This is a genomic window from Mesorhizobium sp. M0701 (assembly GCF_040320365.1).
Taxonomy (GTDB): Bacteria; Pseudomonadota; Alphaproteobacteria; order Rhizobiales; family Rhizobiaceae; genus Mesorhizobium.
In genome coordinates, this window is sequence record NZ_JAMYPO010000004.1 from 57,310 (window position 1) to 113,220 (window position 55,911).

The 55,911-nt window shown below is 63.6% G+C and carries 55 protein-coding genes (2 of these 55 cut by a window edge); 32 read left to right on the forward strand and 23 right to left on the reverse strand.

The genetic code is table 11. From position 1 onward, the window contains the following. On the forward strand, nucleotides 1–280 hold the final stretch of the coding sequence (locus NKI24_RS05640; RefSeq protein ID WP_023676234.1) for a UdgX family uracil-DNA binding protein. The gene continues 398 nt to the left of window position 1, outside the view; 280 of the gene's 678 nt are visible here — the last part of the coding sequence; its start codon lies beyond the left edge, outside the window; the stop codon is at nucleotides 278–280. A 1-nt stretch (nucleotide 281) separates the two neighbouring features. On the opposite strand, the gene NKI24_RS05645 is transcribed toward NKI24_RS05640, so the two are convergent. The 4 genes from NKI24_RS05645 to NKI24_RS05660 all read right to left on the reverse strand — a co-directional run bounded on the left by NKI24_RS05645 (nucleotide 282) and on the right by NKI24_RS05660 (nucleotide 4,836). After that, nucleotides 282–1,547 (reverse strand): glycerate kinase type-2 family protein, encoded by a 1,266-nt coding sequence (locus NKI24_RS05645; protein ID WP_352452225.1) that lies wholly within the window; start codon nucleotides 1,545–1,547, stop codon nucleotides 282–284. Nucleotides 1,548–1,722: 175 nt separating this feature from the next. Then, nucleotides 1,723–2,229 carry a heme-degrading domain-containing protein gene (locus NKI24_RS05650; protein ID WP_352452226.1) on the reverse strand — a complete coding sequence of 169 codons (507 nt, stop codon included), beginning with the start codon at nucleotides 2,227–2,229 and terminating at the stop codon, nucleotides 1,723–1,725. Between the two features lie 74 nt (nucleotides 2,230–2,303). Beyond that, nucleotides 2,304–3,617: a guanine deaminase gene (guaD, locus tag NKI24_RS05655; RefSeq protein WP_352743842.1), complete on the reverse strand. Its 1,314-nt coding sequence runs from the start codon at nucleotides 3,615–3,617 to the stop codon at nucleotides 2,304–2,306. Nucleotide 3,618: 1 nt separating this feature from the next. Then, complete coding sequence (locus NKI24_RS05660; RefSeq protein WP_352452228.1) at nucleotides 3,619–4,836, reverse strand: urate hydroxylase PuuD; 1,218 nt, start codon at nucleotides 4,834–4,836, stop codon at nucleotides 3,619–3,621. A 140-nt stretch (nucleotides 4,837–4,976) separates the two neighbouring features. On the opposite strand from NKI24_RS05660, the gene NKI24_RS05665 reads away from it, so the two are divergent. The 4 genes from NKI24_RS05665 to dps all read left to right on the forward strand — a co-directional run bounded on the left by NKI24_RS05665 (nucleotide 4,977) and on the right by dps (nucleotide 8,870). Beyond that, entirely contained in the window at nucleotides 4,977–5,897 is a 921-nt protein-coding gene (locus tag NKI24_RS05665; protein WP_352452229.1) for a LysR family transcriptional regulator, read from the forward strand. A 74-nt stretch (nucleotides 5,898–5,971) separates the two neighbouring features. Beyond that, nucleotides 5,972–6,985 (forward strand): LLM class flavin-dependent oxidoreductase, encoded by a 1,014-nt coding sequence (locus NKI24_RS05670; RefSeq protein WP_352452230.1) that lies wholly within the window; start codon nucleotides 5,972–5,974, stop codon nucleotides 6,983–6,985. Beyond that, the gene (locus NKI24_RS05675) at nucleotides 6,982–8,235 is read left to right on the forward strand and encodes an LLM class flavin-dependent oxidoreductase (RefSeq protein WP_352452231.1); all 1,254 of its coding nucleotides are present in this window, start codon (nucleotides 6,982–6,984) and stop codon (nucleotides 8,233–8,235) included. Before NKI24_RS05670 ends, NKI24_RS05675 begins: the two co-directional genes overlap by 4 nt. Before the next feature lie 146 nt (nucleotides 8,236–8,381). Next, nucleotides 8,382–8,870: a DNA starvation/stationary phase protection protein Dps gene (gene dps, locus NKI24_RS05680; protein WP_352452232.1), complete on the forward strand. Its 489-nt coding sequence runs from the start codon at nucleotides 8,382–8,384 to the stop codon at nucleotides 8,868–8,870. 8 nt (nucleotides 8,871–8,878) lie between these two features. Here dps and xdhC read toward each other — a convergent pair whose 3' ends face one another. The 4 genes from xdhC to uraH all read right to left on the reverse strand — a co-directional run bounded on the left by xdhC (nucleotide 8,879) and on the right by uraH (nucleotide 14,139). Next, on the reverse strand, nucleotides 8,879–9,868 hold the full coding sequence (gene xdhC, locus NKI24_RS05685) for a xanthine dehydrogenase accessory protein XdhC (RefSeq protein WP_352743995.1): 990 nt from the start codon (nucleotides 9,866–9,868) through the stop codon (nucleotides 8,879–8,881). Between the two features lie 62 nt (nucleotides 9,869–9,930). Further along, the gene (xdhB, locus tag NKI24_RS05690) at nucleotides 9,931–12,282 is read right to left on the reverse strand and encodes a xanthine dehydrogenase molybdopterin binding subunit (RefSeq protein ID WP_352743997.1); all 2,352 of its coding nucleotides are present in this window, start codon (nucleotides 12,280–12,282) and stop codon (nucleotides 9,931–9,933) included. After that, nucleotides 12,282–13,763: a xanthine dehydrogenase small subunit gene (gene xdhA, locus NKI24_RS05695; protein ID WP_352452234.1), complete on the reverse strand. Its 1,482-nt coding sequence runs from the start codon at nucleotides 13,761–13,763 to the stop codon at nucleotides 12,282–12,284. The genes xdhB and xdhA overlap by 1 nt, the downstream gene beginning before the upstream one ends. A gap of 1 nt (nucleotide 13,764) precedes the next feature. Next, nucleotides 13,765–14,139, reverse strand: coding sequence for a hydroxyisourate hydrolase (gene uraH / locus NKI24_RS05700; protein WP_352452235.1), 375 nt, complete (start codon nucleotides 14,137–14,139; stop codon nucleotides 13,765–13,767). A gap of 173 nt (nucleotides 14,140–14,312) precedes the next feature. On the opposite strand from uraH, the gene puuE reads away from it, so the two are divergent. The 13 genes from puuE (at nucleotide 14,313) to NKI24_RS05765 (ending at nucleotide 28,784) form a co-directional block, all read left to right on the forward strand. Then, on the forward strand, nucleotides 14,313–15,746 hold the full coding sequence (puuE, locus tag NKI24_RS05705; protein WP_352452236.1) for an allantoinase PuuE: 1,434 nt from the start codon (nucleotides 14,313–14,315) through the stop codon (nucleotides 15,744–15,746). Between the two features lie 63 nt (nucleotides 15,747–15,809). After that, nucleotides 15,810–16,658 carry a bifunctional allantoicase/(S)-ureidoglycine aminohydrolase gene (locus NKI24_RS05710; protein WP_023676221.1) on the forward strand — a complete coding sequence of 283 codons (849 nt, stop codon included), beginning with the start codon at nucleotides 15,810–15,812 and terminating at the stop codon, nucleotides 16,656–16,658. Then, nucleotides 16,655–17,158 (forward strand): ureidoglycolate lyase, encoded by a 504-nt coding sequence (locus NKI24_RS05715; protein WP_352452237.1) that lies wholly within the window; start codon nucleotides 16,655–16,657, stop codon nucleotides 17,156–17,158. The genes NKI24_RS05710 and NKI24_RS05715 overlap by 4 nt, the downstream gene beginning before the upstream one ends. Then, nucleotides 17,158–17,751: a nucleoside deaminase gene (locus tag NKI24_RS05720; RefSeq protein WP_352743999.1), complete on the forward strand. Its 594-nt coding sequence runs from the start codon at nucleotides 17,158–17,160 to the stop codon at nucleotides 17,749–17,751. The genes NKI24_RS05715 and NKI24_RS05720 overlap by 1 nt, the downstream gene beginning before the upstream one ends. An 85-nt stretch (nucleotides 17,752–17,836) precedes the next feature. Next, nucleotides 17,837–19,819 carry a CocE/NonD family hydrolase gene (locus NKI24_RS05725; RefSeq protein ID WP_352452239.1) on the forward strand — a complete coding sequence of 661 codons (1,983 nt, stop codon included), beginning with the start codon at nucleotides 17,837–17,839 and terminating at the stop codon, nucleotides 19,817–19,819. A gap of 154 nt (nucleotides 19,820–19,973) precedes the next feature. Next, nucleotides 19,974–21,560, forward strand: a complete 1,587-nt coding sequence (locus NKI24_RS05730; RefSeq protein WP_023676219.1) for an ABC transporter substrate-binding protein — start codon at nucleotides 19,974–19,976, stop codon at nucleotides 21,558–21,560. A 16-nt stretch (nucleotides 21,561–21,576) separates the two neighbouring features. Continuing rightward, nucleotides 21,577–22,536, forward strand: coding sequence for an ABC transporter permease (locus tag NKI24_RS05735; RefSeq protein ID WP_023676218.1), 960 nt, complete (start codon nucleotides 21,577–21,579; stop codon nucleotides 22,534–22,536). Nucleotides 22,537–22,547: 11 nt separating this feature from the next. Continuing rightward, on the forward strand, nucleotides 22,548–23,375 hold the full coding sequence (locus NKI24_RS05740; RefSeq protein WP_352743848.1) for an ABC transporter permease: 828 nt from the start codon (nucleotides 22,548–22,550) through the stop codon (nucleotides 23,373–23,375). Next, nucleotides 23,375–25,060 carry an ABC transporter ATP-binding protein gene (locus NKI24_RS05745; RefSeq protein WP_352452241.1) on the forward strand — a complete coding sequence of 562 codons (1,686 nt, stop codon included), beginning with the start codon at nucleotides 23,375–23,377 and terminating at the stop codon, nucleotides 25,058–25,060. Before NKI24_RS05740 ends, NKI24_RS05745 begins: the two co-directional genes overlap by 1 nt. A 93-nt stretch (nucleotides 25,061–25,153) precedes the next feature. Beyond that, complete coding sequence (locus NKI24_RS05750) at nucleotides 25,154–25,993, forward strand: alkaline phosphatase family protein (protein ID WP_352452242.1); 840 nt, start codon at nucleotides 25,154–25,156, stop codon at nucleotides 25,991–25,993. A gap of 133 nt (nucleotides 25,994–26,126) precedes the next feature. Beyond that, complete coding sequence (locus tag NKI24_RS05755; RefSeq protein ID WP_352452243.1) at nucleotides 26,127–26,690, forward strand: sigma-70 family RNA polymerase sigma factor; 564 nt, start codon at nucleotides 26,127–26,129, stop codon at nucleotides 26,688–26,690. Further along, the gene (locus NKI24_RS05760) at nucleotides 26,687–27,355 is read left to right on the forward strand and encodes an anti-sigma factor (protein ID WP_352452244.1); all 669 of its coding nucleotides are present in this window, start codon (nucleotides 26,687–26,689) and stop codon (nucleotides 27,353–27,355) included. Before NKI24_RS05755 ends, NKI24_RS05760 begins: the two co-directional genes overlap by 4 nt. Further along, nucleotides 27,345–28,784: a S8 family serine peptidase gene (locus NKI24_RS05765; protein WP_352452245.1), complete on the forward strand. Its 1,440-nt coding sequence runs from the start codon at nucleotides 27,345–27,347 to the stop codon at nucleotides 28,782–28,784. Before NKI24_RS05760 ends, NKI24_RS05765 begins: the two co-directional genes overlap by 11 nt. A gap of 5 nt (nucleotides 28,785–28,789) precedes the next feature. Here the strand turns inward: NKI24_RS05765 and NKI24_RS05770 are convergent, their stop codons facing one another. Further along, entirely contained in the window at nucleotides 28,790–29,284 is a 495-nt protein-coding gene (locus NKI24_RS05770; protein ID WP_352452246.1) for a DUF8737 domain-containing protein, read from the reverse strand. Between the two features lie 78 nt (nucleotides 29,285–29,362). Between NKI24_RS05770 and NKI24_RS05775 the strand changes: the two genes are divergently transcribed. Next, nucleotides 29,363–30,271 carry a LysR family transcriptional regulator gene (locus tag NKI24_RS05775; protein WP_352743851.1) on the forward strand — a complete coding sequence of 303 codons (909 nt, stop codon included), beginning with the start codon at nucleotides 29,363–29,365 and terminating at the stop codon, nucleotides 30,269–30,271. A gap of 72 nt (nucleotides 30,272–30,343) precedes the next feature. On the opposite strand, the gene NKI24_RS05780 is transcribed toward NKI24_RS05775, so the two are convergent. Next, the gene (locus NKI24_RS05780; RefSeq protein WP_352452248.1) at nucleotides 30,344–31,366 is read right to left on the reverse strand and encodes a substrate-binding domain-containing protein; all 1,023 of its coding nucleotides are present in this window, start codon (nucleotides 31,364–31,366) and stop codon (nucleotides 30,344–30,346) included. A 362-nt stretch (nucleotides 31,367–31,728) separates the two neighbouring features. On the opposite strand from NKI24_RS05780, the gene NKI24_RS05785 reads away from it, so the two are divergent. The 5 genes from NKI24_RS05785 to NKI24_RS05805 all read left to right on the forward strand — a co-directional run bounded on the left by NKI24_RS05785 (nucleotide 31,729) and on the right by NKI24_RS05805 (nucleotide 38,273). Continuing rightward, complete coding sequence (locus NKI24_RS05785; RefSeq protein ID WP_352686578.1) at nucleotides 31,729–33,084, forward strand: ABC transporter substrate-binding protein; 1,356 nt, start codon at nucleotides 31,729–31,731, stop codon at nucleotides 33,082–33,084. 227 nt (nucleotides 33,085–33,311) lie between these two features. After that, complete coding sequence (locus tag NKI24_RS05790) at nucleotides 33,312–34,325, forward strand: carbohydrate ABC transporter permease (protein ID WP_023680221.1); 1,014 nt, start codon at nucleotides 33,312–33,314, stop codon at nucleotides 34,323–34,325. A gap of 1 nt (nucleotide 34,326) precedes the next feature. After that, nucleotides 34,327–35,481: a carbohydrate ABC transporter permease gene (locus NKI24_RS05795; RefSeq protein WP_352452251.1), complete on the forward strand. Its 1,155-nt coding sequence runs from the start codon at nucleotides 34,327–34,329 to the stop codon at nucleotides 35,479–35,481. A gap of 4 nt (nucleotides 35,482–35,485) precedes the next feature. Then, a complete protein-coding gene (bglA, locus tag NKI24_RS05800; protein ID WP_352743854.1) occupies nucleotides 35,486–37,150 on the forward strand; it encodes a beta-galactosidase BglA in 1,665 nt (554 codons plus the stop codon). Between the two features lie 25 nt (nucleotides 37,151–37,175). Then, entirely contained in the window at nucleotides 37,176–38,273 is a 1,098-nt protein-coding gene (locus NKI24_RS05805; RefSeq protein ID WP_352743856.1) for an ABC transporter ATP-binding protein, read from the forward strand. A gap of 219 nt (nucleotides 38,274–38,492) precedes the next feature. On the opposite strand, the gene NKI24_RS05810 is transcribed toward NKI24_RS05805, so the two are convergent. The 9 genes from NKI24_RS05810 to NKI24_RS05850 all read right to left on the reverse strand — a co-directional run bounded on the left by NKI24_RS05810 (nucleotide 38,493) and on the right by NKI24_RS05850 (nucleotide 45,873). Further along, nucleotides 38,493–38,732: a DUF680 domain-containing protein gene (locus NKI24_RS05810; protein ID WP_352451600.1), complete on the reverse strand. Its 240-nt coding sequence runs from the start codon at nucleotides 38,730–38,732 to the stop codon at nucleotides 38,493–38,495. A gap of 68 nt (nucleotides 38,733–38,800) precedes the next feature. Then, nucleotides 38,801–39,007: a DUF680 domain-containing protein gene (locus NKI24_RS05815; protein WP_352743858.1), complete on the reverse strand. Its 207-nt coding sequence runs from the start codon at nucleotides 39,005–39,007 to the stop codon at nucleotides 38,801–38,803. Nucleotides 39,008–39,077: 70 nt separating this feature from the next. After that, entirely contained in the window at nucleotides 39,078–39,281 is a 204-nt protein-coding gene (locus NKI24_RS05820) for a DUF680 domain-containing protein (protein ID WP_292664977.1), read from the reverse strand. A gap of 438 nt (nucleotides 39,282–39,719) precedes the next feature. Then, nucleotides 39,720–40,466, reverse strand: coding sequence for an FAD-binding oxidoreductase (locus NKI24_RS05825; protein ID WP_352451602.1), 747 nt, complete (start codon nucleotides 40,464–40,466; stop codon nucleotides 39,720–39,722). Next, entirely contained in the window at nucleotides 40,463–41,074 is a 612-nt protein-coding gene (locus NKI24_RS05830) for a molybdopterin-dependent oxidoreductase (protein WP_352451603.1), read from the reverse strand. The genes NKI24_RS05825 and NKI24_RS05830 overlap by 4 nt, the downstream gene beginning before the upstream one ends. 133 nt (nucleotides 41,075–41,207) lie before the next feature. Beyond that, nucleotides 41,208–42,746 carry a DegQ family serine endoprotease gene (locus NKI24_RS05835; protein ID WP_352743861.1) on the reverse strand — a complete coding sequence of 513 codons (1,539 nt, stop codon included), beginning with the start codon at nucleotides 42,744–42,746 and terminating at the stop codon, nucleotides 41,208–41,210. Nucleotides 42,747–43,103: 357 nt separating this feature from the next. After that, nucleotides 43,104–43,829, reverse strand: coding sequence for an MBL fold metallo-hydrolase (locus NKI24_RS05840; protein WP_352743863.1), 726 nt, complete (start codon nucleotides 43,827–43,829; stop codon nucleotides 43,104–43,106). A gap of 16 nt (nucleotides 43,830–43,845) precedes the next feature. Beyond that, nucleotides 43,846–45,012: a diphosphate--fructose-6-phosphate 1-phosphotransferase gene (locus NKI24_RS05845; RefSeq protein ID WP_352743866.1), complete on the reverse strand. Its 1,167-nt coding sequence runs from the start codon at nucleotides 45,010–45,012 to the stop codon at nucleotides 43,846–43,848. 96 nt (nucleotides 45,013–45,108) lie between these two features. Then, entirely contained in the window at nucleotides 45,109–45,873 is a 765-nt protein-coding gene (locus NKI24_RS05850) for a L,D-transpeptidase (protein ID WP_352743868.1), read from the reverse strand. Nucleotides 45,874–46,061: 188 nt separating this feature from the next. Here NKI24_RS05850 and NKI24_RS05855 point away from each other — a divergent pair, with 188 nt between their 5' ends. Together NKI24_RS05855 and NKI24_RS05860 are read left to right on the forward strand one after the other, a co-directional pair. Next, nucleotides 46,062–46,685, forward strand: coding sequence for a LysE family translocator (locus NKI24_RS05855; RefSeq protein WP_352743870.1), 624 nt, complete (start codon nucleotides 46,062–46,064; stop codon nucleotides 46,683–46,685). Nucleotides 46,686–46,694: 9 nt separating this feature from the next. Continuing rightward, a complete protein-coding gene (locus tag NKI24_RS05860) occupies nucleotides 46,695–48,020 on the forward strand; it encodes a tetratricopeptide repeat protein (protein ID WP_352743872.1) in 1,326 nt (441 codons plus the stop codon). An 18-nt stretch (nucleotides 48,021–48,038) separates the two neighbouring features. On the opposite strand, the gene NKI24_RS05865 is transcribed toward NKI24_RS05860, so the two are convergent. Further along, nucleotides 48,039–48,200: a hypothetical protein gene (locus tag NKI24_RS05865; protein WP_352743873.1), complete on the reverse strand. Its 162-nt coding sequence runs from the start codon at nucleotides 48,198–48,200 to the stop codon at nucleotides 48,039–48,041. A gap of 10 nt (nucleotides 48,201–48,210) precedes the next feature. Between NKI24_RS05865 and xylB the strand changes: the two genes are divergently transcribed. Next, on the forward strand, nucleotides 48,211–49,665 hold the full coding sequence (xylB, locus tag NKI24_RS05870) for a xylulokinase (protein WP_352744001.1): 1,455 nt from the start codon (nucleotides 48,211–48,213) through the stop codon (nucleotides 49,663–49,665). Nucleotides 49,666–49,703: 38 nt separating this feature from the next. Here the strand turns inward: xylB and NKI24_RS05875 are convergent, their stop codons facing one another. Continuing rightward, complete coding sequence (locus tag NKI24_RS05875; RefSeq protein WP_352743875.1) at nucleotides 49,704–50,066, reverse strand: nuclear transport factor 2 family protein; 363 nt, start codon at nucleotides 50,064–50,066, stop codon at nucleotides 49,704–49,706. A gap of 109 nt (nucleotides 50,067–50,175) precedes the next feature. On the opposite strand from NKI24_RS05875, the gene xylA reads away from it, so the two are divergent. Continuing rightward, entirely contained in the window at nucleotides 50,176–51,501 is a 1,326-nt protein-coding gene (gene xylA, locus NKI24_RS05880; protein WP_352634892.1) for a xylose isomerase, read from the forward strand. Nucleotides 51,502–51,631: 130 nt separating this feature from the next. Here the strand turns inward: xylA and NKI24_RS05885 are convergent, their stop codons facing one another. Continuing rightward, complete coding sequence (locus NKI24_RS05885; RefSeq protein ID WP_352744003.1) at nucleotides 51,632–52,264, reverse strand: TetR/AcrR family transcriptional regulator; 633 nt, start codon at nucleotides 52,262–52,264, stop codon at nucleotides 51,632–51,634. Nucleotides 52,265–52,357: 93 nt separating this feature from the next. Between NKI24_RS05885 and NKI24_RS05890 the strand changes: the two genes are divergently transcribed. After that, entirely contained in the window at nucleotides 52,358–53,014 is a 657-nt protein-coding gene (locus NKI24_RS05890; protein ID WP_352743877.1) for an O-methyltransferase, read from the forward strand. Nucleotides 53,015–53,179: 165 nt separating this feature from the next. Beyond that, the gene (locus tag NKI24_RS05895) at nucleotides 53,180–53,389 is read left to right on the forward strand and encodes a hypothetical protein (RefSeq protein WP_023680243.1); all 210 of its coding nucleotides are present in this window, start codon (nucleotides 53,180–53,182) and stop codon (nucleotides 53,387–53,389) included. An 86-nt stretch (nucleotides 53,390–53,475) separates the two neighbouring features. On the opposite strand, the gene NKI24_RS05900 is transcribed toward NKI24_RS05895, so the two are convergent. Next, a complete protein-coding gene (locus NKI24_RS05900) occupies nucleotides 53,476–54,456 on the reverse strand; it encodes a GlxA family transcriptional regulator (RefSeq protein WP_352451614.1) in 981 nt (326 codons plus the stop codon). A gap of 76 nt (nucleotides 54,457–54,532) precedes the next feature. Here NKI24_RS05900 and bcoG point away from each other — a divergent pair, with 76 nt between their 5' ends. Then, nucleotides 54,533–55,444: a 3-dehydrocarnitine:acetyl-CoA trimethylamine transferase BcoG gene (gene bcoG, locus NKI24_RS05905; RefSeq protein WP_352451615.1), complete on the forward strand. Its 912-nt coding sequence runs from the start codon at nucleotides 54,533–54,535 to the stop codon at nucleotides 55,442–55,444. Nucleotides 55,445–55,475: 31 nt separating this feature from the next. Continuing rightward, on the forward strand, nucleotides 55,476–55,911 hold the 5' portion of the coding sequence (locus NKI24_RS05910) for an HD domain-containing protein (RefSeq protein WP_352743880.1). The gene runs 194 nt beyond the window's last position; only the first 436 of its 630 coding nucleotides appear in the window; it begins with the start codon at nucleotides 55,476–55,478; the stop codon falls past the right edge of the window.

The following is a 55,911-nucleotide window of genomic DNA, read 5'->3' on the forward strand; positions in this document are numbered from 1 at the left end:
GGTGCAGGCTTGCCGCTGGTGGCTCGACAAGGAAATCGATCTGATCAAGCCCAATCTGGCGGTGGCGCTCGGCGCAACGGCGGCGCAGGCGCTGCTTGGCAAGGTGGTGCCGATCATGAAGATGCGCGGGGCCGTCGTGGAGCGCGACGATGGCTTGCGTGTCTTCGTCACCATCCACCCGTCCTTCATCCTGCGCATTCGCGAGCCGGCGGACAAGCAGGCAGAACGCGACCGGTTCCTGCAGGATATGAGAGCGGTGAAAAAGCTGATGGCCGCCTGAGCTATTTGATCAATATCGCCCGGAGATCGTTGACGTTTGTGCCGGTCGGACCGGGTACGAAAAGGTCATCTACGGCATTGAATGCCGTCCAGGCGTTGTTGCCGGCAAGCATGGCCTTGGCATCGACGCCCGCCTTATGCATCCGCGACACCGTCGAGCCGTCGGCGAAGGCGCCGGCATTGTCTTCCGAACCGTCAATGCCGTCGGTGTCGGCGGCCAGTGCGTGGACGCCCGCCATGCCGCTGACCCCAATGGCGAAGGCGAGCAGGAATTCCGAGTTGCGGCCGCCTTTGCCTTTCGCGCGCAAGGTCACGGTCGTCTCGCCGCCCGACAGGATCAGCACCGGTTTTGCGAATGGCCGGTTGCGCGTCGCCACTTCGCGCGCGATTGCAGCGTGGACGCCGCCGACCTCACGCGCCTCGCCCTCGATGGAATCGGAGAGAATGACCGCTTCGATACCTTGGTACCTGGCTTCGGCCGCAGCCGCTTCCAGCGATACGCCGGCCGAGGCGATCAGATGTACCTCGTTGCGCGAAAAACGCGGATCATCGACGCGCGGTGCATCGGCGGCCGGCGAATTGATGTGCGCCATCACTGAAGCCGGTAGTTTCATGTCATAGGCGGCGATCGACGCTAATGCATCTTCGCGGCTGCCGGAATCGGGAACGGTCGGGCCGGAAGCGACCAGCGCCGGGTTATCGCCCGGAATGTCGGAGACCACCAGCGACACCACCTTGGCTGGATAGGCAGCGGCCGCCAGCCTGCCGCCCTTGATCGTGGAAACATGTTTGCGGATGGTGTTCATCGCGGCGATCGGCACGCCGGAGGCGAGCAGCGCCTCGTTGACAGCGACCTCATCGGCCAGCGTCAGACCTTCGGCAGGTGACGGCAGCAGCGCCGAGCCGCCGCCCGAAATGAGCGCCACGACGAGGTCGTCCGCAGTCAGTCCCTGGACCTTTTCGAGCAGCCGTCGCGAGGCCTCCAGCCCCGCGGCATCCGGCACCGGATGCGCCGCCTCGATGATCTCGATGCGCCGGCAGGCCGCGCCATAGCCGTAGCGGGTGACGACCAAACCTTCGATCGGCCGGTCCCACACTTTCTCGAAAGCCGCCGCCATCTGCGCCGAGCCTTTTCCTGCACCGATGACGATCGTCCGTCCCTTCGGCCTTGCGGGCAAATGATCCTTGATCGTCCTCTGGGGATCGGCGGCGGCAACGGCGGCGTTGAAGATCGAAATGAGAAAGGACTTGGGATCGAGCGCGGTCATACTGAGCTACCACGGACGCTGTGCGAGCTTCTGCGGCGTTTGCGCTGCCCCTCACCCTTACCCTCTCCCCGTATAGAGACGGGGAGAGGGGATCGCCAGCGTTGGAGCGTTGCCCTTCTCCCCGTCACTACGCGGGGAGAAGGTGCCGGCAGGCGGATGAGGGGCAGCGCCAACGTCACGATGTTGCTTCCGGCGGCAGGACCAACTCCTGGCTATCGACGCCCAAGTAGCTACACAGCGTATGGACGACAACTCCGTGGTCCTCGCGCTCCGGTAGACCGGAAACGGCGATCACGCCGATGACGCCAGCGCCCTTGACAGTGATGGGAAAGCCGCCACCGGCCAGCACATAGTCGGCAACGTCCAGCCCCTCGCCGGGCTTGAAGCTGCGGTCGGGGCGCTGCTGCTCCAGCACAATGCGGTAGGTGCTTTTCAGGAACCGCCGCACGACGTTGATCTTGCGCCGCGCCCAGTCCGGATTGGAGGCGTTCGAGCCGGGCATTGCCGCATAGAACAGCGGCCGGTCGAAAGTTCTGATATCGACGATGATCGGCAGGTTTTCCTTGAGAGCCCGGTCGCGGATCGCCGAGCCGATCTCGAAAGCGACGGCTTCATCGAAGGCCGAAAAGACAAGCGTGGCTTCCTGTTTCTTGATCAGAGCGATGTCGTCCGCAACGGCCATGTCGTTCCCCTGTCGATCTCGCCTGTTGCTTTGGCGGATGGCTGCCGCCCGGTCAAGCCGGCCGCATACGACGGCTAAACCGCTATATCCGCCTTGGCCGCCCGGCCGGCGACATAGACCTCGCGCACGGCGCGGTCATCGCCGAGCGTCTGCAGCAGAAACAATTCCTCGGCGAGCGTGTCCGCCGTCTCCACCCGCAGCCGCATCGCCGGCGTGGCGCGGGCGTCGAGCACGATGATATCGGCGTCGCTGCCTTCCTCCAGGGTGCCGATCTTTTCCGCAAGCGACAGCGCCTCGGCATTGCCGCGGGTCAGCTGCCAGAAGGACTGGAACGGATTGAGCTTCTCGCCGTTCAGCGCGATCACCTTGTAGCCCTCGTCCATGGTGCGCAGCATCGAATAGTTGGTGCCACCGCCGACATCGGTGGCGGCGGCGATGCGAAGCGGCTTCTCGCGGCGGCTATAGCGCTGATAATCGAACAGGCCCGAGCCGAGAAACAGGTTGGAGGTCGGGCAGAACACCGCCACCGAGCCGCTATCCGAAAGCACATCCGCCTCGCGTTCCGACAGGTGGATGCAATGGCCGAACAGGCTTCTGCGCCCGAGCAGCCCATAGTGTTCGTAGATGTCGGTGTAGTCCCGCGTCTGCGGGTACAATTGCTGCGTGAAGGCGATCTCGGCGTGGTTTTCCGACAGATGCGTCTGCATGTGCAGATCAGGATATTCGCGGCAGAGCGCGCCCGCCATCTCCAATTGCTCGGGCGACGAGGTGATGGCGAAGCGCGGCGTGATGGCATAGTGCTGGCGCCCCTTGCCGTGCCACTCATCGATCAACGCCTTGCTGTCGTCATAGCCCGATTGCGGCGTGTCGAGCACGCCGTCCGGCGCGTTGCGGTCCATCATCACCTTGCCGGCGATGTTGAGCATGTTGCGGTCGTGCGACTCGGCAAAGAACGCTTCGGCAGATTCCTTGTGTACCGAGCAATAGGCCGCGACTGTCGTGGTGCCATGCCGCAATACTTCATCCAGGAACAGCCTGGCGATACGGCGGCCATGCTGGGCGTTCTGGAATTTGGTCTCTTCCGGAAAAGTGTAGGTGTTCAGCCAGTCGAGCAGCTCGGCGCCGAAGGAAGCGATGACCTGCATCTGCGGAAAATGCGCGTGCGCATCGATGAACCCGGGCAGCAGCAGATGCGGCCTGTGGTCGATTTTTTTTGTTCCCTCGCCCGCCTTTTTCTCGACCTCGGCATAGGCGCCCGCGGCAACGATCCTTCCGTCGCGCATCAGCAGGCCGCCATCTTGCTCGTAGCGCCAGGCGGAATGGTCGTCGATGGTTTCGGGCCAGCGCAAAAACGACAGCGTGCGGCCGCGCAGCAGCGTGCTGGTCATGCTATTTCCCCGCGCCTTCGAACCAGGCTACCAGCAGTGCCCGTTCCTTGTCGGTGATCTGGGTGACGTTGGCGGGCGGCATGGCGTGGCTGCGTCCGGCCTGCAGGTAGATCTCGCCGGCGTGCTCGGCGATGCCGGCATCGGTGTCGAGCATCACGCCCTTCGGTGCGTGGTAAATGCCCGCGTAGGACGGCTCCGCCGCGTGGCACATCGAACAGCGGCCAAGGACCGTATCGCGCACGGCAGGGAAATGCGCCGAGGCAACGTAGACCTGTGCCGCCGAGGACGTTTTGACCTCGCCGGTCAGCAGCTTCGGTGCCGTCGACAGCCAGATGATGACGACGAACAGGACGGCGGCCGCCAGCCAGGTCCAGGTAGGATTGCCTTTGCGCGCATGCCTGGTGTTGAAATAGTGCCGGATCAGCACGCCGATGATGAACACCAGCGAGGCGATGACCCAGTTGAACTCTGTCCCGAACGCCAGCGGATAATGGTTCGACAGCATCAGGAACAAAACCGGCAGCGTCAGGTAATTGTTGTGCAGCGAGCGCTGCTTGGCGATCTTGCCGTATTTCGGATCGGGCTTACGGCCGGCGATCAGGTCGGCGACGACGATCTTCTGGTTGGGGATGATGACCATGAAAACGTTGGCCGACATGATCGTCGCGGTAATGGCGCCGAGATGCAGGAAGGCGGCGCGGCCGGTGAACAGGTGGGTCAGTCCCCAGGCCATGAATACCAGCACCCCATACAGCACCAGCATCAGGCCGGTGTCGCTGTTGCCGAGCGGCGAACGGCACAAGAGATCGTAGACCACCCAGCCGACGCCGATCGTCGCCAGCGACAGCAAGATGCCTGTGGGCACCGACATGGCAAGGACATTCGGATCGATCAGGAACAGGTCCGCCCCGGCATAGTAGACGACGCACAGCATGGCGAAGCCCGACAGCCAGGTGGCGTAGGATTCCCACTTGAACCAGGTCAGATGCTCGGGCATCTCAGCCGGCGCCACCAGATATTTCTGCACATGGTAGAAGCCGCCGCCATGCACCTGCCATTCCTCGCCGAAGGCTCCGGCAGGCATGCCCGGACGCTGGCGCAGCCCGAGATCGAGCGCGACGAAATAAAAGGACGATCCAATCCAGGCGATACCGGTGACGACGTGCAGCCAGCGCACGGCGAAACTCAGCCAATCCCAGAATATCGCGAAATCCATCATGAAAAAATCGTCCCTGCCGATCCACTGACTTTACGGACTGGAGCGCAAACGGAAAGAGCCGAGCTGCACGATGACTTTCAAAAAAATTTGGAAAATACTAGGCTCGTTACACGCTGCCACATGAGAGCCACGAAAGACGCATGGCCTATCTCGACAACATCGCCGTTTTCGTCCGCGTCGTCGAGCTCGGGAATTTATCGGCGGCTGGGCGCGACATGCGCATTTCGCCGGCAGTCGCTTCCAATCGCATCAAGGAGCTCGAGAAGCATCTCGGTGTCAGGCTGTTCAACCGCACGACGCGGCAGTTGATGCCGACCGAGCACGGCACGGTGTTCTACTCCGGCGCCAAGCAGGTGCTGGAGGCGGTCACCGAGGCGGAAGCGGCGGTCAGCGCGTTATCCGGGCAGCCGCGCGGCACCATAAAGGTGACAGCGCCGCTCGGCCTCGGGCGGCGGCTGGTGGCATCCGGCATCCCGGATTTCCACGACAGATACCCCGATATCGAGGTGCGGCTCCGGTTATCCGACCACAATGTCGATATCATGAAGGAAGGCATCGACGTTGCGTTCCGGCTGGGCATCATCGAGGATTCCAGCCTCAGGATGCGCGGCATCATGGACTGCGAACGCGTGCTGGTAGCGGCTCCGCAATATCTGGACGTGCGCGGCGAGCCGACCGAGCCGCAGGAGTTGATCGGCAAGAAACACGATTGCCTGATGCTGCGCTATTCCGGCGCGCGCGAATATGTCTGGACGCTGCAGACGCCGAATGGGCCGCAAAAGTTCGAGGTGCACGGCCCCTACGATACCGATGATGGCGACGTGCTGACCGGCTGGGCGCTGTCCGGCCGCGGTATCATCAACAAGCCGCGCTTCGAGGTCGAGCCGTTTATCCGCGACCAGCGGCTGAAGGTGATCCTGAGCAACACGCCGCCGACGCCGGTGCAGTTCGCCGCCGTCTACCCGCACAAGAAGCTGCAGGATCCGAAGGTGCGGCTGCTGCTCGATTTCATGGCCGAGCGCTGCCAGCGGCTGATCAGGGATATTCTGGCCGGCAAATGATCGCTGGCTGGCCGGTTGCTTTCCGTCCAGCCGGCGAGATAATTCTCAAGGAATCTCGCTCAACAGGGAAAGCGATGGCCAACGGCGCCACAATGTGTCTCGCCGTTTCACTGTCTCCGGAAGCCGCTCCTTCCCATCCGCCCGACGCCGGCCCGGACTTCAGTCTGCTGACGCGGTTCGTGCAAGAAGCCGAAGCGGCCGGTCTGGATATGGTGTTGCTCGGCGATTCCGCGACGGTTGCAGGCGGGCTGAACCGGCAAATGCGCTTCGAAGCAACGACCTTGGTGGCGGCCCTGGCGACGGTGACAAGCAGGATCGGCCTCGTCGCTGCCGCGTCGACGGTCGCCCACCAGCCCTATAATCTCGCGCGCCGTTTCGCCTCGCTCGATATCATCAGCCATGGCCGCACCGGCTGGAACGCGAGCATGATGCCCGACCCGCGCGAGGCCGCCAATTTCAGCCGGCCGGAAGGGTTTTCCTGCGACGATTTCCGCCTGCGCGCCGATGAATTCATCGGCATCGTGCAAGGCTTGTGGAAAGGCTGGGACGCAGACGCGCTGCTGTTCGACAAAGTTGGCGGCCGCTTCTTCGATCCCGAGAAGATGCACCTTCTCGACCACAAGGGCGAATACTTTTCCGTGCGCGGGCCGCTCAACGTGGCGCGGTCGCCGCAGGACACGCCGGTGCTGGTCATGTCCGGCCTGTCCGAGCCCGCCATGTATATCGCCGCCCGCACCGCCGATGTCGTCCTGCTCGATGAGCCATCGATCGAGCCGGCGAAGGCTGGCGATCTGAAGCGCCGTGCGCTTGCCTTCGGGCGCAGGCCGGAGGCGCTGAAAGTGCTGATGAACGTTACCGGCAGCGCCGAAATAACCGCCGCGCCGGACCTGTTTGCGGACAGGCTCGAAGAGTGCTTTCGCTCGAAAGCCTGCGACGGCTTCAACATCGCCATGCCGTTCACATCGGCGCTCGACGATTTCGTCGGTCTCGTGCTGCCGGAGCTTCGCCGCCGCGGCCTTGTCCGGTCCGGCTACAGCGCGGCGACACTGCGCGCCCATCTCGGGCTTGCAGGGGAGGATCGGCAATGAGCGCCGGTCGAGGCCAGATGAAGCTCGGCGCCTTCCTGTGGGCGACAGGCCACCACATCGCCGCCTGGCGTCATCCGCAGGCGCATGTCACGGCCGGCATCGACATCGATCATTGCATCCAGCTGGCGCGGACGGCGGAAGCGGCAAAGTTCGACATGATCTTCTGCGAGGACGCCGCCGGCGTGCGTGAGGCCAATGTCAACATCGCCAGCCAAACGTCGCGCTCGATCGGCTTCGAGCCGATCAGCCTGCTTGCGGCGCTCGCGGTGCAGACGGAGCGCATCGGCCTCGTCTCAACGGCGTCGACGAGCTATAACGAGCCTTACGGGCTGGCGCGAACCTTCCTGTCGCTCGACCATCTGAGCGGCGGGCGTGCCGGCTGGAACCTTGTCACTTCGGCCAGCCAGATCGAGGCCGCCAATTTCGGCTCGACCGGTCTGCGCCCGCATGCCGACCGCTACGAACGGGCGCGCGAATTCGCTGCCGTGGTTGCTGGCCTTTGGCAAGGCCAGGGCGGACACGAAGGCAGAAGCTTTTCGGTGCGCGACCCGCTCGATCTGCCGCGCTCGCCACAAGGTGCACCGGTCATGGTTCAGGCGGGAGCGTCGGATGAGGGCCGCGATCTTGCCGCCCGGACCGCCGATGTGGTGTTCACTGCGGCGCAAACATTCGAGGAGGCAAAGGCCTTCTACGACGACCTCAAGGGACGGCTGGCGCCCCATGGGCGCGAGCCGGAGGACGTCAAGATCATGCCCGGCGTCGCGCCGGTCGTCGCGGCAAGCGAAGCGGAAGCCCGGGCAAAACATGATGAACTGCAGGAGCTGATACCGGACGATGTCGGTGTCGCGCTGCTTTCCAGCTATCTCAGCATATCCGATCTCGCGCGCTATCCCATCGACGGACCGCTGCCCGAGCTGCCGGCCAGCGAAGGCATGCAGAGCCGGCAGGCGCTCGTCATCGAGCAATCACGCCGCGACAAGCTGTCCATTCGCCAGCTTGCCCGTCATTTCGCCGGCGCGCGCGGCCATTGGCGCGTCGTCGGAACGCCCGCCCAGATCGCCGACGAGCTCGAGGCACGCTTCGAGGGCGGCGCCGCAGACGGTTTCAACGTCATGCCATCCTATTTTCCCGGCCAACTCGATGCCTTTGCCACACTAGTCGTCCCGGAGCTACAGCGGCGCGGGCTGTTCCGTACGGATTATGAAGGCAGCACGCTGCGCGACCATCTGGGCTTGAAAAGGCCGGCGTAAACGACGAGCGGAACGAAAGTCGGAGATCGCCGTTTTGGGATGCTGTGCCGCGCGGCGATGAGGGCGTCTGCGCGCATGTTCGATTGACCTTCCACAAACTTCGCCCTCTTCAAACCAAGCGGACGCAACCGCCACAGGAGCCGATCATGGATGCCATCGCCACCCGCAACGACCTGCAATCCAATGCCAAGAAAGAGTGTATCGATCTTCTCAATGCCCGCCTCGCCGACGCCATCGATCTGGCCTTGATCACCAAGCAGGCGCACTGGAACGTCAAGGGACCGCAATTCATCGCCATCCACGAGATGCTCGACACGTTCCGCGAGGAGCTCGACGGCCATGTCGACACCATTGCCGAGCGCGCCGTACAGCTCGGCGGGACGGCGCTCGGCACATCGCAAGAGGTGTCGAAGGCGACTATGCTCGAGGCCTATCCGACCGACATCCACAAGACCCGGGATCATCTGGCGGCGCTGATCGACCGCTATGCCGCAACCGCCAAGCGGGCACGCGCGGCGATCGAAGAGGCGGCCGGCGCGGGCGATGCCGACACCGCCGACATCTTCACCGCCTATTCACGCTCGCTCGACAAATTGCTGTGGTTCCTTGAGGCGCACACGCAGGAGAAGGAATAGCCAAAACGTCAGCCAGCCATCGCCTTGCGGTGAGGGGCTTTGGACTGAGCGGACGGTGCCGCCGCATGGCCGGCCAACGCTGTCATAATCTCGGCTACGGCGAGTGCGGCGATCACCTGCGGGCGCTTGTCTTTCACCGCATCGCCGCCGATCGGCGAGACGAGGCGGGCAAATTCCGCCTCGCTTCCGTCCGCCGACTTAAGGAACCAGTTCCGGAAGGTCGCCTTCTTGGTCCTGGAGCCGATCATGCCGACATAGGCGACATCCCGGCGTTTCAGCGCCTCGGCGACGATCAGGAAGTCCAGCGCATGGTCATGTGTAAGGACGACGAAGGCGGATCCAGCCGGGGCTTCGCGCACCATCGCCTCAGGCATCGGCGTCAGCTTGGTTTCGACCGCTTCCGGCATGCCTTTGAGCGCCTCGGCTCGCGTCTCGACAACGACGACATGCACCGGCAGCAAGGCCATCGCGGAGGCCAGCGCCTGGCCGACATGGCCGCCGCCGAGGATGTAGACATGCGGTCGCTGCGCTTCCTCGGTTTCCGCCGCCGCAACCAGCTTGGCTTCAAGCGCGGGGTCGACTAGCTGGATCAGCAGCTCGACCCTGCCGCCGCAGCACTGCCCGATGTCCGGGCCGAGCGCGATGTCGAGGGTGGCGCGGATATCCCTCCCCCTTGAGGGGAGGGTGGCGGCGAAGCCGCCGGGTGGGGTCGCCGCGGCAGTGCTCGACGCGCTGGCGGTACCTTCTGAGACGACCCCCTCTGGCCGCTCCGCGGCCATCTCCCCCTCAAGGGGGGGGAAAAGCATCTGTCGCGCTTTGTCGATCGCCATGTATTCGAGCTGGCCGCCGCCGATCGTACCGAAAGTGGCCGATCCTGAGACGAGCATGAAGGCACCCGTCTCGCGCGGCGTCGAACCTTTTGTCCGGGCCACCTCAACGAAGGCGACCCGGCCGGCGCCGGCAAGAAAGGCTTTCAGGCTCTGCACTTTCGCGTTCATCATTTGCGTTCCCTATCGGGAAATATAGAGTTTTTCGGCCTGAATTGCACGTTTTCCGGGATTCAAGTGCCGGTTTTGGCTTCCCGCTTCAGCCGTTCGATCGCCATCAGCACACGCTCCGGCGTGGCCGGCGGGTCGAGGCGCGGGCAGATCTTGTGGCTGGCAACGCTCGCAACTGCGTCCGACAGCGCATGCAGCACCGACATTGCGAGCGGAAAGGGCGGCTCGCCGACCGCCTTGGAGCGGTGCACCGTCGGCTCGCCTGCTTGCGCCCAGTCGGCCAAAGTCACATTAAAAATCTTCGGCCGGTCCGACGCGAGCGGGATCTTGTAGGTCGATGGCGCATGGGTGCGCAGCCGCCCCTTGTCGTCCCACCACAGTTCCTCCGTCGTCAGCCAGCCCATGCCCTGGATGAAGCCGCCCTCGATCTGGCCGAGGTCGATGGCGCGGTTCAGCGAGCGGCCGGTTTCGTGCAGGATGTCGGTGCGCTCGACGACATATTCGCCGGTCAGCGTATCGACCGAGACTTCCGAGCACGCGGCGCCATAGGCGAAATAGTAGAAGGGATGGCCCTCGCCCTTGTCGCGGTCCCAATGGATTTTCGGCGTCTTGTAGAAACCCGCCGCCGAAAGCTGGATGCGCGCCATATAGGCCTGCCTGACGAGATCGGCGAAGGCGATCTCCTGGTTTCCGATGCGCACGCGGTTGGGCAAGAACAGCACCTGGTCGCGCGGCACCTGGTATCTCTCGACGGCGAAATTGATCAACCGGTCCTTGATCTGGCGGGCGGCATTCTGCGCCGCCATGCCGTTGAGATCGGAGCCGGAAGACGCGGCGGTGGCCGAGGTGTTCGGCACCTTGCCGGTCGTCGTCGCGGTGATCTTGACCTGATCGAGGTCGATCTGGAACTCTTCCGCCACGACCTGCGCCACCTTGACATAGAGGCCCTGCCCCATCTCGGTGCCGCCGTGGTTCAGATGCACCGAACCGTCGGTATAGACATGCACCAGCGCGCCGGCCTGATTGTAGTGGGTGGCGGTGAACGAGATGCCGAACTTGACTGGCGTCAGCGCCAGTCCGCGCTTGATGAAGCGGCTGTTGGCATTGAAAGCATCGATGGTGCGGCGGCGCCTCGCATAGTCGGAACTCGCCTCCAGCTCGGCGACGATGCGGTGGATGATGTTGTCCTCGACCGTCTGGTGATAGGGCGTGATGTTGCGGTCGCTGGTGCCGTAGAAATTCTTCTTGCGGATTTCGAGCGGGTCCTTGCCGACGGCAAACGCGACTTCGTCGATGACGCGCTCGGCGCCGACCATGCCTTGCGGGCCGCCGAAGCCGCGAAAGGCAGTGTTCGATACCGTGTTGGTGTAGAGCGGCGCCGATTGCGCGTGCACCGCCGGCCAGAAATAGGTGTTGTCGCAATGGAACAGCGCGCGGTCAGTGACCGGGCCGGACAGGTCGGCCGAGAAGCCGCAGCGCGCCGCGAACATGAAATCTACGCCCAGAATATTGCCCTGGTCGTCGAAGCCGACCTCGTAGTCGACGAGGAAATCGTGGCGTTTGCCGGTGGCAATCATGTCGTCGTCGCGGTCGGGCCGGATTTTCACGGCCCGATGATGTTTCTTCGCGGCAATAGCCGCCAATGCCGCAAACTGATTGCCTTGCGTTTCCTTACCGCCGAAAGCGCCACCCATCCGGCGGATTTCCACCGTCACCGCATGGCTCGGAACACCGAGCGCATGGCTGACCATGTGCTGGATTTCGCTCGGGTGCTGGGTCGAGGAATAGATGGTGACGTCGTGGTCCTCGCCGGGGATGGCCAAGGCGATATGGCCTTCGAGATAGAAATGCTCCTGGCCGCCTATGCGCATTTTTCCCTTCAGCCGGCGCGGCGCCGCCTTGATCGCAGCCGCTGCATCACCGCGCTTCAGCGTCAGCGGCGGCGTGACCAGCTTATCTTTCCGGGGATCGAGCTCACCGACATCGGCGACGAACGGCAATTCCTTGTATTCGACCTTGGCCAGCGTCGTTGCACGGCGCGCCTGCTCGCGGGTTTCGGCAATGACGCAGAAGATCGGTTGGCCAAAGAATTGCACCTTGCCGTCGGCCAGCACCGGCTCGTCGTGACGGCCGGTCGGCGAAATGTCGTTCTCGCCTGGCACGTCGCTCGCCGTCAGCACGTCGATGACGCCGGGTGCGGCGCGCACCGCCGAAAGGTCCATGCTGGTGATGGTGGCATGCGTCGCCGTCGAAAGCCCAAGGCAGCCGTGCAGCGTGCCGGCCGGTTCCGGCATGTCGTCGATATAGACGGCCGTGCCACTGACATGCTTGTGCGCGGAATCATGGCGCTGGTCGGTGGCGACGCCGCCGGCGATTTTTTGCGCCTTCAGATTGGGGGTGGCGTGCTTGTTCATCATGCCGCCTCGTGCCGTGATACCTGGATCGGCGCCCGGGTGCCGGTGGTTTCGGCAAAGAAGCGCAGCAGCAGGTTGCGCGCCGCCAGCGCCCGGTATTCGGCGCTTGCCCGCATGTCGGTCAGCGGCGTGAAATCGTCGGCATACGCGGCCATCGCCGCCTCGACCGTCGCTTCCGTCCAGGGCTTGCCAAGCAATGCCTTTTCGACGCCAAAGGCTCGCTTCGGCGTTGCCGCCATGCCGCCATAGGCGATACGCACATCCGCCACCGTGCCATGCTCGGCGAGCTTCAGGAAAAACGCGCCTAGCGCTGCTGTGATGTCTTCGTCGCGGCGCTTGGAGATTTTGTAGACGGCAAATTTCGTCTCGCTGCCTGGCACCGGAACATGCACGGCCTCCACGAATTCGCCGGGCTGCCGGTCCTGCTTGCCATAGGCGATGAAAAACTCCTCGAGCGGGATCGTTCGACGCTTGTCGCCGCGGCGCAGCGTCAGGCGGGCACCGAGTGCGATCAGCGGCGGCGGCGTGTCGCCGATCGGCGAACCGTTGGCGATATTGCCGCCGATGGTGCCCATGTTGCGCACCTGATCGCCGCCGATTCGATCGAACAGCGGGCCGAGCGCCGGGATGCGTTTCGCCAGCGTCGAGAAGGCTTCGCTATAGGTGACACCGGCGCCGATCGAGACGACGCCCTTGTCCTCGGAAATCCCGCACAGACCATCGAGATTGCCGATGAAAACCGCCGGCGCAATATCGCGCATGTGCTTGGTCACCCAAAGGCCGACATCGGTCGAACCCGCGACGATAGTGGCGCCCGGCTCCTTGACCAGCACGCTGGCCAGATCGTCGGCATTGGCCGGCACGATCAGCCGCTTGTTGCCGGAGCCGATCTCAATGCGCGAACCGTCCTTCATCGCTTCGAGCTTGGTCGTGACTGCCTTGCGCTCCGCCGCCAACGGATCCTTTGTCGCCTTGCCGTAGCTGGAGATGGCACGTGCGGCGCGCATGATCGCCTCGTAGCCGGTGCAGCGGCAGAGATTGCCTTGCAGCGCCTTTTCGATGGCGGCGTCCGACGGCTCCGGCGCCCGCATCCACAGAGCATAAAGCGACATGACGAAACCCGGCGTGCAGAAGCCGCATTGCGAGCCGTGGAAATCGACCATCGCCTGCTGCACGGGATGCAGTTTTCCTGCGTCGCCGCGCAGATGCTCGACGGTCACGACATGCGTGCCGTCTAGCGAGCCAAGTAAGCGGATGCAGGCATTGACGCTTTCATAGACCAGTGTTCCACCGGAGAGCCTGCCGACCAGCACCGTGCAAGCGCCACAGTCGCCCTCGGCGCAACCTTCCTTGGTGCCGCGCAGCGAGCGGTCGAGCCGCAGCCAATCGAGCAGGGTCTGGTCGGGTGCAACCGTGCTGAGCGCGACGTCCTCGCCATTGAGGATGAAGCGGATTTCATTGCGTGTCTTGATTCCGGCCATCTCAGCTTCCCCGGTAAGTCGAATAGCCGTACGGGGACAGAAGCAGTGGCACATGATAGTGCACCGGCTCGGCCATACCGAAGCGGATCGGCACATGGTCGATGAAGGCCGGTTCCGCCAGATTTGTCCCTTGCCGGCGCAGATAATCGCCGGCCGCAAAGACCAGCTCGTATTCGCCGGTACGGAATTCCGCGCCGGCAAGCAGCGGAGCATCGCAACGGCCGTCATCATTGGTGACGACCGTTTTCAGATGCGTCCGGGCCTGACCGTCAAGATGATAGAGCTCGATCGACAGACCGGCCGCCGGTTTGCCGGCCGCAGTGTCGAGGACGTGGGTCGTCAGGCGCCCGCCTTCGGCTTTCGACGTTTCCGCCACTGGCTGCTCCATTCCCTGCACAGTCGAACACTATTCATGAATTGTGCGCCAATTAAAGGCGATGCATAAGTCCCGGTCGAGCGAAGCGTGACAAAAACACTTTCAAAAATTTCGGGGGAATGCGCAGGCACTCCTTTCGACTATCCTGATCACAATTTCCGGCAGGAGCGACAATGCGTTACGAACGAGACATGCGCGGCTACGGAGCCAATGCGCCGGATCCGAAATGGCCCGGAGGCGCCCATGTCGCGGTGCAGTTCGTCGTCAATTACGAGGAAGGCGGCGAGAACTGCGTCCTCCACGGCGACAAGGCTTCGGAAGCTTTCCTGTCTGAGATCGTCGGCGCCGCGCCCTGGCCCGGCCAGCGCCACTGGAACATGGAATCGATCTACGAATACGGCGCCCGCGCCGGCTTCTGGCGATTGCTGCGCCTGTTCAGCCAGGCACAAGTGCCGGTCACCTGTTACGGCGTCGCCACGGCCCTGGCGCGTTCGCCCGACCAGGTCGCGGCGATGCAGGAGGCCGGCTGGGAGATCGCTTCGCACGGGCTGAAATGGATCGACTACCGCGACCATCCCCCGGAAGACGAGCGCCGCGACATGGAGGCGGCGATCCGGCTGCATTATGAGGTCACAGGGGCGCGGCCGACCGGCTGGTACACCGGCCGCACCTCGATCAACACGGTGCGGCTGGCGGCGGAAGAGGGCGGCTTCGACTATGTGTCGGACACCTATGACGACGAGCTACCCTACTGGTTCGAGCATGTGGCACCGGACGGGTCGGCGAAGCCGCAGCTGGTCATCCCCTATACGCTCGACGCCAACGACATGCGCTTTGCCACGCCGCAAGGCTTCAACTCGGGCGACCAGTTCTTTGCCTATCTCAGGGATAGTTTCGATACGCTCTATGCCGAGGGCAAGGCAGGACGGCCGCGCATGATGAACATCGGCCTGCACTGCCGCCTCGTCGGCCGGCCGGGCCGGGTCGCGGCACTGAAGCGCTTCATCGACTACGTCAAATCACACGACAAGGTCTGGCTGGCACGGCGCATCGACATCGCAAAACATTGGCAGGAGACGCATCCGTTCCGGTTGCCGGCGCTGCGCCCGTCGAAAATGGAATTCGAGGCCTTCGTCCATACATTTGGCGGCGTGTTCGAGCATTCGCCGTGGATTGCCGAGCGCGCTTATGAGCTGGAGCTCGGCCCGGCGCATGACAGTGCCGGCGGCCTGCACAATGCGCTCTGCCGCGTCTTTCGCGCGGCAAGCGAGGCCGAGCGGCTTTCCGTGCTCAATGCCCACCCCGACCTTGCCGGAAAACTGGCGCAGAGCAAGCGGCTGACGGCGGAATCGTCGAGGGAACAGGCTTCGGCCGGCCTCGACGCGCTGACCGACAAGGAGCGCGAGCTGTTCGCAAAACTCAATGCCGCCTACGTCACCAGTTTCGGTTTCCCCTTCATTATTGCGGTGAAAGGCAAGACCAAGGCGGAGATCCTGGCCGAGTTCGAGGCGCGTATTGGCAACAGCCACGATGTCGAATTCGAAACCGCCTGCAGACAGGTCGAGCGCATCGCGCTGCTTCGTCTCAAGGACATGCTTCCGCAATAGGCTTTGGCTGCCGCGATAGGCCCTGGCTTCCGCAACAGGCTTGAATTTATGGATATGATGAAAATGGCCGAGCGAACCTATTATGCGCCGCAGGGCGGACATCCCGGCCAGAGCGAATTGCTGACCGGCCGCGCTGTGTTCACACAGGCCTATGCCGTCATCCCCAAGGGCGTGATGCAGGACATCGTCACCAGCGCCTTGCCGTTCTGGGATGGGACACGCGTCTGGGTGCTGTCGCGGCCGCTGTCGGGTTTTGCCGAGACGTTTTCGCAATATATCGTCGAGCTCGCGCCTGGCGGCGGCAGCGACCACCCTGAGCTTGACGCCGCCGCCGAAGGTGCGCTGTTCGTGGTCGAAGGCGAGTTAAGCGTTTCGCTTGCCGGCAAGAAACATAGCTTAAGGCCGGGCGGCTTTGCCTTCCTGCCGCCGGCGAGTGGGTGGACGGTGCACAATGAAAGCGGCGCCGCCGTCCGCTTCCACTGGATTCGCAAGACTTATGATGCAGTCGACGGCATCGAGCCGCCGCAAGCGTTCTTCGTCAACGAACAGGACATCGCGCCGACGCCGATGCCGGGTACCGAAGGCCGATGGGCAACCACGCGCTTCGTCGATCCGGCCGACATGCGCCACGACATGCATGTCACCATCGTCACGCTCGAGCCGGGCGCGGTCATTCCTTTCGCCGAGACGCATGTCATGGAGCACGGGCTCTATGTGCTGGAGGGCAAGGCGGTCTATCGTCTCAACCAGGATTGGGTCGAGGTCGAGGCTGGCGATTATATGTGGCTGCGCGCCTTCTGCCCGCAGGCTTGTTATGCCGGCGGGCCAGGCAAATTCCGCTATCTCCTCTACAAGGACGTCAACCGCCACGCCAAGCTTGGCAGCGCCGGCGTCGCGAGACCCACACCATGACCCGCATCGTCGCGCGGCCGCTGACCCGCGAGAATTTCGCCGAATTCGGCGACGTCATCGATATGGGCGGCGACAACCATTATCCGATCAATGGCGGCAAGGCCGAGCGCTACGATGACCTCGCCACCGCGGAAGCACGAGGGCCGAATGCGCGCGTGCTGATCTCGATGGTGCGTGGCACGCCCTATGAGCTGCCGTTGAAGCTGACCATGGTGGAGCGCCATCCGTTCGGCAGCCAGGCCTTCATCCCGCTGTCACCACGGCCGTTCCTGGTCGTCGTCTGCCATGATGGCGAGGAAGGACCTGGCGAGCCGCACGCCTTCATCACCGCGCCCGGGCAAGGCGTCAACTACCCGCGCAATCTGTGGCACGGCGTGCTGACGCCGATCGGCGATGTCCAGGATTTTGTGGTCGTCGACCGCGGCGGCGACGGCTCCAATCTCGAAGAGTGCCATTTCTCGCACGCCTACGAGATCGATCTTCCCGACGGGATTAGATGATGACCGACATTTCGCTGATCGATCGCCTGCTCGACGTCATCGAGCACGACATCGTGCCGAAGACCGTCGAAGGCGTTGCGGACGGCAACAAGTTGTTCGGCGCGGCCATTCTGCGCAAGGACGACCGCTCGCTGGTGCTTGCCGAAACCAACAACGAGACCGAAAACCCGCTCTGGCACGGCGAGGTGCATTGCCTGAAGCGCTTCTACGAAATGCCTAAAGCCGAACGCGTCGATACCAAGGAGGCTATCTTCCTCTCCAGCCACGAGCCCTGCTCGCTCTGCCTGTCGGCGATCACCTGGACCGGCTTCGACAATTTCTTCTATCTGTTCAGCCACGAGGACTCGCGCGACAGCTTCGACATCCCGCACGATCTGAAGATTCTGAAAGAGGTCTTCACCCTCGATCCCGGCGGCTACAATGCCGAGAATGCCTATTGGAAGAGCTTTTCGATCCGCAAATTGGTGCGCTCGCTGCCCGACCCCGAGCGCGGTCGGCTGGAAGCGCGCATCCACACAATATCAGCGCGCTATGACGAATTGTCCGCCGCCTATCAAGCAAGCAAGGCCGAAAACGACATACCGCTGAATTGACGCGGATTGACCAGCCGAATTCGTTGACTGGCCCATGACGCGCTCTCACGGGCTCCATCATCTGGCGCTCCTGGAGTTCGCCCGCATGAAAATCGTCACTGAATTCCCACGAAAGATCGTCGAATTTCCGGATATAGGGATCATCATGCCGGACGGCTGCCGGCTGTCGGCGCGGGTGTGGATGCCGGCCGATGCTGCCGACGATCCGGTGCCGGCGATCCTCGAGCACCTGCCCTACCGCAAGCGCGACGGCACGATCTATCGCGATCAGCTGACGCATCCCTATTTCGCAGGCCACGGCTACGCCTCGATCCGCGTCGACATGCGCGGCAATGGCGATTCCGAAGGGCTGATGGACGATGAATATTCCGAGCAGGAACTGCAGGACGCCTGCGACGTCATCGCCTGGGCGGCGGCGCAGCCCTGGTGCAACGGCAATGTCGGCATGATGGGCATTTCCTGGGGCGGCTTCAACTGCCTGCAGGTAGCAGCCAAGCAGCCGGCAGCGCTGAAGGCGGTCATCAGTCTCTGTTCGACGGTCGACCGCTATGCCGACGACATTCACTACAAGGGCGGCTGCCTGCTGATCGAGAATTTTGGCTGGGCCTCGACCATGCTGTCCTATTCGTCGCGGCCGCCGGATCCGTTGCTGGCCGGCGACAACAGATGGCGCGACCTGTGGCTGACCCGGCTGGAGAACCAGCCCTTTCTGGCGCCGCTATGGCTGAAACACCAGCATCGCGACGCCTATTGGAAGCGCGGCTCGATCTGTGAAGACTATTCGGCGATCCATGCCGCGGTGCTGTCGATCGGCGGCTGGCATGACGGCTATCGCAATACGATTTCCCATCTCGCCGCCAACATCCAGGCGCCGGTCAAGGGCATCGTCGGCCCGTGGATCCACAAATACCCGCATTACGCCGCGCCCGAACCGCGCATCGGCTTCCTGCAGGAGGCCTTGCGCTGGTGGGACCGCTGGCTGAAGGACATCGACACCGGCGTCGAGGCCGACCCCGCCTACCGCGCCTATGTCATGGACAGCGTGCGTCCGGCGCGCTGGCATCCCGAGCGGCCGGGCCGCTGGGTCGCTGAATCGGAATGGCCGTCACCTAACATCAAGACGCAAGAGGTTGAGCTTATCGCTGAAGGCAACCACGCTATCGTCGCTTCGCCGCAAAGCTGCGGCCTCGCCGGCGGCGAATATTTCCCCTTCACCTTCGGCCCGGAACTGCCGGGTGACCAGCGCCCCGACGATGCGCTGTCGGTGTGCTTCGACCAGCCGGTGCTGACCGAAACGGTCGACATTGTCGGTGCTCCCGAAGTTGTGGTCAGGGTCTCGTCGGACCGGCGCCAGGCGAACATCGCGGTTCGGCTGTGCGACGTCCACCCGGACGGCGCGTCGGAACTCATCTCCTACGGCGTGCTCAACCTGACGCATCGCAACTCGCACGAATTTCCCGAAGCGCTGGTGCCCGGCGAAACCGTCAGCGCCCGGGTGGTGCTCGACCAATGCGCCTATCGCGTGCCGGCCGGCCACCGCTTGCGCGTTGCCGTTTCGAACGCCTATTGGCCGATGATCTGGCCGTCGCCGGAGCCGGTCCGGCTCGAATTGTCGGCCGCGACATTGATGCTGCCGCTGCGCCCGCCGGCGACAGGCGACGAGGTCACCTTCCCCGCTCCCGAAAGCGCCACGCCCTGGGCAACCGAAACGGTCCGCGCCGCCAATTCCGAGCGTCATGTCGATCGCGACGAAAAGACCGGAATGACCACGCTTTCCATCGTGGACGATTTTGGTGAGGTGCGCGACCTGGAGCATGGCCTCGCCAATGGCAGCGTCGCCAGAGAGACATGGGCGATCCATCCCGACAATCCGCTGTCAGCCTCGGGCAAGGCGCATTGGACCCAGACGCTGTCGCGAAATGGATGGTCGGTGCGCACCGAAACCTTCGCCGAAATGCGCTCCGACGCGCAAAGCTTCGTGGTTAGCGCCAGAATTGAAGCCTATGAAGGCGAGAAACTCGTCTTCGAGCGCAACTTCGAGGAGAAAATCCCGCGCGCACTGCTTTGAGCGCTTATAGCGATTGGTCCAATTGCGACGCACGATTTACGCCACGGCATGTCGCATTCGGTCTTGCTTACCGCTTTCCCTTACGGTCATTATTCTCCCGATAGAAATGAGAAAAACGACCATAAGGTCGGACCAACAGAGTGAGGAACTCAACATGTCAAACGAACTGGAATATCTGAGCCGGCGCGTTGCGTCCGGCAAGCTGAGCCGTCGCGATTTTCTCGGCCGGGCAGCAGCGCTTGGCGTCACCGCAACCATCGCCAATTCGCTGCTATCCAGCGCTTCCCGCGCGGCGGGTCCGGTCAAGGGCGGCACGCTCAAGGCCGGCCTGGTCGGTGGCGAGTCCACCAACAGCCTCGATCCGGCGCTGTTTATGACGCAGGTGCCGTTCGCCTTCGGCAAGATGTGGGGCGAACTGATCGTCGAACTGTCTCCCGAAGGCAAGCTCGAGAACCGCATCGCCGAAGAGATCGGCTCGTCGGACGACGCCAAGACCTGGACGCTGAAGATCCGCGATGGCGTCGAGTTCCACAACGGCAAGAAGGTGACCGCAGAGGACGTGGCCGCCACCCTCGAACGCCATTCGGACGAGAAGTCAAAGTCCGGTGCGCTCGGTTACATGAAAGGCATCGAGAGCATCAAGGCCAGCGGCAAGGAAGTGGTGCTGACGCTGAAGGAGCCGAATGCCGACCTGCCCTACCTGCTTAGCGACTATCACCTGATCATTCAGCCGAATGGCGGCAAGGACAAGGCCGATGCCGGCATCTCGGCGGGTCCTTACAAGGTCACCACCAACGAGCCCGGCGTGCGCCATGGCGGCGAGCGCTTCGCCAATTATTGGCAGGGCGACAAGATGGGCCATGCCGACCAGATAGAGATCATCGTCATCAACGACGCCACGGCGCGTACGGCCGCCCTGCAGGGCGGCCAGGTCCACATGATCAACCGCGTCGAGCCGAAGATCGTCGATCTGATCAAGCGCGTGCCCGGCGTCACCATCCGCAACCATTCGGGACCCGGCCACTACGTCTTCATCATGCACTGCAACACCGCGCCGTTCGACAACAACGATTTGCGGATGGCGTTGAAGCTGGCGATCGACCGCGAGGAGATGCTGAACAAGGTGCTGCGTGGCTATGGCTCGCTCGGCAACGACTTCCCGATCAATGCATCGTACCCGCTATTCACCGAGATCGAGCAGCGCAAATACGATCCCGACAAGGCCAAGTTCCACTACAAGAAGTCGGGCCATGACGGTGCCGTCCTGCTCCGGACGTCGGACGTCGCCTTCCCCGGTGCCGTCGATGCTGCACAGCTGTTCCAGCAGAGTGCTGCCAAGGCCGGCATCACGCTGGAGATCAAGCGCGAGCCGGGCGACGGCTATTGGTCGGAAGTCTGGAACAAGCAGCCCTTCTGCGCCTCCTACTGGGGCGGCCGGTCGACGCAGGACCAGATGTACTCGACTGCCTATCTGTCGACGGCCGACTGGAACGACACACGGTTCAAGCGTCCGGATTTCGACAAGATGGTGCTGGCGGCTCGCGCCGAGCTCGACGAGGCCAAGCGCAAGGCAATGTACCACGACATGGCTGTGATGGTGCGCGACGAGGGCGGCCTGATCCTGCCGATGTTCAATCAGTTTATCGACGCGACGGGCGCCAAGGTTGCCGGGTGGGTGGATGATCCGCATCAGGAGTTGATGAACGGATATGCTCTGGCGAAGTGCTGGCTCGAAGCCTGAGCCCGGCCTTGCGGATATGTCCTCACCCATCGTGAAACTGGTGGCCCAGCGCATTGCGCTGGGCATTCTGCTGCTGTTGGCCGTTTCGGTCCTGATCTTCGCCGGCACCCAGATCCTGCCCGGCGACGTCGCGCAAGCCATCCTAGGACAGTCGGCGACACCGGAGTCGCTCGCCAATCTGCGCGAGCAGCTCGGCCTCAATGATCCCGCTTACATCCGTTATTTTCGCTGGCTCGGCGGCATTCTGACCGGTGATCTCGGCACGGCGATGTCGAGCGGTCAGGATATCGCAACCTCTATCAAGGGAAGGCTGTGGAACACGCTGTTCCTCGCCTTCTGGGCGGCGGTCGTCGCGGTGCCGCTGGCGATCATCCTCGGGCTGATCGCGGTGCGCTACCGCAATGGCTGGGTCGACAAGCTGATCTCGGGACTGGCGCTGGCCTCGACGTCCTTCCCGGAATTCTTCGTCGGCTATGTGCTCGTCTTTTTCTTCGCGGTGCAACATCAATGGTTTCCCGCCATTTCCACTGTCTATGACGGGATGCCTTTCGGCGAACGCATTCAGGCCATCGCACTGCCGGCGGCGGCGCTGACCCTGGTGGTGCTAGCCCATATGATGCGCATGACGCGCGCCGCGATCCTCAATGTCATGCAGTCGGCCTATGTCGAAACCGCCGAACTCAAGGGGCTTTCGGCCTTCGCGGTCATCCGCAGGCATGCCTTCCCCAATGCCATTGCGCCGATCATCAACGTCGTCATGCTCAATCTCGCTTACCTGATCGTCGGCGTCGTCGTGGTCGAAGTTATCTTTGTCTATCCAGGCATGGGCCAATACCTCGTCGACCACGTCACCAAGCGTGACGTGCCGGTGGTGCAGGCGGTCGGGCTGATCTTCGCCGCCGTCTACATCAGCCTGAACATCATCGCGGACATAGCGGCGATCATCGCCAATCCGCGCCTCAGACATCCGAAATGAGGGGGGCGGGTATGCTCGTCATCAAACGCATCCCCATCCCGGCATTGGTCGGCATCGTGCTGACGGCGCTGTTCGTGCTGGCAGCAATTTTTGCGCCGTGGATCGCGCCGCATGGCAATGCCGAGATCGTCAGCGACGTCCCTTGGGAACCGATGTCCGCGGCGCATTGGCTGGGCACCGACAATCTCGGCCGCGATCTGTTGTCGCGCATGATCTACGGCGCCCGCATCACCCTGTTCATCGCGGTGCTGGCGACCGCGCTGTCCTTCTCGCTCGGCGCCGTCCTCGGCTTTTCGGCAGCGGTTTTCGGCGGCTGGTTCGACACGCTTCTGTCGCGTCTCGTCGATCTCCTGATGTCGATCCCGACACTGATCATGGCCCTTGTCGTGCTGTCGGTGCTGCCATCCAATCTCGTGACACTGATCCTGGTCATGGGCATTCTGGACTCGACCCGCGTCTACCGCCTGTCGAGGGCGGTCGCCGTCGACATCAACGTCATGGATTATGTCGAGGCGGCCAAGCTGCGCGGCGAAGGCAGCGGCTGGATCATCTTCCGGGAAATCCTGCCCAATGCGCTGTCGCCGCTGGTTTCGGAACTCGGCCTGCGCTTCATCTATGCCGTACTGTTCCTGTCGACGCTGTCCTTCCTCGGGCTTGGCGTGCAGCCGCCGGACGCCGATTGGGGCGGCATGGTCAAGGAAAACAAGGATGGCATCGTCTTCGGCATAGGCGCCGCCCTCATTCCGGCGGCGGCGATCGCAGCGCTGGCGATTTCCGTCAATCTCGTCGCCGACTGGGTGCTCAACCGCACGACAAGCCTGAAGGGAGGACGCGGGTAATGGCTGACAAGCAACCGAAGCCCGGGCAACCGAAGCCCGGGCAACCGAAGTCCGGCGTGCTGCTCGACATCCGCAATCTGCGCATCGAGGCCACGGTATATCCGCCGGGTGAGGCGCCGAAGAACATCGTGCTGGTGCACGATGTCTCGCTGACGCTCGAAAAGGGCAAGGTGCTCGGATTGATCGGCGAGTCCGGCGCCGGCAAATCGACCATCGGCCTGTCGTCGATGGGCTACGGCCGCGGCGGCGTGCGCATCACCGGCGGCGAGGTCATCCTCAATGGCCGCGACATCTTGAAGGGCGGCAACGAAGGGTTTCGCAAATTGCGCGGCCGCGAGGTCTGCTATGTCGCGCAATCGGCGGCAGCCGCCTTCAATCCGGCGCACAGGCTGATGGACCAGGTGGTCGAGGCAGCACTCCTGCACGGCACGGCGACGCGGGCCGAAGCCGAAAAGCGCGCCGTGGCGCTGTTCAAGAAGCTCAGCCTGCCGAATCCCGAAAGCATCGGCGAGCGCTTCCCCCACCAGGTGTCGGGCGGTCAGCTGCAGCGCGTCATGACGGCAATGGCGCTGTGCTCGGAACCCGACCTGATCGTCTTCGACGAGCCGACCACGGCGCTCGACGTGACGACGCAGATCGACGTCCTGGCGGCGATCAAGGATGCCATCCGCGACACGCATGTCGCGGCGCTCTACATCACTCACGACCTTGCCGTCGTCGCCCAGGTCTCGGACGAGATCATGGTGCTGCGCCACGGCCGGCTGGTCGAATGGGGCGGCACCCGCCAGATCATCAAGGAGCCGCGCCAGGAATACACCAACGCGCTGGTTTCGGTGCATGAGATCGAACACCAGGAGCAGCAGCCTGGCACGAGCCCGTTCCTGTCGGTCAAGAACATCACCGCCGCCTATGGCCGCAGTCACATCAAGGTGCTGAAGAACGTCTCGGTCGATATTTTCCCCGGCCAGACGCTGGCGGTGGTCGGCGAGTCCGGCTCCGGCAAATCGACACTGGCGCGCGCCATCACCGGCCTCTTGCCGCCCGAACAAGGCGCCGTCACCTTCGACGGACGGCCGCTCGCCAACCGGCTTGCCGACCGGCCGAAAGAGGATCTTCGCCAACTGCAGATGATCTACCAGATGGCCGACGTGGCGATGAACCCGCGCCAGACGGTCGGCACCATCATCGGCCGGCCGCTGGAATTCTATTTCGGTCTGCGCGGAAGGCAACGTGACGCCCGTGTCGCGGAACTGCTCGACAAGATCGAAATGGGCAAAGGCTATGTCGACCGCTATCCGGCCGAGCTTTCGGGCGGCCAGAAGCAGCGCGTCTGCATCGCCCGCTCGCTCGCCGCAAAGCCGAAGCTGATCATCTGCGACGAGGTGACCTCGGCGCTCGATCCGCTGGTCGCCCACGGCATACTGGAGCTGCTCCTCGGGCTGCAGAAAGAGGAAAACGTCGCCTATCTGTTCATCACCCACGACCTGGCCACGGTCAAGTCGATCGCCGATTCAATCGCCGTGATGTATCGCGGCGAAGTGGTGCGCTACGGCGCCAAGAGCACCGTGCTGACGCCACCCTTCGATGCCTACACCGATCTTTTGCTATCGTCGGTGCCAGAAATGGAGATCGGCTGGCTAGAGAAAGCGATCAAGGGACGGCGCATGGCCAGCGCGGGGAACTAGCGGGCCGCCCTTTGCGCCCGACGATCCTGTCCGGGCGTGGATTGAACGGCAGGCCCGCCCTGACTTTTCCGATTAAGCCGCATGGAGGCGCCCTTGGCGCTCAACACAAAACTATTGCTCATCATCCTCGACGGCGTGCCTTACCGGAACTGGCGACGGCTGATGGGCAATCTCGAAGGCTGGGTGCAATCAGGCGAAGCCCGCGTATGGAAAATGCGCTCCGTGCTGCCGTCGACCTCGGCATCCTGCTATGCCTCGATCCACACCGGCGTGCCGCCCCAGGTGCACGGTATCCTGTCGAACGAGAACCGGTTTCGCGTCGAACAGCCGGACATCTTTTCCGAAGTCAGCAGGGCCGGCGGCAAGACCGGTGCGGTCACCCACTCCTACTGGTCCGAATTCTTCCGGGCCTATCCGTTCGACCTGGTCGAGGACATGGAGTTCGACCAGCCGGGCAGGCCGATCAGCCATGGCCGGTTCCACACCATGACCGGCTACAATGCCAGGAACCAGATGACGCCGAGCGACGTCGACCTGTTCGCGACGTTGACCATGCTGACCAGGCGCTACGGCATCGACTACGGCATCCTGCACAGCTGTACTCTGGACTCGATGGGCCACCGCTTCGGCCATGACTGCCACGAGATGGATCATGCCGTCTATGCAATGGACGCCATGCTCGCCGGCTTTCTGCCGCGCTGGCGGGAAGCCGGCTACGAGGTGATCGTCACCGCCGATCATGGCCAGACCGATCGCGGCCATCATGGCGGCCACGACGATGAGATGCAGGATTTCGCACTTTACTACTTCGGATCCGGCGAGGGTCCGGAAGCCAATACGCTGCTCGATCAGCTGCAGCTCGCGCCGACGGTGCTTGCGCGCCTCGGCGTGCCGGTGCCGGCGACGATGAAGGCGGAGCCGTTCCTGAGTTGAGCGCGCGCCCTCTTCTCCCTCTGGCAACGCTCCCGCTCTTCAGTTAGCCTCCGCAAATATACGGGCGGATGCGGTGAACCTTTTTGGGCCGATCAGCGACAGAGCAGGCAGGAGCCAGGCGGCTCGACCGGCGATGACGGCCGCGGAGACCGATCGCGCGCTTGTCGAGCGGGTCGCGAAAGGCGACCGTGCCGCCGTGCGGCTCCTGTTCATGCGCCACCACGCGCGGGTCTACCGCTTCGTGGCACGCCAGACGGGATCGGAACTGATGGCCGACGATATCGCGAACGAGGTGTTCCTCGAACTCTGGCGGCAGGCACCGGCCTTCGAGGGGCGCTCGGAGGTCTCGACATGGCTGCTCGGCATTGCCCGCTTCAAGGCGCTGTCCCTGCTGCGCAAGAAGAAGGAAGACTGGATCGACGACGATGACGCGGCCCAGGTCGCCGACGGCGCCGACACGCCGGAAGTCGTGACGATGAAGGAAGACAAGGCCGCCGCCTTGCGACGCTTTATCGATGCCATGCCGGAAGAGCACCGCACGGTGATCGACCTTGCCTATTATCACGGGCAATCGGTGAGCGAGATCGGCGAGGTACTCGGCATCCCGGTCGCAACGGTCAAGACCAGGATGTTCTACGCCCGCAAGAAACTCGGCGAAGCCCTCAAGGCCGCCGGTTACGACAGGGGGTGGCCATGAGCGCCGCTGAAAAGATGTCACGCCGCGACGAAATGGAAATGCTGCTGCCGTTTTATCTGAACGGCTCGCTGGAGGGTACCGAGCTCGAAGCCATCGAGGAATGGCTGGCGAGCGATCCGGCGGCGATGGCCGCACTAGGCGAGGCCGAGGCTGAATTCTCCGGCACCGCTGCCGCAAACGAGGCAATCCGCCCGCCGGCCGATGCGCTCAGCCGCTTTGCCAAGGCGCTCGACGCCGAGGCCGGCCCGTCCCGCGCGCCGGCGGCATCGTCCTGGCTGGCGCAAGCCTGGAGCCGCTTCATGGCGGTGCCCGCCGGCGTCGCCTGGGCCGCGGCCGCGGTGCTGCTGGCTCTGGTCGTCGTGCAGTCTTTTGTGCAGACTGGCAACAGAGGTGGCGATTTCGAGATTGCCGGATCGGAGGACGATCTGGCCAAAATGCCGTTTGCCCTTGTGAAGTTCAAACCGGATGCGAAGCTGTCCGACATCATCGCTTTTCTCGACCAGAACCAGTTGAAGATCGCCGGCGGGCCGACCGCCGACGGCGTCTTCCGCCTCGGCGTTCCGGCCAAGACCGCCGCCGACTATCAGAAGCTGCTTGGCCTTATTGCCGCCCAGCCTTTCACCGAAGCTGCGCTGGAGGGAAGGAAACCGGCTGATGGCGGCTAAGGCGGTCATTCGATTGACGGCGGCGATGACAATCTTCGCCGCGTCCGCAATGGCGCAGACCAATGACCCGAACCTCACCCAGGCTGAGATCGACTGCCTGAACCGGGGAAGTGCTTCCAACGCCGACTGCGCCAAGGATGGCGGCGGCGTGAAGGATGGCGGCAAAGCGCCGGCTCATGGAACAACGGGCGCGGTGTTTCTTCCGGGCTTGATTGTCGACCTGTTCCCCAATCCTGCCGTAGTCACCGAGGCGCCGATACCTCCTGGCAATACTGCGGCCCCACCCGCCGTCGCGCCGGCAATACAGGCTGCCGCGCCGGGCGGTGCGGTGGTTGCGCCGACCGATCCTGTGGCAACCGAGCCGCCGCGCGCCGTGACCGGCGATTTCGTGCCCGACGAGGTGCTGGTCACCGTCAATGGCGACGCCGGCGCGGTCCAGCAGATCGCGGCCTCGTTCGGCCTCGAGATACGCTCGCAGCGGCAGTCGCGGCTGCTCGGCAACACGCTGGTGCGCTTCGGCATTCCCGATGGCCGCCCGGTCGGCGTCGTGCTGGCGCAACTTGCCGCCGACGGCCGTACTTTGCGGCGTGAGGCCAACCATGTCTACTCGCTGCAGCAGGCGGCCAGCATCGTCAATTATGCGTTCGAGCGCATCGCGCTCGATGCCGACAAAGCCAGCGGCGAGAATGTGCGCGTCGGCGTCATCGACACCGGCATCGATGACGGCAATCCGGCGCTCTCCGGCGTCATCGCCGGGCAGTTCGATGCCATGCCCGACGTGCCGATCAAGGCGCGCGACCACGGCACTTCGGTCGATGGACTGATCGCCGGCACCGGCGCGTTCAAAGGCATGGCGCCGGGCGCCAGGATCTATCATGCCCGCGCCTTCGAGGGCGGCAAGTCGACCATGGACGTCATCCTTTCGGCGCTCGACTGGGCGGCGGAGCAGGATGTCCGCATCATCAATATGAGCTTCGTCGGTCCGAAGAACGACCTGCTCGGCATCGCCTGCCGCAATGCGCGCGCGCTTGGCATCGTGCTGGTTGCGGCCGCCGGCAATAACGGACCGAAGGCGCCCTATGGTTATCCGGCCGCCTTCGTCGGCGTGATCGCGGTGACGGCCACCGATGCCAAGGACGGGCTGATGCCGCAGGCCAATCGCGGCGCCTACGTCTTCATCTCCGCTCCCGGCGTCGAGATGGTGGCGCCGAGCGGCGCCGGCTCGGACGTGGTGACCGGGACGTCCTTCGCCGCAGCGATCGTGACCGGCGCGATCGCCAATCTGTTGCATGCCGCGCCCGACCGCTCCGCCGACTGGGTCGAGAAAGCACTTGCCGCCACGGCAAAGGATCTCGGCCCCAAGGGGCGCGACAATGATTTCGGCTTTGGCCTGCTGGACACCAAGGCGGCCGAAGCGGCGAAGGAATAGCCCGCTCAAGTCGCGTTTTGCTGAGGACGTAGGAGAAAATAGAATGCGGCGATGTGCGTTATCATCAGCAGCGGTACGTAGATGATCGGGATCGCGTAGGTGGCGCCCAGTTCGCCTGCGCGTGCAGGAAGGCCGATCTGAATGGCGTGGTAATAGTCGACGATGAGGTCGACCGTCCCTACGACATTGAAGGCGACGACCAACGGCCAGAAGAGCGGGCGTATCCTCACCGTGAGCAGCGCCAGCATGGCCAGCACGCCAGTCGCGAAATCGCCGTAGGCGGCGAATACGGCGAAGTCGGTGGGCAGATTGGGGCTTACGACGCCTGGAACCATGAAGACGAGCCCGAAGAAGCGGAAGCTGTGAAGCGTGGCGATGGCGCGTTGCGCCGCGACCCGGTCCATCGACCTGAGCCACGGCAAACCGTACGCGCCGAAGCAAAGCAGCCACGCGACGTAGCCGAGAACAAGGTGGGTTTGGAACACCATTTCCGTGGACATTTGGCTTCCTCACAGTTGATTCACGCGGCTTTAAGCCCGCTACCGCAATTCGACTATCCGGTGTAATCACAACAACCTATGAAGCAGAACTACACAGTCCGACATGGTGCGCTGGAGGGCGTCGAGGCGTTCCTGGCCGTCGCCAGGCGCCGTAACTTCCGCCGCGCCGCCGCCGATCTCGGCGTGACACCATCCGCCGTGAGCCAAGCGGTGCGCGCGCTGGAAGCCCGCCTGGGCACGGCGCTGTTCGTCCGCACGACGCGGAGCGTTGGTTTAACCGAACCTGGCCAGCGGTTCCTCGACCGTGCCGGCCCGGCATTCGAGGAGCTCGTTGCGGCCGGCGAGGCTGCTCGCGATATCGGCCAGCGGCCGACCGGGCTGCTACGTCTGTCTGTGCCTCGCGCTATCGTGCCGCTGATGTTGGAGCCGGTGCTCGCGTCGTTCTGCCAAGCCTATCCTGAGATCGAACTGGAGATCGCCGTGAGCGACCAGATGATCGATCTCGCGACCGGCGGGTTCGATGCCGGCATCCGCCTCGGCCAGCTCATCGCCGCCGACATGGTCGCAGTGCGGCTGACAGCGCCGTTCTCGTTCGTGGTCGTCGGCAGCCCTGACTATCTCGAGCGCCACGGCCGTCCCGAGCGTGTCGACGACTTGCGCCACCACGCCTGCCTACGCTTGCGCCGCTCGAATGGCGCTATCGCGCCCTGGTCGTTCATCGACGGCAACGGCGCAATCGAAGCGGTCGTCTCAGGCCCGCTGATTGCGCACGACTATTCGACATTGGTCGGGGCTGCGATGCGGGGCGTTGGGCTGGCGCAGCCACCGCGACCACTCGCCGAAGGTCTGATAGCCGAAGGAAAACTCCAGTCGGTGCTGGACAGCGTCGCCACGACGACGCCGGGTGTCTTCCTTTATCATCCCGGCAAGCGCCAAGTCCTGCCGAAGCTGCGCGCCTTCATCGATCACCTCAAATCCGCGGCCTGAGACCAGGACGCACCCGCTGGTGCTGGCTAACAGCCGCCAAGAGTCGACCTCGGCCGTTCAGAGTGATTGCCTCTAGGCCGGCGCGCCGGCGACCGATCCCCTGACCACCAGGTCGACCGGCCAGACTTCGCCGCGAGCGCCCTCCTCCAGGCCGGAAATCCGCGCCGCCAGCCGTTCGGCGATGCGTGCGCCGGCCAGGCGGATCGACGAACGTGTCGTCGACAGCGGCACCGAAAAATTTTCTGGCTTCAGCCAGGGAAAGACGTCGTCATGGGCGATCAGCGACAGGTCGCCCGGAATGGTCAGGCCGAGATCGCGCACCGCGCGCACCACGCCGAGCGCCATGATCAGGCTGGAGCAGGCGATCGCCGTCGGCGCGTCGCTTTGTTCCAGCAAGCGCCGGGCGGCGCGGTAGCCGTTCTCCTCGGTCATGGTGAGCGAACAGACATGCTGATCACGAAGCACCAGGCCGCTCGCCGCAAGCGCGCGGCGCACGCCGCGCTCGCGATGGATGGCGAAGGTCTCGCGATCGTCGCCATTGATCAGCGCCAGACGCCTATGACCGAGCTGAACGAGTAGCCGCGCCGCCTCGTGGAAGGCGCCCTCATTGTCGATGTCGGTGAACGGATACTCGAAATCGAAGCCTTCGCTGCGGCCATGGACGATGAAAGGAATGCCGAGCGTATTGACCAGCGCCACCCGCCGGTCGGCCGGCCTCGGCGAGGAGATATAGACCGCGTCGACCTGCCGGTTGGCGACAATGCGGCGGTACGTCGTCTCCTGGTCGTCGGCATCGGCCGGTGACAGCACCAGGTCGAGCTCGTGCGAACGCGCATAGTCGCCGAGGCCGGACAGGAACTCGACGAAATGCGGGTCGATGTCGACGGTCGTCCCCGTCGGCAGCACATAGCCGATCATGCCGGTCTTGCCGGTCGCCAGCCGGCGGGCGCTCGGATTGGGGCGATAGCCGTGACGCTTGGCGGCATCGACCACCCGCCGGCGCGTTTCCTCGTTGACCTCCGGGTAGCCGTTCAATGCGCGGCTCACCGTAGTCTGCGAAAGCGCCAGCACATGGGAGAGCTGCTTGAGGTTCACCGGAGGCCTCCAAACCTCAAAGCGCTTTTAATCTGAATCGAGCCGGCCGCTACGAACTGCGCCGCCGAGCGCAATGACCTTACGCACGGTTCGGACCGGTTTGAAGCCGAATTTGCTGCTGCACCGCCAGAAAACTGTGCTGCAGCGCACTTTCGCTGGCACTCGACCGCAGAAATTAAATCGATTAATTTGGCTTTCTCTTGACTCCGGATCAATTCAGTGGCGAGATCAAAATCACCAAAGCGCTTTGGAAGACTCTACGAAAGGTTGCAGTTCCTTTCCGACTGAGTCACAGTCCTGCAGCGCCGGCGGACGGAATGGAGGTTTCGTTCGGTGTTTGTCACCACTGGGAGGGAATACCGATGAAGAAAATGCTTCTGCTGGGCGCTGCGTTTGCCACGCTTGCGCTCGCCATGCCGGCGCAAGCCGAACTGAAGTTCAAGCCGGGCGAAGATCCCCGTTTCAACTGGGCCAACTACGAGGAGCTCAAGAAGGTCGACCTCAAGGGCGAGACGCTGACGATCTTCGGGCCGTGGCGCGGCGAGGACGAAGGGCTTATCCGCACCGTCCTCGATTACTTCTCCGAAGCCACCGGCGCCGAGATCAAGTACTCCTCGTCGGAGAATTACGAGCAGCAGATCGTCATCGACACGCAGGCCGGCAGCCCGCCCAACATTGCCGTGCTGCCGCAGCCGGGCCTGATCCAGGATCTGGCATCGAAGGGGCTTTTGACGCCGCTCGGCGACGACACGGCCAACTGGGTCAAGGACAATTACGGCGCCGGCCAATCCTGGGTCGACCTCGGCACGTTCAAGGACAAGGACGGCAAACCCGGCTTCTTCGCCTTTCCGTATAAGGCCGACGTGAAGTCGCTGGTCTGGTACTCGCCGGACAATTTCGAGGAAGCGGGCTACAAGGTGCCGAAGACGCAGGAAGAGCTTGCCGAGCTCGAAAAGAAGATCATCGCCGACGGCGGCACGCCATGGTGCATCGGGCTTGGTTCGGGCGGCGCCACCGGCTGGCCGGCGACCGACTGGGTCGAAGACATCATGCTGCGCACCCAGACGCCCGAGATCTACGACAAATGGGTTAAGAACGAAATTCCGTTCAACGATCCGGCAGTGGTCAACGCGATCGACATTTTCGGCAAGATCGCGACCGACGACAAGATGGTCGAGGGCGGCGCCAAGGCGGTTGCGGCGACCGATTTCCGTGACAGCCCGAAGGGCCTCTTCTCGGTGCCGCCGAAATGCTATCTGCACCACCAGGCATCGTTCATCCCGACCTTCTTCCCGCAAGGCACCAAGATCGGCGAGGATGCCGACTTCTTCTATTACCCGCCCTACGCCTCCAAGCCCGAGCTCGGCACTCCGGTGCTCGGCGCCGGCACGCTGGCCATGATCACCAAAGATAGCAAGAGTGCCCGCGCGTTCATCGAATTCCTGAAGCTGCCGCTCGCTCATGAGATCTGGATGGCACAGGGCGGCTTCGTGACGCCGTTCAAGTCGGTCAACAAGGACGCCTATGCTAGCGACGCGCTGAAGAAGCAGGGCGAGATCCTGGCCAACGCCTCGACCTTCCGCTTCGACGGGTCCGACCTGATGCCGGGCAAGATCGGCGCCGGTGCGTTCTGGACCGGCATGATCGACCTGGTCGGCGGCAAGTCCGCCCAGGACGTCGCCACTGACATCCAGAAAAGCTGGGACGCGATCAAGTAAGCGGCCGGCTTGAGTTCCCAATGTGATGTGGTCCGGGCCTCAAACGGCCCGGACCTTATCCGGTGCTTGGCGTCGCGTCGATTGTCGTGAGCACAACGCATTCCGGCATGACGCGCGCCCAGTGACCTGCTTTCCGGCTGGTCGCGCTCCAGACAACTGAATCGGCGCATGATCCCGTCGCCAAAGCCATTCTCGACTGGCGGATCCGTGCGCAGGGGGAGGGACCCATGGCGGCTCAGATTTTTTCGGCGATATTCGTCATCATCATCGGCGTGGGCGGCTGCGTCGCCTATTTCTGGGGCGCCAACAAGGCACTCGACACGATCTTTCCGGCGCGCGGCGTTTCCGGCAAGGCGGCGATTAACAATCTGCGCCGGCAGGGGGTGATCCGGCCCTGGCTGTTCGTCGGCCCGGCGATGATCATCCTCACCATCTACCTGATCTACCCGGTGGTGGAGACACTGAGGCTGTCGTTCCTTGATCGCGGCGGCGCCCATTTCGTCGGCTTGGCCAACTATCAATGGGCGTTCGGCGACCGCGAGTTCCGCAACTCGATCCTCAACAACATCATCTGGCTGGCGGTGGTGCCGGCCGCCTGCACCTTCCTCGGGCTGATCATCGCCGTGCTCACCGACAAGATCTGGTGGGGCACCATCGCCAAGAGCCTGATCTTCCTGCCGCTGGCGATCTCGTTCGTCGGCGCCAGCGTCATCTGGAAATTCATCTACGAATATCGCGGCGACGGGCAGACGCAGATCGGCCTGCTCAACGCCATCATCCAGTATTTCGGCGGCCAGCCGCAGGTCTGGATCTCGCTGCCGTTCTGGAACAACTTCTTCCTGATGGTCATCCTGATCTGGATCCAGACCGGCTTTGCCATGGTCATCCTGTCGTCGGCCTTGCGCGGCATTCCGGAAGAGACGCTGGAAGCCGCCGTCATCGACGGCGCCAACCCTTTCCAGATCTTCTGGAAGATCATGGTGCCGCAGATCTGGGGCACCATCGCCGTGGTCTGGACCACCATCACCATCCTGGTGCTTAAGGTTTTCGACATCGTGCTGACCATGACCAACGGCCAGTGGAACAGCCAGGTGCTGGCCAATCTGATGTTCGACTGGATGTTCCGCGGCGGCGGCGATTTCGGCCGCGGCGCCACCATCGCCATCATCATCATGATCGCGGTCATTCCGATCATGGTCTGGAACATCCGCCAGGCGAACAAAGAGACGGAAGGGCATTGAGATGGCCGCGTCGACCGGAAAGTCCTTTGTCAGCCGTTTCGGCGTCCACATCGCCGTCTTCATCTTCGTTGCGATCTGGACGATCCCGACGCTCGGCATTCTGGTCTCGTCGCTGCGCGACAAGGATCAGATCATCGCTTCGGGCTGGTGGAACTCGTTCACCAGTTCCAGCCAGACGGAAGCCGGCCGGCTGCCGCCAGCCTCGGCGCAGGTCGAGAAGGAGGGCAAGTTCGTCCTGCAAGGCAATATCTTCGGCGACGGCCCGGCCCGCAACATCAGCGCCTTTGGCGTCAAGTCGGCCGCGCCGACGCAATATCCCGCCGGCTCGACAGCCGATCTCGGCGACGGCGTCACCCTGCAACTCAATGCCGACGGCAGTTTCGTCATGACCTCGCCGAAGGCTTTCGAGAGCGAACGCGGCCAGCGCGTCTATTACGCCTCGTCGGCGCCGCCGAAATTCACCACCGACAATTACGACACGGTGCTGTTTTCGGAAGGCATCGGCCGCTCCTTCATGAACTCGCTGACCGTCACCATTCCGGCGACCGTCATCCCGATCCTGATCGCCGCGTTCGCCGCCTACGCGCTGGCCTGGATGCGCTTTCCTGGCCGGGCCCTGCTCATCGCCGTCATCATCGGCCTCCTGGTCGTGCCGCTGCAGATGTCGCTGATTCCGCTGTTGAAGCTCTATAACGGCGTCGGCAGCTTCTTCGGCGTGCCGTCGAAGACCTATCTCGGCATCTGGCTGGCCCATACCGGCTTCGGCCTGCCTTTCGCCATCTATCTTCTGAGGAGCTATATCGCCGGCCTGCCACGCGAGATCATGGAGTCGGCGCGCATCGACGGCGCCAGCGATTTCGAGATCTTCGTCAAGATCGTGCTGCCACTGTCGTTCCCGGTGCTGGCCTCGTTCGCCATCTTCCAGTTTCTCTGGGTGTGGAACGATCTGCTGGTGGCGATGGTTTTCCTTGGTACCGAGGGCGACCAGATCGTGCTTACCGCCAAGCTCAATGCGTTGCTCGGCTCGCGCGGCGGCGACTGGGAGATCCTGACGACATCGGCCTTCGTCACCATCATCGTGCCGCTGATCGTGTTCTTCTCGCTGCAGCGCTATTTCGTCCGTGGGCTGCTTGCCGGCTCGGTGAAAGGAGGTTGAGATCATGCAATCCGCTTTGAAGGCCACCCCGAAGCCAGATCTCGCTATCGATCGCGACTGGTGGCGAGGTGCCGTGATCTACCAGATCTACCCGCGCAGCTATCAGGATTCGAACGGCGACGGCATCGGCGACCTCAGGGGCATGATCGGCCGGCTGGCCTACATCGCCTCGCTCGGTGTCGACGCCATCTGGATCTCGCCATTCTTCAAATCGCCGATGAAGGATTTTGGCTACGACGTGTCGGATTATTGCGATGTCGATCCGATGTTCGGCACGCTGGCCGACTTCGACGCGCTGACCGCAGAGGCGCACCGGCTTGGCCTCAAGGTGATGATCGACGAGGTGCTCTCGCACACCGCCGACATCCATCCCTGGTTCAAGGAGAGCCGCTCGAGCCGCAGCAATCCAAAAGCCGACTGGTATGTCTGGGCGGATGCCAAGCCGGACGGCACGCCACCCAATAACTGGCTGTCGATCTTCGGCGGCTCGGCCTGGCAGTGGGACACCAGCCGCCAGCAATATTACCTGCATAATTTCCTGGCCGAGCAGCCCGACCTCAATTTCCACAGCCGCGCGGTCCAGGACGCGCTGCTCGACGTCACCCGCTTCTGGCTGGAGCGCGGCGTCGACGGCTTCCGACTCGATACCATCAATTTCTATTTCCACAGCCAAGGCCTGGAAGACAATCCGCCGCTGCCGCCCGAGCAGCGCAACGACCAGACGGCGCCGGCCGTCAACCCCTACAACTACCAGGACCATCTCTACGACAAGAGCCGGCCTGAAAACCTCGGCTTCCTCGAACGCTTCCGCGCCTTGCTCGACGAATACCCGGCGACGGCCGCGGTTGGCGAGGTCGGCGATTCGCAGCGTGGGCTGGAAGTGGTGGCGGCCTATACGGCCGGCGGCAAGCGCGTGCATATGTGTTACTCCTTCGACTTCCTGGCGCCGGAGAAGATCAGCGCGGCAAAGGTGCGCTCGGTGCTGGAAACCTTCGGCAAGGTGGCCAGCGACGGCTGGTCGTGCTGGGCCTTCTCCAACCATGACGTGATGCGTCCCGCCTCGCGCTGGGCAGCCGGCGAGCCCGACCCGACCGCCTACCTCAAGGTCATCTCGGCGCTGCTGATGTCGTTGCGCGGCTCGGTCTGTATCTATCAGGGCGAGGAGCTCGGGCTCAGCGAGGCCGAACTCGGCTTCGAGGATCTGCAGGACCCATACGGCATCCGCTTCTGGCCTGAATTCAAGGGACGCGACGGCTGCCGTACGCCGATGGTTTGGGACGGCGCTGCCCGCAATGGCGGCTTCTCGACGGCAAAGCCCTGGCTGCCGGTGCCCAGCAAGCACCTTGCGCAAGCCGTCAATGTGCAGCAAGGCGACGACGGCTCGCTGCTCGAGCACTACCGGCGCTTCCTGGCTTTCCGCCGCGCCCATCCGGCACTGGCCAAGGGTGATATCGAGTTCATCGAAAGCGAGGGCGACACCGTCGCCTTCACGCGCCGCGAAGGCAACGAGCAGATCGTCTGCGCCTTCAATCTCGGAGCAAAGCCGGCCGAGGTCGATCTTGGCGGCCGCTCATCGCAGCCCTTGCCGGGACACGGGTTTTCGGGACAGACTGGCGCCGGCACTATCCGCCTCGGCGGCTACGGCGCCTGGTTCGGGCGTATCGACTGAATTCAAGGAAGAACTGGAGGGTACCATGGCCGATGTCACGCTAAGGCAAGTGAGGAAATCATATGGCAATCTCAACATTCTGCACGGCGTCGACCTCGACATAAAGTCGGGCGAATTCATCGTCTTCGTCGGTCCCTCTGGTTGCGGCAAGTCGACCTTGCTGCGCTGCATCGCCGGGCTGGAGGAGATCACCTCGGGCGAGCTCAAGATCGACGGCGAGATCGTCAACGACGTGCCGCCGTCAAAGCGCGGCATCGCCATGGTGTTCCAGTCCTATGCGCTCTATCCGCACATGACCGTCTACGACAACATGGCCTTCTCGATGAAGATCGGCAAGGAAAGCAAGGCCGAGATCGACAAGCGGGTGCGCCAGGCGGCCGAGATCCTGCAGCTGACCAAATATCTCGACCGTCTGCCCAAGGCGATGTCGGGCGGCCAGCGCCAGCGCGTCGCCATCGGTCGCGCCATCGTGCGCAATCCCAAGGTTTTTCTGTTCGACGAACCGCTGTCCAACCTCGACGCGGCGCTGCGTGTCGCCACCCGCATCGAGATCGCCAAGCTCAAGGAATCGATGCCGGCCACAACCATGATCTATGTCACCCACGACCAGGTCGAGGCGATGACGCTGGCCGACCGCATCGTGGTGCTGAAGGAAGGCCATATCGAACAGGTCGGCACGCCGATGGAGCTCTACAAGCGGCCCGGCAATCTGTTCGTCGCCCAGTTCATCGGCTCGCCGGCGATGAACATCCTGCCGGCGACGATCGACAAGACCGGCAACCCGACGGTCGTCAGCCATGTCGGCGGCCGCAAGGCAACGGTGCCGATCGCAACGCCTGCGTCGGCGAAAGGCGCAGCGGTGAGCTTCGGGGTGCGGCCGGAGGATCTGATGATTGCCACCGGCGCCGACTATTTGTTCGAAGGGACGGTCGATTACGTCGAGCAGCTCGGCGAGGTCCAGCTCGTCTATGTCGACATCGGCCGCGCCGACCTGCCGCTGGTGACCAAGCTGCCGGGCAATGTCGAGGTCAAGCGCGGAGCGACGCTGCGGCTGACGGCGGACGCCGGAGACCTACATATTTTCGACGCGGACGGGCGCTCTTTCGCGCTCCATGAAGAATAACAAATGGCGGTTTTATGCTGGGGTTTTCCCGCATTCAAATACACATCCGGGGCGGGATTGGCCGGCGGCTCTTGTCTGGAATTCCAGTTCGGCCGTTAGAGCGGTTATCGTTTCACGGAACGCCGAACCGCTCTATCTCTTTGTTTTGACGCAATTCCCAAGGGAAAGCGCTACGCGCTTTTCCCGGGAAAACCGTTTCACACTTTTCCTGGAATTGCTCTAGTTGTTGCCGAAGAGGTTGCGATCGGCGCCCTGGGGCGCGGACTTGGGCACATCGCCAGACGAATTCAGCAGCTTGTAGATCGGCGAGTTGCTGTCCCGCACCGAATACGTCTGCGTCTTGTCGACGTTGACGGTCGTCTGCTTGTTGATGTCGGTCCCGCCAACATTGTCGTTGCGGGCATAGGCACTGCCGGCGGCAATCAAGAGAGCGGCGGCAGTAAGAACAATCTTTTTCATTTTGGGTACTCCTGGATTTTCGAAATCAAGCGGCGGGCATGCCGCCGCCTTGATGGTGGGATCGGCTGTTAGTTGTTGCCGAAGAGGTTACGGTCGGCGCCCTGGACAACCGGCTGCTTTTCAGCCTGGTCCGACGTCTTGACGGAAGCCGTGTAGGAGCTGTCGACCGAGACAGCAGGCGGGTTGGCTCCGTTGGAACCAAAGTTGTCGCTGCCGGCGAAGGCGCTGCCGGTGATGGCCAAAACGGCGGCGGCAGCAAGAACGATCTTTTTCATCTTAATACTCCTGAATTTTTCAGATCCCGGACGGCGGATATGCCCGCCGCCCTGATGCTGGGATCGGCTGTTAGTTGTTGCCGAAGAGGTTACGGTCGGCGCCCTGGACAGGCTGCTGGTCAGCATGAGCCGGCTTCTGAATGGAAGCCGTATACGAGCTGTCGACCGAAGCGGCAGGCTGGTTCGCACCCTTGGAACCAAAGTTGTCGCTGCCAGCGAAGGCGCTGCCGGTGATGGCCAAAACGGCGACGGCGGCAAGAGCGATCTTTTTCATTTTAGTACTCCAGTATGTCAGTTTTCCGTCCGTCCAGCGGCGTGCCTTGGGAGGAATTCGCGTCGTTCGGACAGCCCCGATGTGGGAAAGCCAATGGCCAGTTTCCAATCACGAAGTTTTTTGGTGTGGACCAAGAATCTACACCTTGAAATTGTGCCAGAGATTCCCTCCGCCACAATTTTATTGCTAAATATCAAGTAGATAGCCCATAGTATCGGTCTGGCTGCAAGGTGACTTGGGGAGGCAGCGTTCACAGCGTCCTGCACGCATTGTCAACAGAAACGAACCGTTCGGTTCGATTTTTTAAACCGATAAAAGTCGCGGCCGAGGTTCTTTGTCGAATCGTTAACCATTTCGGCCAAACGCGGCCTCACCGTTCTGCCGGTTTTCGGCCCGCTTATGCCGGCCGGCGAAGGCAGCAACCGCGCAAGAACCAGGTCAGACCCCGTAGCGTTCGGTGCGGATGAGAGCCGCGGGAACGCCGGCATCGATCAGCGCCTCGGCGGCGGCCGTCACGAACGCGTTCGAGCCGCAGACGAAGGCGAGCTTCGGCGGCGCCGGCAGCCTGGTCATGGCTTGCACCATCATCGCGGCGTCGACCCGCCGCGCATAATCCGACGATCGGCGGGCCGGCTCGCGCGTCAGCGTCAGCACCAGGTCGAAGCCATCCCGGCGCTCGGCGAGGTCGATCAGCTCGTCGCGAAAGATCACCTCGTCCCAGACCCGCGCCGAAAACACCAAGGCGGCGGCGACCAGCGATCCCCGCATCGCCCGGTGACGGAGCATCGACATCAGCGGCACCACGCCCGACCCACCGCCGACGAGCAGGAGCGGTCCGCCATCGCCGTCGGACCAGACGAAATGGCCGCCGAGCGGCCCGCGCAATTCGACCTCGTCGCCCACCGCCGCGATCTCGTGAAAGAACGGCGAGACCTCGCCGTCCTCGAGTTTTTCAATCGCCAGCTCGATGGTCTCGCCGGTCTCCGGCGCCGAGGCGATGGAGTAGGAGCGGCGCGCCTGATAGCCGTCCGGCGCCGTCAATCTGACATCGACATGCTGTCCGGCCCGGTAAGCGAAGGGCCGCGACGGCTGCAGGAAAAAGCTGGTGACGCGCGGCGTACGCTTTTGGATGCGGGTGATGGTGACCGTCTGCCAGGGCGACTGCGCCGCCGGTGCGTCGCTCATGGATCGTTCGTGTAGCGCTGCTCGCGCCACGGATCGCCATAGATATGATAACCTCGCAATTCCCAGAAACCCGGCTCGTCACGCTCGGTGAACTGCAGCCCGTTCAGCCATTTGGCCGATTTCCAGAAATAGAGATGCGGAACGAGCAGCCGGGCCGGGCCGCCATGGTCAGACGTGATCGGCTTGCCTTCATAAAGCAGCGCCACCATCGCCTTGCCGCCGGTGAGATCCTTCGTCGGCACGTTGGTGGAATAGCCGTCGAAACCCAGCGCCAGCGTGAAGGCGGTGGGCGGCTCGATGCCGGCGTCGGCAAGGATGTCGTCGACGAGCACGCCCTGCCACGCCGTGTCGAACTTGGTCCATGCGGTGACGCAATGGATGTCGCGCGTCATCTTGGTCAAGGGCAGCGCGTTGAACTCGGCCCAGTTCCACTTCTTGATCGGCCGCGGCCCGTGCTTAAGCGTGAACGACCAATCCTCGGTGCGGACATGCGGCGTCGGGCCGGCCGACAGGACCGGGAAACCTTGCTCGAGATATTGCCCCGGCGGGATACGTGCATCCGTATCCGTCGGCGGCTTTCGTCCGGAAGAGAAGCCTCGGGTAACCATCGAGAATATCCGTTTGCGCAAGGTCCAATCGACCTTTGTCAGTTTTCTCGAAGACGCGAGCCCGGGCAACCGAAATCTTGGCTCCGGCCTGGCGGCAATGCTCTACATCGATCTTGGCAGCGCGGTGCTCGCTTCAGCCACTGGCGAAGGGGACGGCGACGAACACCTGGGCGTCGCCGCGCTCGACAAGCAGCAGCACCGATTTCTTGCCGGATTTGGCAGCCTGCACAATCGCCTGATTTGCCTGTCTGGCGCTCCTCACCGGAGTCTGGTCGACGGCGACGATGATGTCGCCGGGCTGGATGCCGGAAGCCGACGCCGCCTTGTTCGGGTCGAGGCGCTCGACCAGTGCGCCGTGCTGGTTTTCTGGCAGGTTCATTGCCTGGCGCACATCCGGAGTGACGTCCATCAGGCCGAGACCGAGCGCCGGTGCGCGAAGGCCCTGCCCCGTCGACGGCTGACGCCGATCGCCGGTTACCGATCCCGTTGCCATGTCGTCTTCGTTGCGCCCGACCTCGACGGAGATCTGCAGGCTTTGCCCCTGGCGCCAGACATTGAGGGTTTCCCTGGTGCCGGGCGCAACGTCGGCGACGGTGCGCGACAGATCCCTTGGATCCTTTATGTCGCGGCCGGCGAAACTGGTAATGACGTCGCCGGTCTCGATGCCGGCCTTGGCGGCCGGCGATCCGTCGCTGACCTGCGCGACCAGCACGCCGGCTGGGCGATCGAGGCCGATGGCGCTCGCCATGTCAGGCGTCACCGGCTGGATCTGGACGCCGAGATAACCGTACTGGATGGAGCCGCCCTTCATCAGCTTGGCGACGACCTTTTGCGCCTGGTCCGAGGGGATGGCGAAGCCGACGCCGACGCTGCCGCCATTCGGCGAAAAGATCGCCGTGTTGATGCCGACGACATTGCCGTTCACATCCGTTAGCGGGCCGCCGGAATTGCCCCGGTTGATCGGTGCGTCGATCTGGATGAAGTCGTCAAACGGCCCGCTATGCAGGTCGCGGCCGCGCGCCGAGACGATGCCGGCCGTGACCGTGGTGCCAAGGCCGAAAGGATTGCCGAAGGCGAGCACCTGGTCGCCCGGCATGAGCTTGTCGGAATCGCCCCATTCGACGGTCGGCAAGGGCTTGCCGGCTTTGACCATGAGCACGGCAAGATCGTTCTTGGCGTCATGACCGATCAATTTGGCGGGAAGCTCGGTGCCGTCGTCGAGCGTCACCTTGATCGACTGGGCGCCGTCGACGACGTGATTGTTGGTGACGATGGTGCCGTCGGCGCCGACGATGAAGCCTGAGCCGAGGGCCTCGGTGCGCGGCGCCTGTTCCGGCGGTGTCTTGGGGGCGGGCTGTCCCTGGTCATCGAAGAAATGGCGGAAATAGTCGTCGAAAGGCGAGGTTCCGCCAAAGGGAGAGGCGTCGCTCATGGTGTCCGGCTGTTGTACTTTCATGACCGTCGTGATGGTCACCACTGCCGGTTTGTCGGCCGCCACGACCGGAGCGAACGAACCGCTGGGCGCCGTCAAGCCGGTGACAGGTGGGGTCACTGTTGCCGCCAGGACATCATTCAGCCTGGGAGCGAAGGACAGGGCGAAGGGGCTGAGTATCAGCGCGGCGCCCAGCAAAGCGGCGACGCGATGTCTGCGAAGGGTGTGGATTGGTGACATGGCCGTTGTCCGGGCGAGAGATTGATCGGGCGCCGCAGCGTTCCGTCACCGGAACGCTCTATCGGCGTGTCGGCCTTGCCTGTCTCGCCTGGCACGGCGGCCGACCGGATCGACAGCCCCGCATCTAGGGCGCCGATCGTGGTTTCCAGATAATATTACGAAGATTTAATTTCCGGCTGGCTGCCGCCTTGCCGGGCTGGCGCCGAAACCCGAAAACAAAAACCCGCCTTGCGGCGGGTCGTTGGGGCGAATCAGCACCATACCCAAATTACTAGCATAGCTGCCGGCACAAAGCAAGAACAAAATAGCTGCGCAAGACAAATCGCTTCAGATTTGCGCCGCCTCAGCCGAGGCCTCCTATTCGCCTTTCCGGTCGGTCCGGCTGAGATAAATGGTGGCGATCTCGCGCATCCGCCTGCCGTCGAAGCTCGGTCCATGGCCGCCATGGCCGATCCGGATCGGCAGTTCGAGCAGGCGCTGCATCGTGCGGCGGTAGGCGGCACGATCCGAATCCGGCAGGTCGTCGATCAGCATGGCGTCGTAGATGGCGTCGCCGGCGAAGAACAGGCCGTCTGCCTCGTCGAACAGCGCGATCGAATCGGGAGAGTGGCCGGGCAGATGCAGGACGCGGAATTGGCGGTCGCCGAGGTCGATCCTATCGCCCTCGTCCAGGGTCCGGGCCAGCGGCGCCGGCGCAATCCTGTAATCGGCCGCCTTCCAGCCTTTTGCCGGCAGCCTGGAGACGGCGCCTTCCAGATCATGGAACATGTAGGCGTAGGTCACCGCTTCATCCATGCTGTCGAACTGTGCGGCGCTGTGGCGCGGCCCTGCCCGCAACGGAAACTCGTGCAGCGAGCCGACATGATCGAGATGGATATGCGTGGCGACGACGAGCAGCGGCTTGCCGGACGGCGTGTCGATCTGCGGCGCCAGCGGGCAGATCCCCATGCCGGTGTCGACCAGCAGGTCGACATCGCGGCCGCGCAGATGCCAGATGTTGGCGCGCACGAATTCGTGCACGAAGGGCTCGGTCAGCATCGTCGTCTTGGCGTCGACGATTGTTTTGCTGAACCAGCTGTCCATCAGATCAAGGCCGGCATCAGACGAACGGCTTGCCGACCTTGTACTTTTGCGGGACCAGCCGCTTCAGATAGGCCATCCCCGCACCGGACAGCCGGTTGACATCCGGCAGCATGAAATCATCCGGCATATGGCGCGTCTTGCCGGCGACGTTCTTCAGCGGCACCTTCTTCAGCAGCGTTTTCTTGCCGTCATATTGCAGCGCCACCGAACCGCCCCCCTCGTCGGCCACCGTGACCGCGAAGGCACCGGCATCGAAGGCCTCCTGCGCGTCCACCGCGCTGATGGCGCCGACATAGCCGCGCGGCATATAGCCGAGCGCATCGACGCGCGCCCGCTTGCCCGGCAATCCTTCGGCGAGCGCGCGCTCCAAGGCTGCCGGCAGGTCGCTGCCCGACAGCTTGACGTTGCCATGCTGGTCGCGCTCCAGCCTTTCCGGCGGCACCAGGCTTTCGACCAGCGCTTTGCCGTCGGCGGTGCTGACGCCTTCGGAGACGGCAACGATGCAGCGCTTGTGGCGGTCGAGCGTTGCACGAACGTCGTCGATGAAGCCCGCCGCGGAGAACGGCCGCTCCGGCACGTAGACGAGATGCGGGCCGCTGTCCTGATCGAGCTGCCAGGCCGCGGACGCGGCCGTCAGGAAACCGGCATGCCGCCCCATGACAATGCCGACATAGATGCCCGGCAGAGCGCGGAAATCGAGATCGACCGAAAGGAATGCTCCCGCGACGAACTCGGCCGCCGACATGAAGCCGGGCGTGTGGTCGTTCTCCTCGAGATCGTTGTCGATGGTTTTTGGCGCATGGACGAAGGCGATCTTGCCGCCGGCAGCGTCGGTGAGGATCTGCTGCGTGCCCGAGGTGTCGTTGCCGCCGATATAGATGAAGGCGTCGGCACCGGCTTTCTTCAAGCCGTTGAGGATGAGGTCGCAATAGGCGGCATCCGGCTTGTCGCGCGTCGAACCAAGCGCGGCGCTCGGTGTCGCCGCGATCAGCCGCAGGCGATCCTCGGGGATGGCGGAAAGATCGACGTAATTGCCGTCACGAATGCCGCGCACGCCGTGGATGGAACCCAGCACCTTGGCGCCGGGATGCCGCTTGCGGATTTCGAGCGCAGCACCCACCACGGTCTGGTTGATGACGGCGGTCGGGCCGCCGCCTTGCGCGATGACAAAAGTTCCGGCCATTGTTCACGTCTCCGGGGCGGTGAAAATCGCAGGCACATTCGCCTGTCTTGCGGCATCGCGCAACGGCAGAGTGATCGCTGAAGGCGAAGCCGCCGTTCAGACGACGACGACCGGGTTTTTCTTGGAGACGCGGCTGTAGAGGTCGATGATGTCCTGGTTGATCAGGCGCACGCAGCCCGACGACATCGCCTGGCCGATGCTCCACCATTCGGGCGAGCCGTGGATGCGATAGCCGGTGTCGCTGCCGTTCTGATAGATGTAGAGGGCACGCGCGCCGAGCGGATTGTCGAGGCCGCCCGGCTGTCCGCTTTGCCATTTCACCAGTTCCGGCCTGCGGGCGATCATCTCGGGCGGCGGGGTCCAGACCGGCCATTCCTTGCCGTACTGGATGTTGGCGCGGCCGGACCAGCGGAATCCGTCCTTGCCGATGCCGACGCCGTAACGGATCGCCTCGCCGCCGGGCTGCACCAGATAGAGCAGCCGTTCCTGCGAGTGAACGACGATGGTGCCGGGTTGCTCGCCGGTCGGATCGACGACGATCTGGCGGCGGAACTCCGGCTTGACCTTGAGGTAGGGCACTTCCGGCACATTGAAGCCACCGTCGGTGAGCGAAGCGTACATCACGTCGGGGCTGGTAATGTTCTTGTCGACGCTGATACTCGGACGGATGGGCCGGATCGAGCCGGTGGTGACGTCGTCGAGCTGGAGCGACGGCAGATCCAGCGTCTGGCTGCAGCCGGCGACGCCGAGCAGCGCCAGCGCACCGGCGCCGGACAGCACCGTGCGACGGGAAAGCTGTATTTCGGTTTCGATTGCGTCGCCATTATGCGGCAGCGACAGACCGTGCGGCAACTCACGCATTTACCCAAACCCTACGCTGTCGGCGGGAAACACGCTCCGGCCGTATAGCAGGCATTTTCGCCAATCATGGTTGAAAAAGCGTGAAGGCCGGCCGCCTGGCGTTAACGAGGGGGCTTTTTCGATTTTGCCTCTTTACATCTGCGCGAGGCCAAGGATTTATCCTCTTCTTTGAGCTCAAGGAGAAGAAAATGTCCTTCGAAAACTGGGCCGCTTTTGCCGCTGCCTCGGCAGTCCTTCTGGTCATTCCAGGTCCAACCATCCTGCTGGTGGTGTCCTATGCGCTCGGCCAGGGCTGGCGCACCGCGCTGCCGATGGCAGTCGGCGTGGCGCTCGGCGACTTCACCGCGATGACATTGTCGATGCTGGGCATCGGCGCGCTGCTGGCGGCGTCCGCCACCGTGTTTACCGTGCTGAAGGTGATCGGCGCCGGCTATCTGATCTATCTCGGCATCAAGCTGTTTCGCGCCGGCGGTGCGCTCCGGGCCGAGCCGCGCACCGATGCGGTGTCATCGGCGAAAATGACGGCGCACGCCTGGCTGGTTACCGCGCTCAATCCGAAAAGCATCACCTTTTTTGTCGCCTTCCTGCCGCAGTTCCTCGACCGGTATGCGGATTTCTGGACACAGATGCTGATCTTCGAGACGACCTTCCTGGCGCTCGCCTTCGCCAATGCCTTCGGTTATGCGCTGATCGCGGCAAGGGCGCGCAACGTGGTGCACAACCCAAAGGCGATCCGCATCTTCAACCGCACCGGCGGCACGCTGCTGGTCGGCGCCGGGATCGCGACAGTGGCGATGCGCTCGGGCAACTGAGGACGGACCATGGCGGTGAGCGATGCATTCGGCCTGACACTGTCTGGCGCGACGGCGGCCGGGCTCTCGTCCTACAGCCGGGCTGTTCGCGAATTGCAGTGCTTCATCGGCGATCCGGTCGGTTCCGTTGACCGGGCAATCGCCGAAGATCCCGGCTTCGTCATGGCGCATGTGTTCAAGGGTTATCTCTTTGGCCTTGCCACAGAGCGTGAGGCGACGGCGGTGGCCAAGGCATGTCACGAGGCGGCGCTGCCGCTTGCCGCGACAACATGCGAGCAGGCGCATGTCGCCGCCCTTGGCCATCTTGCGGAGGGACGCTGGGACGAGGCCGCCCGCGTGCTGGAGGATATCGCCATCGAGTTTCCGCTCGATGCGCTGGCGCTGCAGACCGGCCACCAGATCGACTTCTTCACCGGCAATGCGCGCATGCTGCGCGACCGCATCGGTCGCGCGCTGCCGTCCTGGCAGAGCGACATGCCGGGCTATCACGCCATACTCGGCATGCAGGCCTTTGGCCTGGAGGAAATGGGCGATTACGCGCGCGCCGAAAGACTTGGCCGCACGGCGGTCGATATCGAGCCGCGCGACGGCTGGGCCCAGCATGCGGTGGCCCATGTCATGGAGATGCAGAGCCGGCAGAAGGACGGCATTCTGTGGATGCGCGCCAATCCCGAAGCGTGGACGCGGGAAAGCTTCCTGCAGGTGCATAATTGGTGGCATCTGGCGCTGTTCCATTATGATCTCGGCGAGACCGACGAGGTGCTGGCGCTCTACGACGGGCCGATCTATGGCGAGCGCTCGAAGCTGGCGCTCAACATGGTCGATGCCTCGGCGATCCTGTGGCGGCTGCATCTCGGCGGCGTCGATGTCGGCGAGCGCTGGACGGCACTCGCCGCCAACTGGTTGCCCAAGGCGAGCGCCGGCCATTATGCCTTCAATGACGCCCACGCGATGATGGCGTTTGTCGGCGCCGGCCTCGAAGCGCCGGCCCGCGGCTTGCTCGAGGCGCAGCGCGAGGCGATGCGCGGCAAGGACGACAACGCTGCTTTCACCAGGGATGTCGGCCATCCCCTGACGCTCGCCATCAAGGCATTCGGCGAGGGCAATTATGCCGCGACGATACGCCTGATCCGGCCGATCCGGGCAATCGCCCATCGCTTCGGCGGCAGCCACGCACAACGCGACGTCATCGACCTGACGCTGATCGAAGCGGCATTGCGTTCCGGTGATGGCGCGCTGGCGAGGGCGCTTGCGGCGGAACGCGCGCTGGCACGGCCGGACAGCCCGTTGTCGGCACTGTTTTCACGGCGTGCAACCGCTCTCGCGGCGAATTGACCAAGGCCACATCTTGCCTTAAAAACTGCCCGACCAGATTTTTTCGAGCGTCGAAAAAATCTTCGCGTGTTGACCGGGGTGCGTTTCCGGCGGCACGATTGCCGGGATATCTTCGCCGCCCGTGTCATAGGACTGGGCGGGGAAGCAAGAAAGACCGTCGCCGCCAGGCATGACGGACATGGGAGGAAACATGTATCTCGGCCTCGATCTCGGCACGTCGGGCGTCAAGGCGCTGCTGATCGATGCAAGGCAGAGCATCGTCGGTTCCGGCCATGCGCCGCTCGACGTGTCGCGCCCGCATCCCGGCTGGTCCGAGCAGAACCCGGCCGACTGGATCCGCGCCTGCGAAGCGGCGGTCGGCGAGCTGCGGTCAATGCATGCGAAGGAACTCGCGGCGGTCAAAGGCATCGGCCTTTCCGGCCATATGCATGGCGCCACTCTGCTCGATGCCGCCGACCAGGTGCTGCGCCCTTGCATCCTGTGGAACGACACGCGAAGCCACGCCGAGGCGGCCGCGCTCGATGCCGACCCGCGCTTTCGCAAGCTGACCGGCAACATCGTCTTTCCCGGTTTCACCGCGCCAAAGCTAGCCTGGGTCAAGAACAACGAACCGGCTGTTTTCGCCAAGGTGGCAAGGGTCCTGCTGCCGAAGGACTTTTTGCGGCTCTGGCTCGCCGGCGAGCATATTTCGGAAATGTCGGATTCGGCTGGCACGTCGTGGCTCGATGTCGGCAGACGAGCCTGGTCCGCCGAACTGCTCGCCGCCACATCGCTCGACGAAAGGCAGATGCCGTCGTTGGTCGAAGGCACGGCCAAGGCCGGTGCCTTGCGCGCCGAACTGGCCGCGAAATGGGGCATGCAGGCGGGCATCCCGATCGCCGGCGGTGCCGGCGACAATGCGGCTTCGGCCTGCGGCATGGGCACGGTCGGCGCCGGCCAGGCGTTCGTCTCGCTCGGCACGTCGGGCGTGCTTTTTGCCGCCAACGCGTCCTATCTGCCCAATCCGGAAAGCGCCGTGCATACCTTCTGCCACGCACTGCCCGGCACCTGGCACCAGATGGGCGTCATCCTGTCGGCAACCGATTCGCTCAACTGGCTGTCGGGGATCGCTGGAAAAAGCGCCGGCGAGTTGACCGCCGAACTCGGCGATGCGCTGCAGGCGCCGACCGGTGTCTCCTTCCTGCCGTACCTGTCAGGCGAGCGGACGCCTCATAATGATTCCGCCATTCGCGGCGCGTTTACCGGGCTTGCCCACGAATCCGGCCGCGCGGCGCTGACCCAGGCCGTGCTCGAAGGCGTCGCCTTCGCCTTCCGCGACAGCCTCGAAGCCCTGGCCAAAGCCGGCACGACGCTGACCCGGGTGACGGCGATCGGCGGCGGCTCGCGTTCGCGCTACTGGCTGAAGGCCATCGCCACAGCGCTTGGCCTGCCACTCGATATTCCAGCCGACGGCGATTTCGGCGCCGCCTTCGGCGCGGCCCGGCTTGGCCTGGTCGCGGCGACAGGCGCCGATCCGCGCGCCGTGTGCACGGCGCCGGCGACCGACGCCACGGTGGAACCGGTCGCCGCACTAAGCGATGCCTATGCGGATGCCTATCAGCGCTACCGCCAGCTTTACCCGGCGATCAGGAGCGCCACGGCGTGAGCGGTTTCCCGCCCTCACCGTGGCCTGCCGAGAAGGCCTCACCGTGCCGGCACCTTGTCGAGAAAGCCGGTGACGCTTTTCAGCCGGCCATTTTCGATGACGCCGATATCGGTGCCTTCGATGACGGATTCGGTGCCGTCCGGCCCGAGGTTCCACGAGAAGCGGATGGTATCGGCGAAGCCGTCCGGCTTGCCTTTCAGCGAGAACCTGAAGCCGGCAAAGCGCTGCTGCACGCCGTCGATCAGCGCCGCGATGCCGCCATGGCCGTCGCCCTGCATGATCGGATCGCGATAGCCGACGTCCTCGGTGAAGGTTGCCTCGAGCAAGGCTTTTCTGCGCGCGGCGTCGCTCTCGTTCCAGGCGGCGATGTAGTTTTCGGCAATGGTGTTGAGGTCGGTCATGGTCTGTCTCCTTCGTTGGGTGGCTTTGACATGAGCCTTTTCGACCAGCGTCAGCGCGAAACCAATTACGCCTGAGGTAATCAGGCCGGACCATGCGAGAGGAAAGAACATGAGCAGCGGTTTTTTCGGCGACATCCAACAGATCAAATATGAGGGACCGGATTCGACCAATCCGCTGGCCTACCGGTTCTACAATCCCGACGAAATTGTCGCCGGCAAGCGGCTCGAAGACCATCTACGCTTTGCCGTCGCCTATTGGCATTCCTTTGCCTGGCCGGGCGGCGATCCGTTCGGCGGCCAGACGTTTGAGCGGCCATGGTTCCCAAAGGCCGGCGGCACCGACACCATGGAGCTGGCCAAACTCAAGGCCGACGTCGCCTTCGAGATGTTTTCGCTGCTGGGTGCGCCTTATTTCTGCTTCCACGATGCCGACGTGCGGCCGGAGGGCCGGGACTTTTCCGAAAGTGCGGCGCGGCTCGACGAGATCGCCGATTACTTCTCGGGAAAGATGAAGCAGACCGGCGTCAAGCTGTTGTGGGGCACGGCCAACCTGTTCTCCAACCGCCGCTTCATGTCAGGCGCCGCCACCAATCCCGATCCGGACGTCTTTGCCTATTCGGCGGCGACGGTGAAACACTGCATCGACGTCACCAAGCGTCTGAACGGCGAGAACTACGTGCTGTGGGGCGGCCGCGAGGGCTATGAGACGCTGCTCAACACCGACCTTGCCCGCGAGCAGGAACAGGCCGGCCGTTTCCTCAACCTGGTCGTCGATTACAAGCACAGGATCGGCTTCGAAGGCACCATCCTGATCGAGCCGAAGCCTCAGGAGCCGACCAAGCACCAGTACGATTACGACGTCGCCACCGTCTATGGCTTCCTCAAGCGTTTCGGACTGGAGAACGAGGTCAAGCTCAACATCGAGCAGGGCCACGCCATCCTGGCCGGCCATTCGTTCGAGCATGAACTGGCGCTGGCCAATGCGCTCGGCATTTTCGGTTCGATCGACATGAACCGCAACGACTACCAGTCGGGCTGGGATACCGACCAGTTCCCCAACAATGTGCCGGAGATGGCTCTGGCCTACTACCAGGTGCTGCAGGCCGGCGGCTTCAAGACCGGCGGCACCAATTTCGACGCCAAGCTCAGGCGCCAGTCGCTCGATCCGCAGGATCTGCTGATCGGCCATATCGGGGGCATGGACTGCTGCGCTCGCGGCCTCAAGGCGGCAGCGCGCATGGTCGAGGACAAGGCGCTGTCCGCCCCGCTCGCCGAGCGCTATGCCGGCTGGGATTCGGCCGAGGCCAAGGCGATGCTTGCCGGCAAGCGCACGCTGGAGGAAATCGCCGAGCGCGTCGTCAAGGAGAAGATCGAGCCGCAGCCCAGATCCGGCCGCCAGGAGCTACTCGAGAACATCGTCAACCGGTACGTCTGAGGCGTACCCGGTTCGCGGCCGCATTGTTCGAACGGCCGCGGATAAAGGCGGTTTTCCGCGGGGCTGAAACCAACAAGGTTTGCCCCGTGCGAAACTTCGCCCTGCTTGCTGACCGGGCCTGGCATTTGCCTTAGCCGTGATCGAGGCCTCTCAGGTAGGCGCAGAACATGTCGGCCATGGCGTTGGCGTAGACTTCAATCTCCTTGGGCGTTCGAGGCGTCTCCGAGAACTGTTTCCCCACCGTGCTGAGCGTCGTCATGATCAGGTCGCCGGCCAATTCGCGAGTCACTTGCGCGGCGTTTGGCAACGCCTCCTGCATGAAGAGCTGGATGGTGCGGTCTCCGGACGCCCTCGCCGCCTGCGCCTCGGGCGCGTCGCGGTAAAGCGGTGCGGCGTCGTCGAGCGCCACACGCACCGCAGCCTCCTCACACTCCGAGCGGAGGAAGGCATGGACCAGGGCGCGCAGCCGGTCAAGCGGCGGTTTCCTGACGTCCTCGAGGATGTCGCGCAGCAAATCGGTCGTCTGCCGCCATTCGTCGCTCTGGAGCCGGAACAGGATCGCCGCCTTGTTCGGAAAATACTGATACAGCGATCCGACACTGACACCGGCCTTCTCGGCCACCCGCGCCGTGGTGAAGCGCTGCGCGCCTTCCCTCGCCAAAACCTGAACAGCAGCCTGCAAAATCGCAGCGACGAGCTCCGCCGAGCGGGCTTGCTGGGGCTGTTTTCGCGAGGAAATCCGGGAGCTTCGGTGATCGCTCATTGAGGGGCGCGCCAATGCGATTAGTGAATGCGAATGATTAGTCGTATTTTGAATGCCGCACAAGAACGCATTCCATTCCGACTGGAGACCGATATGACCACACTGACGACAAAGCCGCTCGCGCCCCTGCTGGACCGCCTGTTCGAGGAAGCCGCTGCCGCAACGAGCCCTGCAGTGGCGGAACTCTCCGCCGAGGAGCGGATGCGGCTGGTTCGAAGCAAGACCGAATACCTCGATTTCTATGGGCGGCTAAAGGACCTCTGGCTTCCCGTCTCGCGAGAGACCGGCACGCTGCTCTACATGCTGGCACGAGGCAGCGGCGCACGGACGATCGTTGAATTTGGAACCTCGTTCGGCATCTCGACCCTGCACCTTGCCGCAGCCTTGCGGGACAATGGCGGCGGCCGCCTGATCACCAGCGAGTTCGAGCCATCCAAGGTCGCGCGCGCGAGGAGTAACCTGACAGCGGGCGGTCTCATTGACATGGTGGAAATCCGCGAAGGAGACGCGCTGCAAACATTAAGCGTCGATCTTCCCGAAAGCGTCGACCTGCTTCTGCTCGACGGCGCCAAAGCGCTCTATCCCGAGATCTTGAGTCTGGTTGAAAGCCGCCTCAGGCCGGGCGCCTTCGTCGTTGCCGACAACGCAGATCTTTGCCCCGAATACCTCGAGCGGGTGCGCTCGACCGGGAGTGGCTACATGTCCACGCCGTTCGGCGAGGATGTTGAACTGTCGATGCGGCTTGGCTGAAGCACTGCCTGACCTGCCGGAACGATCGTGCCCAAGATGGGCGGCGGCGGACAAAACTTTGCCCGGCATCGCCCATCAATCGCTCGCTCTTGCCTTCAAACAGCCGTCACGAACCTCCTATAGTGTGGTTCGTGGCGGGATTCAGAAAGAAGGAGGCGAAACGATATGCAGCACGAACGCGAAATCGACGCCCTGCTCTCATCTGGCGAGGCTGGATCGATCATCGACCGGCTGATGGCGCTGCCGCACCCGAAACAAGGTGCGCTGAGTGCAAACGAATGGGATCGCGCGGTCGCCAGCCGCTTCGAGACCCATCTTGCGAGACAGATGCGCTCGCAGATCGACGGCAGCAGCGACCGCCAGGACGCTGCCTGATCTACCTTTGCCTATGCATGTCGTTATCCCAAAACCGCTACGCACCCTCGGGTCAAGCCCGTGGCCAGGCTTTTGGGCGACATGCATTATCCCCGACGCAGCCTGACCGGCGCTTCGCCGAACGCTCTTGAAAACGCTCTGGAAAATGCCGCGGCGGACGAAAACCCCGTTCGCCCGGCAATGTCCGCCATGGCGATGCGCGTGTCGACCACCAGCCGGCGCGCGGCGCCGAGGCGCAGCCTGAGGTAATAAGCGCCGGGCGTTTCGCCGATCGACTTGCGAAAGATGCTTTCCAGCGTCCGTGCCGTCACCCCGGCGCGCTTTGCCACGGCGGCGATAGTCAGCGGCTGGTCGACATGCGCTTCCATCAGCCGAATGGCTTGCGCCAGCCTGGGATCGTAGCCGTCGAGACGGCCGAGCGAGACCAGCGGTTGCGCGTCCGTCGCGGCGCGCGCCTGGTCGTAGATGAAGACGCTCGCGACATCGAGCGCCACGGCCATGCCGAGCCGCGTGCGGATCAGATGCAGCATCAGGTCGAAGGTCGGCGAGGCGCCGCCGGTGGTGAACACCGGGCCATCGATGACGTAGCGGTCGGGCCGCACGTCGACGCCGGGAAAGGCCGACGAGAAATCCTCCATGTCCTCCCAGTGGGTGGTGGCGCTGCGCCCCTCCAGCAGACCCGCGCGGGCAACCAGCCAGGTGCCGGCCTCGACGCCGCCGCAGGCGCGTGCCGCGCGCGCCGCCCGGCGCAGTCCGGACAGCAGGGCCGATGTGGCGTAGTTCTGCGTGCCGAAGCCGGCGACGACGACCAGCATATCGGTTGTGTCAGCCGCATCGAAGCGGCCGCTGACCGCCACCGGCAGGCCGCATGTGGTGACCGGCGCCTCGCCTGTCACCGAGACCAGCCTGAAATCGAACAGCGTCTCACCGGCAATGCGGTTGGCGGCGCGCAACGGATCGACGGCCGAGGCGACGCACATGATCGACGAGCCGGAGAATACCAGCAGCGTTACCTTGAGCGGCAAACGCTCGGCCCGAAAGATCGTCGGTTTTTCGTTTTTGGTCACACGATCTTCGTAAAACGCAAAACAGTTTCCGGCAAGTCAGGCATTCTTGCCCTACGTTCTATTGGGAGAGAGTCCGATGCCGTTAGCGATGAACCGTGAGGTTTTCATTACCTGTGCCGTGACCGGGTCCGGCGGTTCGCAGGACCGCAGCCCGCATGTGCCGCGCTCGCCCAGAGAGATCGCCGATTCGGCCATCGAGGCGGCAAAGGCGGGTGCGGCGATCGTGCACTGCCACGTGCGCGATCCCGAGACCGGCAAGCCTAGGCGCGACGTGCATCTCTATCGCGAAGTAACCGAGCGCATCCGCGCGGCGGACGTCGACGTGGTGCTGAACCTGACCGCCGGCATGGGGGGTGACATGGTATTCGGCCCGCCGGAGAAACCGCTGCCGCTGAACGAAAAAGGCACGGACATGGGCGGCGCGAGCAACCGCATGGAACATGTGCGCCAGTGCCTGCCGGAAATCTGCACGCTCGATTGCGGCACCATGAATTTCGCCGAGGCCGATTATGTCATGACCAATACGCCCGGCATGCTGCGTGCCATGGGCGGCATGATGACGGCGCTCGGCGTCAAGCCGGAGATCGAGGCCTTCGACACCGGGCATCTGTGGTTCGCCAAGCAATTGGTCGAGGAAGAAGTGCTGAAGCCGGACGCGCTGGTGCAATTGTGCATGGGCGTGCCGTGGGGCGCGCCGGACGACCTCAACACCTTCATGGCCATGGTCAACAATGTACCGTCGACCTGGAACTGGTCGGCCTTTGCCATTGGCCGCAACCAGATGGCCTATGTCGCGGCCGCGGTGCTGGCCGGCGGCAATGTCCGCGTCGGACTGGAGGATAATCTCTGGCTCGACAAGGGCGTGCTGGCGACCAATGCGCAGCTGGTCGAGCGGGCGGTCAGCATCGTGTCGAATATGGGCGCCAGGGTCATCGGCCCGGACGAAGTCCGCAAGAAGCTGAACCTGACGAAGCGCGCACCGCTTTGAAAAGCCGGTAGCCGGTTGGGAGGAGCCGCTGATGAAGACCGTGAAATTCACCGCCATGAAGGACGGCGACCGCGAGGACTATGCCTTCCTCACCGAGCACGAGACCGACTATGCGGCAAAGACCGGCGAGCGGCTGCTCGACGCGCTCGTCCAGCTTGATGCGGGCCTCTCGGGCTACAAGATCACCCGGCTCGGCCATTCGCTGCAAGCGGCAACACGGGCCTGGTGCGACGGCGCCGACACCGACTGGATTGCCTGCGCCTTGCTGCACGATATCGGCGACATCTACGCGCCCTATAACTACGACGAGTATGCAGCCGCCATCCTGAAGCCTTTTGTGCGCGAGCAATGCACCTGGGTGGTGGAGAAGCACGGCGATTTCCAGCGCCTCTATTACGCCCACCACCTCGGCGGCAATCCACACGCCCGCGACCGTTTCGCCGGGCACATCTACTTCGACGATTGCG

Coding starts and splice junctions, on each gene's coding strand:
- NKI24_RS05645 (WP_352452225.1), bottom strand. CDS start 1,547: ATGACCGCGCTCGATCCCAAGTCCTTTCTCATTTCGATCTTCAACGCC.
- NKI24_RS05650 (WP_352452226.1), bottom strand. CDS start 2,229: ATGGCCGTTGCGGACGACATCGCTCTGATCAAGAAACAGGAAGCCACG.
- guaD (WP_352743842.1), bottom strand. CDS start 3,617: ATGACCAGCACGCTGCTGCGCGGCCGCACGCTGTCGTTTTTGCGCTGG.
- NKI24_RS05660 (WP_352452228.1), bottom strand. CDS start 4,836: ATGATGGATTTCGCGATATTCTGGGATTGGCTGAGTTTCGCCGTGCGC.
- NKI24_RS05665 (WP_352452229.1), top strand. CDS start 4,977: ATGGCCTATCTCGACAACATCGCCGTTTTCGTCCGCGTCGTCGAGCTC.
- NKI24_RS05670 (WP_352452230.1), top strand. CDS start 5,972: ATGGCCAACGGCGCCACAATGTGTCTCGCCGTTTCACTGTCTCCGGAA.
- NKI24_RS05675 (WP_352452231.1), top strand. CDS start 6,982: ATGAGCGCCGGTCGAGGCCAGATGAAGCTCGGCGCCTTCCTGTGGGCG.
- dps (WP_352452232.1), top strand. CDS start 8,382: ATGGATGCCATCGCCACCCGCAACGACCTGCAATCCAATGCCAAGAAA.
- xdhC (WP_352743995.1), bottom strand. CDS start 9,868: ATGAACGCGAAAGTGCAGAGCCTGAAAGCCTTTCTTGCCGGCGCCGGC.
- xdhB (WP_352743997.1), bottom strand. CDS start 12,282: ATGAACAAGCACGCCACCCCCAATCTGAAGGCGCAAAAAATCGCCGGC.
- xdhA (WP_352452234.1), bottom strand. CDS start 13,763: ATGGCCGGAATCAAGACACGCAATGAAATCCGCTTCATCCTCAATGGC.
- puuE (WP_352452236.1), top strand. CDS start 14,313: ATGCGTTACGAACGAGACATGCGCGGCTACGGAGCCAATGCGCCGGAT.
- NKI24_RS05710 (WP_023676221.1), top strand. CDS start 15,810: ATGGCCGAGCGAACCTATTATGCGCCGCAGGGCGGACATCCCGGCCAG.
- NKI24_RS05715 (WP_352452237.1), top strand. CDS start 16,655: ATGACCCGCATCGTCGCGCGGCCGCTGACCCGCGAGAATTTCGCCGAA.
- NKI24_RS05720 (WP_352743999.1), top strand. CDS start 17,158: ATGACCGACATTTCGCTGATCGATCGCCTGCTCGACGTCATCGAGCAC.
- NKI24_RS05725 (WP_352452239.1), top strand. CDS start 17,837: ATGAAAATCGTCACTGAATTCCCACGAAAGATCGTCGAATTTCCGGAT.
- NKI24_RS05730 (WP_023676219.1), top strand. CDS start 19,974: ATGTCAAACGAACTGGAATATCTGAGCCGGCGCGTTGCGTCCGGCAAG.
- NKI24_RS05735 (WP_023676218.1), top strand. CDS start 21,577: ATGTCCTCACCCATCGTGAAACTGGTGGCCCAGCGCATTGCGCTGGGC.
- NKI24_RS05740 (WP_352743848.1), top strand. CDS start 22,548: ATGCTCGTCATCAAACGCATCCCCATCCCGGCATTGGTCGGCATCGTG.
- NKI24_RS05745 (WP_352452241.1), top strand. CDS start 23,375: ATGGCTGACAAGCAACCGAAGCCCGGGCAACCGAAGCCCGGGCAACCG.
- NKI24_RS05755 (WP_352452243.1), top strand. CDS start 26,127: ATGACGGCCGCGGAGACCGATCGCGCGCTTGTCGAGCGGGTCGCGAAA.
- NKI24_RS05760 (WP_352452244.1), top strand. CDS start 26,687: ATGAGCGCCGCTGAAAAGATGTCACGCCGCGACGAAATGGAAATGCTG.
- NKI24_RS05765 (WP_352452245.1), top strand. CDS start 27,345: ATGGCGGCTAAGGCGGTCATTCGATTGACGGCGGCGATGACAATCTTC.
- NKI24_RS05770 (WP_352452246.1), bottom strand. CDS start 29,284: ATGTCCACGGAAATGGTGTTCCAAACCCACCTTGTTCTCGGCTACGTC.
- NKI24_RS05775 (WP_352743851.1), top strand. CDS start 29,363: ATGAAGCAGAACTACACAGTCCGACATGGTGCGCTGGAGGGCGTCGAG.
- NKI24_RS05785 (WP_352686578.1), top strand. CDS start 31,729: ATGAAGAAAATGCTTCTGCTGGGCGCTGCGTTTGCCACGCTTGCGCTC.
- NKI24_RS05790 (WP_023680221.1), top strand. CDS start 33,312: ATGGCGGCTCAGATTTTTTCGGCGATATTCGTCATCATCATCGGCGTG.
- NKI24_RS05795 (WP_352452251.1), top strand. CDS start 34,327: ATGGCCGCGTCGACCGGAAAGTCCTTTGTCAGCCGTTTCGGCGTCCAC.
- bglA (WP_352743854.1), top strand. CDS start 35,486: ATGCAATCCGCTTTGAAGGCCACCCCGAAGCCAGATCTCGCTATCGAT.
- NKI24_RS05805 (WP_352743856.1), top strand. CDS start 37,176: ATGGCCGATGTCACGCTAAGGCAAGTGAGGAAATCATATGGCAATCTC.
- NKI24_RS05810 (WP_352451600.1), bottom strand. CDS start 38,732: ATGAAAAAGATTGTTCTTACTGCCGCCGCTCTCTTGATTGCCGCCGGC.
- NKI24_RS05815 (WP_352743858.1), bottom strand. CDS start 39,007: ATGAAAAAGATCGTTCTTGCTGCCGCCGCCGTTTTGGCCATCACCGGC.
- NKI24_RS05820 (WP_292664977.1), bottom strand. CDS start 39,281: ATGAAAAAGATCGCTCTTGCCGCCGTCGCCGTTTTGGCCATCACCGGC.
- NKI24_RS05825 (WP_352451602.1), bottom strand. CDS start 40,466: ATGAGCGACGCACCGGCGGCGCAGTCGCCCTGGCAGACGGTCACCATC.
- NKI24_RS05830 (WP_352451603.1), bottom strand. CDS start 41,074: ATGGTTACCCGAGGCTTCTCTTCCGGACGAAAGCCGCCGACGGATACG.
- NKI24_RS05835 (WP_352743861.1), bottom strand. CDS start 42,746: ATGTCACCAATCCACACCCTTCGCAGACATCGCGTCGCCGCTTTGCTG.
- NKI24_RS05840 (WP_352743863.1), bottom strand. CDS start 43,829: ATGGACAGCTGGTTCAGCAAAACAATCGTCGACGCCAAGACGACGATG.
- NKI24_RS05845 (WP_352743866.1), bottom strand. CDS start 45,012: ATGGCCGGAACTTTTGTCATCGCGCAAGGCGGCGGCCCGACCGCCGTC.
- NKI24_RS05850 (WP_352743868.1), bottom strand. CDS start 45,873: ATGCGTGAGTTGCCGCACGGTCTGTCGCTGCCGCATAATGGCGACGCA.
- NKI24_RS05855 (WP_352743870.1), top strand. CDS start 46,062: ATGTCCTTCGAAAACTGGGCCGCTTTTGCCGCTGCCTCGGCAGTCCTT.
- NKI24_RS05860 (WP_352743872.1), top strand. CDS start 46,695: ATGGCGGTGAGCGATGCATTCGGCCTGACACTGTCTGGCGCGACGGCG.
- NKI24_RS05865 (WP_352743873.1), bottom strand. CDS start 48,200: ATGTCCGTCATGCCTGGCGGCGACGGTCTTTCTTGCTTCCCCGCCCAG.
- xylB (WP_352744001.1), top strand. CDS start 48,211: ATGTATCTCGGCCTCGATCTCGGCACGTCGGGCGTCAAGGCGCTGCTG.
- NKI24_RS05875 (WP_352743875.1), bottom strand. CDS start 50,066: ATGACCGACCTCAACACCATTGCCGAAAACTACATCGCCGCCTGGAAC.
- xylA (WP_352634892.1), top strand. CDS start 50,176: ATGAGCAGCGGTTTTTTCGGCGACATCCAACAGATCAAATATGAGGGA.
- NKI24_RS05885 (WP_352744003.1), bottom strand. CDS start 52,264: ATGAGCGATCACCGAAGCTCCCGGATTTCCTCGCGAAAACAGCCCCAG.
- NKI24_RS05890 (WP_352743877.1), top strand. CDS start 52,358: ATGACCACACTGACGACAAAGCCGCTCGCGCCCCTGCTGGACCGCCTG.
- NKI24_RS05895 (WP_023680243.1), top strand. CDS start 53,180: ATGCAGCACGAACGCGAAATCGACGCCCTGCTCTCATCTGGCGAGGCT.
- bcoG (WP_352451615.1), top strand. CDS start 54,533: ATGCCGTTAGCGATGAACCGTGAGGTTTTCATTACCTGTGCCGTGACC.